Origin of the sequence: Laspinema palackyanum D2c, assembly GCF_025370875.1 — a bacterium.
GTDB lineage: Bacteria > Cyanobacteriota > Cyanobacteriia > Cyanobacteriales > Laspinemataceae > Laspinema > Laspinema palackyanum.
In genome coordinates, this window is record NZ_JAMXFD010000019.1 from 57,672 (window position 1) to 115,342 (window position 57,671).

The window sequence follows — 57,671 nt, forward strand, 5'->3', positions numbered from 1 at the left end:
GCTGAGTTTCATTAAATTGTCGGCCCGCTCTTGAAAGATGGCCATTTCGGACGGGGTGGCATGGGGGCAGAATCGCCGGTCTTTCTGAACCGGGGTCTCCGTGGCGGGTATCCCTGAACCGTTGAGTGCAGTGGGGAGGTTTTCAGCGGAATCGGTGTATGCAATTAATTGTTCGGGATCGAGCAGCATCACCAATTCGGAAAGGTTCTTGGCAACCCCGGTGATGTAATGGTGGTAGGGGGTGTCGTTTTGTCGTCCATAGGCAATTTGGGGGGCGATCGCCTCCAAGGGGATCTCTTGCACTTCATGAACTTGGTTGACAATCAGCCCGACTTTGACGGTTTGCCACTCGATGACGATGATGCTATCCGTAATCTGGTAATCTTGCGATCGCTGAAAGAAACGTAAGTTTAAATCCATGACGGGTAAAATTTCTCCCCGCAGATTCAACAGTCCCACAATGTCCCGAGGGGCTTCATCAATGGGAGTTAATGTCGGTAAGAAAAATATTTCTTGCACCGCATTGGTTGTCACCCCATACCGTGACCCATTTAAGCTAAATGTTAAATAAGAGTGATGGTCGCTCACGTTCATGTTCTCCCGCTTTAGTCCTGAGTTTGAATCGCCTTAATCAGATAATCTTTTAATTCGCTTAAATTCATTTTATCTAAATGTTCCAACGAGTAATCTGTCGGTAAATTTCCTAAAATATCTAAGGCTGTTCTCCGCATTTTATTGGCTCTTTTCAAGTCCGATTCTCGTTCATAAATGGCCGCCAATTCCAAGTAAGCGCCTATAGAAAGGGGCACCAGATACAGAATCCGCTTTAACCAATATTTGGCCCGGTCCAGGTCGCCTTTTTCTTCAGCAATATGAGCCATGATATAATAAGGCTCGACCGCCAGACCATCAATGGAGATAGCTTGTTGACAATACCGTTCGGCTTGGTGATAGTTTCCTAAGTTGGCATAAATTTTAGCAATCAGATAATAGGCTTGAAAATGTCGAGGCTGCAATCTAACAATATGCTGCGAAGTCAGGAGTGATTCGTCTAAGCGGTCTGCTTTAAAAAGCGTTTCAGCCTTCTGCAACAGCAGAGTGACGTCAGAGTTTTTAAAAGTCAGGTCTGAGGAAGAGGTGCTGGAAGGATAAAGCGGCGATTGATTTTTATGTCGGTTGACTTTGTTGTTGAGGGTCTCTAATTTCACCGAGGTGGAGATTAAGGAGGGGGAGGGTCTGGAGGACGGGAGGTTATACCCTTGAGAGGAGTGAGAAACAGGGATTTTAACGGAAGAGTGATCTCGACGCTGATATACCACGGACTGGGAAAACACTTTCGGGTTAAGCTGGTCCAAGTTCTGCCCGTGCAGTTCCGCATGAGCCGTAATCAAGTATCCGCCCGATCGCAGAGTGTTGGCAAATTTTTCGACTATTTCACCAATCACTGGGAAGTCAAAATAGACAAAGACATTGCGACAGATAATTAAATCGAAATTAGCCAGGTCACTGGTAGAGTCTGGAAAGCGATCGCGGGCTAAATTACCCACCCGAAAGGTGACTAACTTGCGATATTTTTCTTCTAATTTCCACTGGTTCTTGCGTTGTTGGAAATATTGGGGCAGGCGCGTGGGTTCTACCATGCGAAATGACCAAGGGCTATATAGTCCTTGTTTGGCTTGCTCAATAGACTCGTGATTAATATCCGTTCCTAAGATAAAAAGATTCCAATTTTCCCAGTCGGGAATCAGTTGGGTCAGCAGAATTGCCAGAGAGTAGGGTTCTTCACCAGTGGAACATCCCGCACTCCAAATCCGCAGGGAGGGTTTGGAGTTTGAATCTGAACTCCTAACTTGGCGTTGATAAGCAATCACTTCCGGTAGCAGGACATTTTCTAGAAGCCAAAATTGACCGCTATCTCGAAAAAAATAACTTTCACCTGTGGTTAAAAGGGTGATCAAGGTTCTCCATTCTCCTTGAGCAGCGATTGCTGAAAAGGAATTATTGGAGTTGATCCCTTCCTGGAGTAATTTATAATAATCCTCGGGGGAGGATAATTTAAGCGCACGGATCCGAGAACCCAGTTTACGACATAAAGCCTCTCGGTCTTGAGTCCTGATTCGCAAACCCGTATAGTTAGAAATTAGTTGGACAAAAAGTTGTATTAAAGCTTCACTCATTTATTTATATAAACCTTGAGACGCAAGCTATGGGTGTAGAACGCTGTCTGAAGAAAGGCGAATCCCAGGAATGGGAGGAACCCTGGCCGTTTAGGGGGTAGCATTCCTCCAAACTGGTTCAGGGGGGAGGGGTGCGATCGCAATGGAATGCCGGGGTGGGTTGGGCTTGGGTTCGGTTCAAATGAACCCATTCTTATTTTGCCCTGAATCGGGTTAGATGAGCAGAGAGAAGGAAGGTATCCACTGAGCAGGTATCGGGTTAGAGCAGTCCTAAATCAGTTGGGTCATGGATCTAGGACCCGAAAACCTTGGAGTGCGAGCCTCCAAGAACAGCTCCTTGGGTTACAAATTATTTAGGATTGCTAGAGTAAGCAGCTTATTCCATTGTTATAACCGTTTTCTGGGGATTCGTGCCAATCGGAAATGAAGCCAGGAAGCGATCGCCCGTGCAGATGCTGGAGTCTGGGTGCGGTGAGCACCCTTGTCGATCCGCAACAACCCTGAAGGGGAGAGCGAGTTCACAAAGGAGCGATCGCCCGGGGAGTCCCTCATGCCAGCGCCGGAAAACCCATGTCAGAGAGGGGGTTGGGGCGATCGGAGCATTTCAGGTATTTTTCAACCATTTGCAGCACCTTTTCCGCCTCGGGGGGCTTACTGAGAAAATCGGAAGCCCCATTTAATTTAGCCCGGGTGCGGTCAATAATGCCATCCTGACTGGTGAGGATGACAATCGGAGTCTCGCGAAAGAGGTGGCTTTGCCGTAAAAAATTGCAAAGATTATAGCCATTCGTCTGGGGCATCACCAGATCTAAAAAGATAAAATCCGGCTTTTTCTCCGAGAGGATGGCCACCCCTTGCATGGGGTCCTGAATGGCGATCGTCTCGTAACCGGCAGGTTGGAGGATACGCGCGAGGACCTCTGAAACCAGGGGACTATCATCAATGCAAGCAATCAAGGGTTTTTTGGGGGCTACTGCCGCCCGAACAATGCGCCACTGTTCCAGAGGTGAAGGCCAATCTGACACGGCTTGGAGAGAGATTTTACCCTGTTCCACGAAATGATGTAAAGTTCGGGTCACGCCCACGATGGATTGTTTGCGCTCGATCGCCAGATCCCAAATCGTATTTTCCCCGTTGAAGAGAGTGTTGAGGGTCAAAAATGACTGGGAACTGACTTGTTGTTTGAGCTGGGTGGGATGACTTAAGACCGGGGACAAGTCTGGGCTGATGTAGTGTAACCCTAGTTGTTCCCACTGTTCCCAGAGCTGTTCGGCCTTCTGAAACACTTGGGCCACATCCAACGCGGATAGGGCGATGTTGCCGGGGATCTGGAAAGACTCCAGGGCCTGGGGATGCCAATGGGTGCTAATTTTGGCATAGCTGGCCAGGTTGAATAAGGCTTCTAAACTACTCGTGCGAATCAGCGCTTTGGCATGAGTGGGACTGAGCAGATGTTGGTCCATTCCCGGTTTCAGAAGTTGAAATTCCCAGGGTTCTCCCTGGGCGACATCTTTGGGATCGACCACGAACTTGGGGCAGTGTTGTCGCAAGGCCCTGGACCACCGCCGGACCCGGTGAACACTTTCAGTAATGTAGAGTAACCGGCCCATGACGAGGTAAAATCGCCACTGGCGTTCCCCGGCGCACCGAGGGGATAGTGGAGCCTTACCTTGAGGAACGGTGGGCAAAGCCGTCTCACTCATCCGGGTCAAGGGGTCTTTCCCTGAACACTGATGCGGTTTCCCTGGGGGGCGATCGCCAAGGGGCTTAGCCCCTGGATCAGGGGGTTGATAAGATCCAGTGCATTCTTGAGCGACAACGAGCCATGTCCCGGTCACTTTTTGCTGCATTAGCGCGGCTAACTCCCCAGCAATTTTTGCACAGCCTAAAGACTCCAATATCATAAGTAGCCGCTCTTGAGTCGATTTTCCATCACTAAGTTAGCCCGTTTTGAACCGTTTGGACATCCGTATATTTCCCGATCCCCTCCCTCTGAAGACAGGGCGCTGCCCCCAAATTGTCCCCGGTGATTGTCCGCCGGATAATGGCTAGGGGGTTTCGGGGGAGGTCACCTCACGAACTGGGGGGGAATTTATTGTCCGAGTTTCTTGGCAATTTCGGGGCTGTATAGCCGCAAATAATTCCAGTAGTTCTCAAAAACGTGCTTGACGTAACCGTTTGTTTCGGGGAAAGGAATCTTGTCGGCGAACTCATCCGGATCGTCGAATCCAAATTGCTCGATCCAGGAAGCTACATTACTGGGTCCAGCATTGTAACTCGCCACGGCTAACATCGAGTTATCTTTATACTGACCATGAGTAAAATCTAGATACCAAGTCCCAATTTTAATATTATCTTCGGGATCTTCTAGGTTGAAATTTTTGATACCCATACTTTGGGCCGCCCAGGACCCGGTTTCTGGCATGACCTGCATCAACCCAACGGCACCCACGGAAGACCGAATTTTTGGCATAAATCGGGACTCTTGGCGCATTAAGGCCGTCACCAATAAGGGATTCATTTGTTGTTCTTGAGAAGCCTTTTGGATCAGGTCAACATAAGGGAAGGGATAAAGTGCTTCCCAATAATGAGGTTGTACCTTGATTTGTTTGTATTGCTCTTGGTCTTCAGGTTTGTCTCGCCAGCGCAGACTGGACAACATAAAAATGCCATCGAGGTTATCTCCAACCCCAAGGCGAATCAATCCATCAGTAAACTGCTCAGGGACTGAGGGTTCCCGGCGATTGGTAAATTCGACCTGCCAGAGGGTCCAGGCATCTTGATCTTGGCCGAGGAGGTACAGTTCTTTGAGGACATCAGAGCCGACTGGGATCTCGATGCGTTCGGTTTGACCGATGATCGCCGGCGTCAGAGCACGGACATTCGTAAAGTCACCCACATCCCATCCTAACAACACGGCAGATCGCCACGCATAGTAGGATTCGGTATAGTTAAACAAAATGTCTTCGTAGGTTTGGCGAGCTTCCTTGCTCAACCCCAGGCGCTGCGCCCACTTTCCAGCCCAGAAACCGGCTTCTGGAGCCAGTTCGCTATCAGGGTTTTCCTGACGCAGTTCCAAAGCCCACTTGCGCGCTTCATCAAAATTGTTAATGGCCACACTTTGTTGGGCCAAACTCCATCGCAGTTCAGCGGCTCCTTCGGAATTGCTATACTCACTCAGAACCTTGTCCCGGGCTTCTTTAGCTGCACTGCGGCTGCCCAACTCATCCAGGATTTTTGATCGGGCGAACAAGGCTTCTCCGGCTTTGTTGGGGAAGCGGTTAATCAATTCGTCGATATAAGTCAGGGCTTCTTTGGGTTCGACTAGGGTAATCAGTTGCTCTAACCCCATGCTGGCTTCTTCGCTGTCGGGAAAGTCTACGAAGAGTCGTTTGTAGGCTAAGATAGCCCCGCTGTTATCTCCGGAGAGCTGACGTCCTCTGCCGAGACGATAGGCGCTCTGGGGGTTCCATGTGGCGGAAGCGTAGGCTTCCCCGCCTTTGCCATAGTCTTGTTTTTCCCAATAGCCGAAGGCGATGGCTTCCCAATTTTCTGGGGTGAGGCGATCGCGATGTTGATTGGTCAGTTTTTGCAGATGGGATTTGTAATTGTCCAGGTAAAAGCCATGGCTGGCGATCGGCAATAATAAATCCAGACGATTGGGATTTTCTTTTAAGCGGGTTTGAGCAATTTCCATACTCTTGGGGTGAGCCGGGAATTTCTCCAGGGCCTGGTCCCAATATTGGGGGTTGCTTTTTCCTAGTGCATAGAGTGCTTCAACCACCACCGGAGACTCGGGATGATTTTCGAGCAATTCTGTCCAAGTTTCCCGCGCTTGGGCAGAATTATTGCTCAGTTCATAAGCCTGAGCGCGTTTAAACAAAATGTAGGGGGCGAGCAGTCCATAGTCCTTTTCTAAGTCTTGGAGCGATTCCAGGGCCTGTGTTGCCTGCCCTTGTTCGAGTAAATCGTTGGCTAACATATAACGAGCTTGGGAGCGATCGAGACCTTCCCCATTGAGGGCCAACTGTTCTAACTGACTAGCTCGTTGCTCATAAGACATCATCGCTAAAGGTTTGACCGCCGACTGGCGACTGCTGCTTCCCCCGAGGGTCAGAATTTTGGGAGTTTTCTGACTCCATTCGATCCATTTATTCATGGGTACAGCAGCACCGATTAACAAAATCCATAGCCCAATGCCAACAGCTATCGTTACTTTGTTGTTGGATCTTTGCTTTTTTCTAAACATCAAGTTTCCCCGTCCCTGAGCTGCAACAGCCTTATTTTAATTTTTTCCTTGAGAATTTGGCGGGTCGAGTCAACTGAGTTGACCCGACGACGAATCTATCTGGGGGTCTTCCAACTGGCTAAGGTCCGATTCAAGCTCAACTCATGCTTCTCAACCCTCCAAGGCCATCTAAAGCGGACGGGCGATCGCAATCAGCTCTTATTTGCGCCGACACAGAACCCAGCGTAACTCCACTGGCGGGGTCGCCGCAAACGGAAAAATATTCCGCCCGGTTGCCCAACTGATAAACCACCAGGTTGGGGGCCATGCTTCTGAGGGGAGATGAGCTTTCTCATACTCATACACCGACTCTTCCGACAGGATTTCTAGGGGCAGTCCTGCCATCGCCAACTTCAGTTCCTCACGGGTGAGCAGGTAGGACCAGACGACCTCGCCCATTTGACGGACGGTTTCATCCGGTTCATATCCCTCAATGGGCAAGAATACATTAAACAGTAACAATCCACCGCTTTCTAGTCCCGCAGATAATTTGGCCAGCAGGATGCGAACCTGATTAATATTGCGAAAGTGGGAAATCACTTCCGAAACGACGGCTAACTTATAGTAACTCGGCGGTAAATTAAGATTGGGGTCGAGAATATTCCCCTGGAAAATCCGCACTGGCAAGGCTTCACTCTCGGCAGTGGCTAAAAGTTTCTGGGCGAATACAGAGGTCAGTTCCACCGCATCCACCGGATGTCCTTGTCTGGCTAAGGGGAAGCTATTGCGCCCGGTCCCGGCACCGACATCGAGAATCGGTGCCTGTTCCTTGTTCGGGAAGGTTGCAGCTACATCGATGATTTTGGCATCGGCATGGGGTCCAAATAACGGACCGCTGCGATTTTTCACCCACCCATCATATTTTTCTTCAAGGGATGAGGTATGGATATTCGCCGTGATTTTTAACCCACTGGTCAACCCTTCTGTGGGACTGGGTGGACTAAATTTGATGCTCAGACGGGCATGGGGTGAGGCCCGAAATCCCTCCGCCAAATGGGTGGACAAGGAGGTTCTCAAGGACTGAATTTGTTCGTCGGTGAGGGTTTGCCCAAGCCCTTTCATCACTCCCATGACCAGATTCATATGCTCATCAATCATGGCGGGGATGCAAGGCATCATCACTTCACCGATTGCCCCGGTCAAGTTTTTTAATTTGTGTCGCAGGGCCTGCGCTAACAGTTCCGGATCCCGCACGGGTTCAGTTTGGGAGACGGAGAGCGAGGGGGGATTCGTTCGCGTCGATAACGGTTCTGCTCTCTGTTTAGAGGCTTCGGAAACCACTGCTAATACTCCTAGTTTACGGTGCAAAATTAGAGATTCAATTCCAGGTTACTATGTGTAACGACCTCGGACTAGAGTTATGCAAATAACCCCTTTTTCTCTGGAAAAATTCAAGGGTTTGAGAGGTCTTTTCCAGAAGGGTCCTAGGGGCGGGGACCGCAGGAAAGATGTTTTCCAGGGGCGGCTGCCCGGTCCCTGAAGGCGATCGCCGGGGACTTAGGGGACTCTTTTCCACAGCGGGTGTAACCCCTGTAACCCCTCTATGGAAACGCCAATCTCGATCCATACTGGTATTGTTGCGAAGTATTACATTATTCAGGACTAGGAATGGAATTTCAAGGAATAGAAACGCCACGGTTGGACTGGTCTGGAGACGCCTTAGCGATTGGGGTGTTTGAAGAGGGGACGGAAGTCACCGGGGAATTAGGTCAACTCAATGACAAGCTAGGCGGGACGATCGCCGAACTGATCGCTGAGGTGGAGTTTAAAGGTAAGGACAATAGTAGCGCAGTGACTCGGGTCGGTGGCGGCAGTGCCATCCGCAAGATTATTTTAGTGGGGTTAGGGAAATCAGAGTCCCTCACTGTGGATAGTTTGAGACGTGCTGCTGGGACTGCCGCCAAGGTGGCGAGTAAAGAAAAGTGCAAAACCCTCGGCATCGATCTCCCTCTGTGGAATAATGACCCAGATACCACGGCCCAGGCGATCGCTGAAGGGATAGAATTAGCCCTGTTTAAGGATTTGCGCTTTAAGTCGGACCCGGAAGAAAAGGGCTCGCCCCTAGAACGGGTGGAGTTGCTCGGTTTGGCCGATCGCCAAGGGTCCATTACCCGAGGTTTACAAATTTCTAGTGGGGTGAATTTAGCCCGGGAGTTGGTGGCGGCCCCCTCCAATATTGTCACGCCGATGTCAATGGCTGAAATGGCAGAGGAACTGGCGGCTGAATATGGTCTCGACCTGGAAATCCTGGAACAGGAAGATTGTCAAAACCTGGGAATGGGTGCGTTTCTCGGGGTGGCGCAAGCGTCGGAAATGCCCCCGAAATTTATCCATTTGACCTACAAACCCCAAGGGACACCCCGACGGAAATTGGCGATCGTGGGTAAGGGGTTGACTTTTGACTCGGGGGGGCTGAATATTAAGCCCACCGGCAGTGGCATTGAAATGATGAAGACGGATATGAGCGGTTCTGCTGCAACGTTTGGCGCGGCGAAGGCGATCGGGCAATTAAAACCCGATGTCGAGGTGCACTTCATCACAGCGGTGACGGAGAATATGATTAGTGGTCGGGCCATGCACCCGGGAGATATCCTCACCGCCTCTAATGGTAAAACCATTGAGGTGAATAATACCGATGCGGAAGGTCGCTTAACCCTGGCGGATGCCTTGGTGTTTACGGAGAAACTGGGGGTCGATGCGATCGTGGATTTAGCCACCCTCACCGGCGCTTGTGTGGTTGCCCTCGGCAATGATATTGCTGGGTTGTGGAGTACAGATGAAGGGTTAGCGAATCAGTTGCTCACCGCTTCCAAAACCGCTGGCGAAAAGTTCTGGCAGTTACCGATGGAAGAGTCCTATTTTGAGGGATTGAAGTCCCTGCACGCGGATATGAAAAATACCGGGCCCCGTCCCGGTGGCTCTATTACCGCAGCACTCTTCCTCAAGCAATTTGTGGAGAAAACACCCTGGGCCCATTTAGATATTGCAGGGCCGGTTTGGACGGAAAAAGATAAGGGATATAACAGTGCTGGGGCAACGGGTTTCGGAGTCCGCACTCTCGTCAATTGGGTTCTGAATCCGGCTTAATCGGTTCCCGGTTCTTGGGGTTAGAAACTCCCGATTCATGAGCAACAACCAGCGGGGGATCAATCCCCCGCCTAAGATCTCAAGCTCAACACCCCTGGGGGTTAAAACCCCCAGGGGTTGTTGCTGGAGAGGGTCTGAGGATCATCGCCCCGCTTATGAGAAGTATAAAAATTTCTAACCGGCCATTACCCCTCTCAATCAGTTGTCTCTACTCTTCGGGAGTTCGCTCCCAGAAAAGTAGAAACCCTTCCTCCTCAGTCGGAACGAGCCGGTTATAACTCCCTGGATTCCAGAAAATTCATTTATTCCCACCTAAATCGTCAGGAATAGGTCTAAAGTTAGAGAAGGGGTTCATTGAAATCAACAATTCTATCTCTATAGATAGATTACCCTCTCCTTAACAGGGCTGGGAAAGTAGCAAGAGCGGGACAAATCTAAATATGAGCAATAATTAAGTGAGAAATTTGAATGCTCATTCGTCCAAATAATTCCTCTATCTAAAGGTATTAATTTTAGTAAATTAAAGTAAATTCTTTGCAAAGAGAATATAAAGTTTTAAAGAATTTTCTCTGGTGGGGGTTATTTTTTTTACAAAATCATTTAAAGTCGCTATAGTTACGGCCTTCCCTCTGATACAAGCGGAAATAAACAACCTTTTGAATCCACAAGTTTTGACGGCAACTTTAATCACTTTGTTGCTGGATAAAACCTAGGATTTACATGACTTAAAAAAGTGATATACCTTTTTTAGAGAATGAAAAGGATAGCCCCCTATCTCCAGACCTCTCTCTAATAACTAACTTCCGCCGAGGGTTATGGGCACACAGAGCATTCAACTACTCGTGACATCTACTACTAAGAGGTTCCATGAATTCAGGCAAACTATTACAGTTTTTCGCCCTAGCTGGGTTGAGCATCAGTTCGTTTTCCATCGCTCCAGCGAGTCCAGCTCATGCTGATTTAACCACATCGAGCCTACCCGATGGGGAACATCCTTTAGAAACCCGCTTAGACCGTCTCACTCAGGGGATCAATTTAAGTCACTGGTTTGCTCAAAGTGAGACGTACAATCCGTTTCACATGGAAAACTTTATCAGCGATGATGACCTCGATTTGCTGGGGGATTTGGGATTCCAGCACGTTCGCCTCCCGGTAGATCCGGCGCTGCTGATGGACTTGAGCAATCCCGAATCACTCAATGTAGAATATTTGGGCTACTTAGACTCAGCCCTCGATCGCATCCTGGAACGAGATTTAGGGGTGATTGTGGATTTGCAAGCTAACGATGAGTTTAAAGAATATTTGGCCAGGGATGATGAGTTTGTTGATACATTTGTCCAGTTTGCGGGTGCATTAGCACAACATCTCAGTCCCCGGGATCCCGATTTCCTATTTTTAGAAGTGCTCAATGAACCCTCTTTTAACTTCTTTGCACTGGAAGATGTCGATCCAGTCAAACGATGGGATTGGGTTCAGGGGGAGATTTTAGGTGCATTTCGATCCGGTGCCCCTGAGCATACGGCGATCGCCACGGGATATGATTGGAGTGGCATTGACGGATTGCGGAAGCTCACTCCAGTTGCCGATCCCAATGTGGTCTATAATTTCCACTTTTACGAACCGATGACCTTTACCCATCAAGGTGCCGACTGGATCGACGAACACTTTAATTTGGTTTTGGATCTACCCTATCCTTATAATCAAGTCGAATGTGATGCGGTGATCCTGCGAATGACCGATGAAGACTTACGGCACGTCGCCCAGTCCTATTGCGATGAACAGTGGAATGCCGATAAAATCAAAGCCCGGATCGGTCTCGCTGCGGCATGGGCGACAGAACATAATGTTCGTCTGACGGCGAATGAGTTCGGCGTTTATCGAAATTTTGTCCAGGAGGAAGACCGGGTCTCGTGGATTTATGATGTGCGAACGACTTTAGAGGAATACGATATCGGCTGGGCAATGTGGGATTATACAGGGGGATTTGGCCTGTTTGACAAGGTGGATGAACAACGCATCCTCAATCGAAGCATGGTAGAAGCCCTAGGACTCTCAATGGTGGAGGTGGTTTTAGATACAAAAGGCCCAGAGGAAACTGAGGAGATGGAAGAGGTGGCGATTCTGGACCCGATTGTGATTTCTCCGGTGGAGAGTGAGGAGACGGAAGAGAGTGAGGAGACGGAAGAGGTGGCGATTCTGGACCCGATTGTAATTCCTCCGGTGGAAATGGAGAACAGGGAGCCCGTTGTCATTGTTAACCCGGAGGTGATTCTTCCAGTTATGACGGATGAAGGGGCGACTGGGCGTAAGATTCCCGAACCTTCTGCGATCGCCGGATTAGTCCTATTGGGTGTTTCGGGTTTGGGAATGAAACGCCGCTATTGTAACGGATGACCCGTCATAGCAGGACAGGACCGTGATCCATGCTTTTAAATACAAAAAAGGGTGGGCTTTTGCCCACCCCTAGAGGAGTTAGAAGACGTGCAAGGAGCAAATGAAGACCGAGGTGGAGAGAATAGCTCCACCCTGGGTGCTAAACTGCTTACGCGGAGAGGATATATTGAGAGTCGATCGCCGCAATTTTATTGCCGTTGACTAAGGCTTGATAAATCATCACAGCGACTTCGGCGCGGGTGGCATCGCGAGTGGGTTCGAGTTTGTCAGCGCTGGGATAGCTCACAATCAATTCCTTGGCGAGGGCAGTTGCGACTTCCTCCTTGGCATAGTCGGGAATGCTGGTGCGATCGCTAAATTTCGTTAAGCTCTCTGCAGTCCCACCGGATAAACCGAGTCCATTGACGAGGGAAACAATCACCTGTGCGCGCTGGACATTTTCAGTCGGCTTGAAGGTGTTATCGGGGAAGCCGGAAATAAATCCGCTCTTATAGGCGGTTTGGACCGCGACGTAGCCCCAGAAATCTTCGGCAACATCTTTAAAAGTGGCCGCATCCCGTTTGACTGGGGGATTTAAGGCTTTGGTAAGTAAGGCGGCATACTGCGCCCGGGTCATTTTGTCATCGGGCTTGAAGGTGCCATCAGGATAGCCCCCGACTGCCCCGGCGTTGTATAAGCCAAGAATGAACGGTTCGGCCCAGTGACCGGCAATATCGCTCAAAGGCTGGGATTTGACATCGGAAGCCACGATGTGAGCTGAAGTGATGGCGGTGGCGAGTCCTTTGACGACTAAGCCTTGGTAAATAATCGCTGCGACTTCCGCCCGGGTGATTTCCCGCATCGGATTGAGTTCCTTGACGTTGGGATAGTTAACCACCATCCCTTTTTCCGTAGCGATCGCCACGGCATTGGTGGCGTAGCTGGGGATTTGAGCGCGATCGGTATAATATCCGAGGGTCGCTGCATCCCCGTTACTGAGTTTCAACCCACTGACTAAAGAAACCAGCGCTTGTACCCGAGTCAAATTATCATTGGGACGGAATGTCACATCCGGGAATCCGGCGATAAAGCCCATGCGGTTGGCTTTGACGATCGCCTCTTTGCCCCAGAAATCACTGGCGACATCGGTGAAGTTCGTCGTCGTACTACTCAAGGTTTCATTAAACGCTTTCGCCACGATCGCCGCATATTGAGCGCGAGTCAGCTTCTCTTCTGGCTTAAATGTGCCATCGGGGAACCCAGCAATTAAACCTTTCCCGACCATTGCGGTAATAAAAGGTGCGGCCCAGTGACCGGCAATATCCTTTAAACTCGTGGTGGGTTGGTCATCCTCTGGATCAACACTGCTGGCGACAAACTCGATATCACCTTTGACGGTGGTCACACTCAGAGTATTGCCGATACTGAGGATTTTTTGGGTACTGGCATTTTGAACGTCATACTGACCGTTCGTTTTAATTGTGTTACCTGCCGGGTCTTCGCTCGTCCCGAGGTCCACTTTGGCGTTATTGGTAACGGTGATGCCATCTTGCTCGTTCTTTTCGATGATATTGTTGCGAAGAACGGGACTGGCGTCACCATTAATGACAACCCCGGTGCGATTTTCCAGGATGTGGTTCTCTTTGAGCAAAGGCGCGGACTGATTGCCGATGGTTAAGCCAAAGCCAGTTTTTTGAAACAGGTTGCCTCGCACTTCCCCTTTGGCATTGTCAACGAATGACATCCCGTTGCCCGTATTTTCGGAGAAGACGTTGGTAATGATGGTGGGTTTGGCAATACCGCTGGCGAAGACGCCTTCGCGACTGGACTTAGATAAGGTGCTATTGGCGATCGTGGCCGAGACGCCGTGGATCCATACCCCGACCCCAGAAGTACCAGGGTTCGTGACTGTGACGCCGCGCAGTTGGGCCCCTTCTTCCAGATACATCGTGATATTCTGGCTGGGCCAATTGCCCATAGTCTTTGTACCACCCCCTTGGATGATGATGGTTTTCCCTTTAGTGGCTTCGTCACCAACAATGGTCACTCCTGCTTTAACCACGAGGGGGAATTTTTCCCCTGATGTTGCGGTATAGGAGCCATTGGCTAACTTGATTGTGGTGCCGGAGGTTGATTTAACCAAGGCTGCGGCGAGGGTTTTCAAAGGAGCCAGTTGGCTACCGGCAGCAGAATCGTTTCCGTTGGTGGGATCGACGTAAAATGTAGCCATAATTGATGAGAATTCCTGAGTATTTGCTGGTAGAAACCGGGTCACACCAAGGGACATGGGGGCGGTGTCCTGGGCATTAGATAGGGTTTGGATAGTGCACCCAGGGGTTTGGTAATTGCACCGATCGCCGGAAAGGGTGGTAGGTGATGAAGCCCAAGCCCGTTACATCGTCCTTGGTCGTCCGATTATGTTTACACTGTACGAAGCGCATTCTGGAGGATAGGGAGGAGGACGGTCACAAGTGGAATTGGCACAACTGTAGCGATCTCCTCGTGCAAGGGTTAATCAGCTTTTTGGGTGAGGGGGTATGACACTCCCCTGATTGTCCCTTTGAACAAGCTATTCTATAGGGTAACTTTCTGGACTTTGGCCCCCCGGTCTGTGACGAATTCACCCTACTGCAATGGGTTGAACCCCCAGAAAATCTACGCTCAGTCCTCTTGAATCGGATTAAAACCCTAGGAATTGGCGATGAGGTTCCAAGGAATCGATCGCTCGGATCTCGGTGGGGTCGTTACCCCAGGGGAATATCTTGTCTATTATTAATCATTGGTTAGAAAAAACGCGCACAATATCCGTTCATGATTGAAGTTGAGCATCTGAGCAAAATTTATGGCTCGACACCAGCCATTCAGGATGTCACCTTTACGGTGGAGCCTGGGGAAATTTTAGGATTTCTCGGTCCTAATGGTGCAGGCAAAACCACGACGATGCGGATTTTGGCGGGGTATTTACCCGCCAATAGCGGCACCGCCAAGGTGGCAGGTTATGAGGTCCATGAAGATTCGATGGCAGTGCGGCAACGGATTGGTTATCTGCCGGAGACGCCTCCTTTATATCCCGATATGACGGTGGAGGGATTTTTGCATTTTGTGGCGCGACTGAAACAAGTGCGCCCCGGCGATCGCCCAGAACGGGTAAATTGGGCGCTCAAGCGTTGCAATCTGGAAGAAAAGCGATCGGTTCTGATTCGCAAGCTCTCCAAGGGGTTTCGCCAACGGGTGGGGATTGCTCAGGCGATCGTCCATGACCCCCCGGTGATTATTTTGGATGAACCGACGGTGGGTTTGGATCCCCGGCAAATCATTGAGGTGCGGAATCTGATTAAAAGTTTGGCGGGAGACCATACGATTATTTTATCTACCCATATTTTGCCGGAAGTCAGTATGACCTGTAGCCGCGTGGCGATTATTAATCGGGGTCAAGTGGTGGCAACGGGTTCCCCGGATGAGTTGATGGTGCAACTCACGGGAGGGACTTCCTATGAATTGGAAGGGGAAATGGCAGATGATCGGGCGGAGTTTGAAGATCGGATTTACTTGCTAAAGGGCCTGGAAGAAGTGCCGGGAGTGCGATCGGCAGAATGGGTTTCGGATCAGAAATTGCCCCCTTCTCGGCGCAAGATTCGGGCGATCGCAGAACCTGGGACGGAACCGGGTCCCGAAATTATTACTCAGTTGGTAACCAGCGGATTTCGGGTGCATGAGATGCGACGCACCCAAGCAAGTCTCGAAGATCTATTCCTGCAACTGACGACGGAGGAAACCATCGTGGAGTCAGATCCGGAGTCCGATTTGGTGCTTTCCGGTGGAACGGTGGTGCAGGAAACCGATGAAGCGGCGATCGCTGATGCTGAGGTGATTGAAGAAGCCGACACAGAACAAGAAAAAGAAGGAGAAGAAAACTAAATGGGAACGATTGTTGCCAATATTTTGGCTATTTATCGCAAGGAGCTACAGAGTTATTTCATCTCCCCTTTAGCCTATTTAATTGCTTGTTTTTTTTGGTCCATTTCCGCCTTATTTTTTGTAGCCATGTTACTGGGTGATGAGGGCTTGATTCAACAAGTGGCACTCATGGATGCCCAAGGACAACAAATGGGAATTCCGATTCCGCCCTTCGATGTTCCTTACGAATTTTTACAACAATTTTTGCAAACCATTGGTTCCCTCTCTCTATTCATCTTGCCCATGTTGTCGATGGGACTCTATGCCGAAGAACGTAAGCGCGGAACCCTAGAATTGTTAGCAACTTCTCCCATCACGAATTGGGCGGTAGCAACGGGCAAACTCCTGGGAGTTGTGACGTTTTATACAACCATGATTCTGCCGTTACTGGCCCTCCAACTCCTTGCCCTAAATGCGGCTACTCCTCCCATGCCTCTTGCGGTTCCCTTGTTGGCCCATTTTGGCTTAATTTTGTTAGCAACTGCGGTCCTTTCCGTGGGAATGTTTATTTCTTCTTTGACCGATAGTACAATTTTGGCGGCTATCTTCACCTTTGTGTTAGTGCTGTTTCTCTGGGCGATCGATGTGGTGGCTCAAGCGATTGGCGGACCTGTGGGCGCGGTTTTAGAACATTTATCGATTCTCAAACATTACACCAACTTGATTCGCGGAACTTTGGATACAAGTAGCATCATTTTATTGGGCAGTTATGTAGTTTTAGGAATTTTTCTCACGGCTCAGTCTATTGATGCTTTGCGATTCCAACGGAGTTAAACTCAGTAATTGCTCGTTTCAACGTTGCTCGATTAGGGGCGGATTTTCCCAGCTTTTATGCAAGATTTGGGAAGTTAGCACCGCACTATATCGAGTTGCAATTGCTCGGAAGACGGTGAGAAAACCGCTCCTAAAGACAGAACTGTTTATTGCTTTTCCTTAACCATGAAACCCATTGAAAAAAAGCCCAGAGGCTTGACAAAGTATTTCAAATATGCAGTCTATTTGGGACTGTTTCTAGCGATTGGCGGTGCTATTCCGGGACTTCTGACGGGATGGCAAACTGTGACCAGTGGACTGGTGATTGCGGGTGTCACGGTTCTAGTGTTATGGCTGGTGTGGATGCTGACTCACGCTGAAGGGGGATGGAATCCGCGATCGGCACAAGCGGGGACGAATGCCTTCGTGGCAACGATATCCGTTCTGGTAATTTTAGGACTGATTAATTTCCTAGGGGTTCGCTATACAGAACGCTTTGATTTAACGGAAAATCAACGCTTTACCCTGGCCCCCCAAAGCCAACAATTGGTGCGAAATCTGCCTCAACCTGTGAAAGTTTGGGTCTTTGCCGGGGAACCTGAACGCGGAGATCAGGAATTACTGGAAAATTATCGCCGCCAAGCGCCGAATCTGTTTGATTTTCAATATGTGGATCCTTCACGGCAACCTACGGTGGCGCGGCAATTTGGGGTCCAAAGTTTTGGCGAGGTCTATCTGGCATCGGAGGATGGCACTAGGCAGCAATTTGTGCAAACGGTGAATGCTGCTTCTTCCCTCTCGGAAGCGAGGTTAACGAGTAGTTTAGAGCAGTTTACGAGCGATCGCAGTTACAAGGTATATGTGCTCCAAGGTCATGGGGAACGCGCTTTAGAAGCGGGACGCGGTGCGATTTCTCAAGCGGTTGCCAGTTTGCAGGACAAAAATTTTCTGGTAGAACCGTTGAACCTGGCGCGATTACCTCGGGTCCCCCCCGATGCCTCGGTGGTGGTGATTGCCGGTCCCAGACAATCTTTATTTCCCCGGGAAGTCCAAGCGTTACAAGCTTATTTGCAACAAGGCGGGAGTCTATTTGTGGCGATCGACCCGGATACCAATCCGGGATTGGACCCCCTGCTGAAGGAGTGGGGAATCGAACTGGATAAAACGATCGCGATCGATGGTTCCGGCAGTGGGGGACTGGTGGGATTAGGCCCTGCTGCCCCTTTAATTACCAATTATGGAGATCATCCGATTGTCCGCGACTTTCAAGGGGGTTATTCGTTCTATCCCTTAGCGCGTCCCCTGCTGATCAGTGATGTGGAGGGGGTCGAGAGTACCCCTCTGTTGCTGACTGGGGAGCAAAGTTGGGCGGAGTCCACTCCCGAAGACCCGGATCTGAAGTTCGATCCTCAAAGCGATCGCCCAGGACCTCTCCCCTTGGGGGTTGCCAAGACAAAGGCGATCGCCACAACCACTCCAACTCCGGAAGCAACGACTCCCGAAGCAACGGAGGAAGAAACAACACCGGAAGCAGCAACTCCGGAAGCAACGACTCCTGAAGCAACGGAGGAAGCAACAACACCGGAACCGGCAACCGAGGAACCGGCAACCGAGGAAGAACCGACTGGAAGGGAAGCGCGATTGGTGGTGATTGGCAACTCAGAATTTGCGATCGATGGGAATTTTCAATTGCAATTAAATGGAGATGTTTTCCTCAATTCTGTAAGCTGGTTAAGCAAACAAAATGAGCAAACCCTATCCATTCGTCCTAAAGCAGTTCTGAATCGTCGGATCTCGATGACTCCGCAACAAGCTCAACAGTTAGCTTTGGCTGCGGGATTGTTACCCTTCTTTGGATTTCTGATTGCTGTAATTTTGTGGTGGAAACGACGTTAGATCGAAAGAGCGAACGACAAAAAAGATGAAATTTCAACGGTCTACTTTACTGCTGTTATTCCTGGCGGTCAGTTTCACAGGTGCGGTTTACTTTTATGAGGTAAATGTCGTGCCATCCCAGGAAGCGGCCCAGGAAAATCAGAAGCAAATTTTTACCTTTCAAGAAGACCAGGTAAAATCTTTTGTGCTGACGACGGAGGAAAGAACATTGCGCTTTCAACGAGGGGCGATCGCAGAAAGTAGAGAACCGGGCGAACCCCTTTGGATTATGGAAGTCATTGAGAGTACACCGACTCCTGTCGAAACTATTCCTCCCCAAACACCAGAAACACCAGAAACACCAGAAACAACAGAAACAACAGAACCTGCTCCTGCGACACCTTCTATTCCCGCGACTTATCCTGCCAATGAAGCGTATGTTGCCTTCTTGTTGAATGAAGTAGTCCGAGGAAAAAGCGATCGCGTTTTGAGCGCCACTCCCCAACAAATTAGAGATTATGGATTAGAAAACCCCCAGGCAACCATTGACATTACCCTCAGAACCGGAGAAACTTATCAACTGGTTGTGGGTAATCGTGACTTTACCGGCAGCAATCTTTACGCCCAAGTCGATCCCCGCCGAGGAACCCTCACTGCTCAATCGGTTTTATTACTCTCAACGAACTTAGAAAATGCAGTCGATCGCCCCTTAGAAGAATGGATTCAAACTCCCGAAGAAAGTATCGAACAAAATCGGAGCGTTCCTGAACCTTTACCTCAAGAAGGAGAGAATCAGCAACCACCCCTTCCCGACCCTTCTCAACAACCCGAACCGATAGAACCCGAATAACATTCCCGCCACCTCCAGTCCCCTCTTGTCCCCTCCCCTTGGCAAGGGGAGGGTTAGGGTGGGGTCCCTCGGCCACCTCCAGTCCTCTCCCCATGCCAAGGGGAGGCGTCAGGTGGGGTCCCTCGGCCACCTCTTGTCCCCTCCCCTTGGCAAGGGGAGGGTTAGGGTGGGGTCCCTCCGCTGAGGATGCATCAATCCTATTTCAGATTCCCCCAATATTCAGAGCGTATTAACTAATGACCAGTCCAACTGCAACCTTACTCGTTTCTTGTCCCGATCGCCGAGGATTAGTCGCAACGATCGCAAATTTTATTTATTCCCATAACGGCAATATTATTCATGCGGATCATCATACAGATTTTGCCGCTGGGTTATTTTTAACCCGGATCGAGTGGCAACTGGATGGGTTTGATTTACCCCGGGAGGCGATCGCCTCTACCTTCAAAGAAACCATCGCAGACCCCCTGGATGCCAATTGGCAACTGCATTTTTCCGACACCATCCCGCGTCTCTCCATTTGGGTGAGTCGGCAAGATCATTGCTTACTCGATTTGCTGTGGCGGCAGAAGGCAAAGGAATTTCATTCATCCATTCCTTTAATTATCAGCAACCATCCGGACCTTGAAGAGATTGCCCAACAGTTTGGAGCCGATTTCTATTGTCTGCCTGTTACAAAAGACAACAAAGTTACTCAGGAAGCCAAGCAACTGGAATTGCTTAAACAGTATAACATTGATGTGGTAGTTTTGGCAAAATATATGCAGGTTCTAACCGCAGATTTTGTCCAAAATTTTCCCACTGTGATTAATATTCACCATTCATTTTTACCGGCTTTTGCTGGAGCAAAACCTTATCATCAAGCCTATAAACGGGGGGTTAAAATTATTGGGGCTACTGCACATTATGTCACAGCAGACCTCGATGCAGGGCCAATTATTGAGCAAGATGTTGTCCGGGTCAGCCATCGAGATGAGGTGACGGATTTAATTAGAAAAGGCAAAGATTTAGAACGGATGGTGTTAGCTAGGGCGGTTCGTTTGCATTTACAAAATCGAGTGCTTGTCTATGGCGATCGCACCGTCGTCTTTGGCTAAAGCTAGTCCGTTGGCACAGCAGAGATTAGAAACCGGGTTTCTTAACACAATTTCTGTTAACTTGCCACAAATTAAGGCAAGAAACCCGGTTTCTGTTCCTGTAGTTTAATAGTTCCCTAAAATTTATGCTAGGGTCAAACCTGAGTGAAAATTGTTCGTTTTGCTTCTTTATTCTATGCTGCTATTAATTTTATGTTTCAACGTATAATGCTGAAGCGCTTTCACCCACAACCATCCTAAAAAACAGCCGATAAAATAATAGAGAAAATCTGACCCAATAAAGGTTGTCCCTAATACCAATCGTCCCGGCAGGGTGGCGCGAATGACTTGTAAAAACGGGGGATGCCAAAGTTGGAGAAATTCTAAAATACAAGTCGCAATTAAGACGCCTATTGCCGCCGATTTTGCGGAAACTTTTGGCCAAATCACAACCACGAGCAGAATCCAAAAAATTTCGTAGGGAATCCCGCCAAATGAATCATTCAGCCAGGATTGACCCGGACCGCGATAAAATTTGGTAAACAAACCGAAGGGGACAAGAATTGCTATACTGATGAGCAAAGCAAGGCGGTATTGAAAAAAGCGATGATTGGGGGAAAAGGGAGAAGTCATAGGGGCTCAATGGTCTAATCTATTGATACCTGACTCTAATATAGCGAGTCTCAATTATTCGGGCAAGGCTGAAGGAGTAAGAGCATTGGAGATTTCTTCCTCCATTTTTCTGATTTTTTTAATTAAAACAACTTAAACCGATGACTTATTTCAGTGGATTAAAAGAATTTATCGCCTCCTGGGACGATCGCTTTGTGGATGAAAACCCCGCCGAAACCTTTCGGGAAAGTCCCCTCGGCAATATCAACACTGATGGCACTGCCGCTTGTGCAGATTCCCCGATTTTGTCTAAATATCATCGCAAGTTTAAAAAATCCATAGAGCCCGGTGTCCGAGATTTAACTATTGCTTTAATTCTTAAATTTAATTGTATTACTTATTCCAGTTGTCAAGGGCATTTGGCAACTTCAAAATCACAGATGCGGCCTCGATATGTAGGGATTCTTCCCCGGGACTTGACTGAGTATCATTCCTTATTTGAGCAATTAAAAACTGTGGCAGATTTGACCAATACTCGGTTAGCCCAAAATCCGGTGCAAGTTGTCCTAACGCCGGATACCCTAGAATCGGAAAATTGCGTTATGCCTTGTTTTAATCTGTTTTTTATCTCCCAATCTGCCGATGAAGCCACCTATTTTCAAGAAGTGGAAGGGGTGTATCAAACCTTTTTAAAATTAGTGAGCGATCGCGTATAATACTAAACCGATGAATTTGGGATAATAACGATGACAGAAATTCCTCGGCCCTTGAATGATGATGAACTGAAGGACTGGCAGTTACGACTCAATGAAGCGAACCGCCACAATATTTTTTGCCACTGTCGTAATTGTGGGGAAGAATGGGTTGATTCCTTTGCGGATGTCCCTTGTAAATCCTGTGGCAGTGACGATGTAGAGCATCTTGCCTGTTGGCAGTTTCCTGATGGCTAATTGAAGGGAGTATCCGGTTATTTTAGTAATTCATGCGGCTCAAGGGTTAATAAAATATGCCCTGGGGTAGAAGTTAAACCCCTGAAAATCAGCTAGGCTTTACAAAAGCAGAAAAAGTTGGTTTGGGTTTTATAACGGTAAAACCTAACTCCTAAACTAGCGGAGATTGATTTGTACTGAAAAAATCTCCCAAGCTTTGTTGATATTAAAGGGATAATTATGACTAAAAATAAACAAGAAAAACTGAGAAATTTGGCCGAAGAAGAGGGCAGTGTAGAAGATTTGCCCCAAGGTGAGACTGAATCTTTGGGAACGGGAATAGCGAATCCCCCTGGCGCGAATATTGGCGGTCGGAACATGGAAAATAAGATGAAGCAATACACTCATACCAGTCCAGAATTAACGGGTGGGGATGTGGATGCGGCATGGTCCGAAGCTCAGAATGTTGGGGATGAAGCAGTCGGGGGAACGGCACCAACTCCGGACCAAAATATTGTAGATCAAATCGGTAGGGCAGCGGGAGTGGAACAAGACGATCGCCAAGAGTTAGGCGTTCGCGATGAGTTGTCAGAACGAGATGAGGAACGCTGGGAATTAGACCCTGAATCCTCAGAAGAGTATGAAGTCCGGCGCGATAGTGTAGTGGGCGATCGCCTCGGTCAACTGTAGGAAGTGAGCAAAATTTTACATTAAGGAGCGATGGTTTGAGCGCTCCTTTTTTATGGCATTGTAGTTAGAAACCGGGTTTTTTATTTCAATTTTTTGCCTTGTCAGCAAAATTGGGCAGTAGGGTGGGCATTGCCCACCTGCACAGAAAGGTGGGCAGTGCCCACCCTACTTTTAACTACAAGAGTAAAATAGGTTTTTTACAACCGGATTTGGTATCAGCAAAATTGGGCAGAAACCCGGTTTCTTGTCCTTTTGCCGGGGAATTCGGAATCTAAAATCCTCCTACCTCCCTAACCCCGAGCAAATTTCCCTCTCTAGTCGGATTGGCATTCCCGGCCATTTTTTTTAGACTCTAAACACTTCAGAGATTGCATCAACAGATTAAATTTCCCTAAATCTGCTATGACCCAGAGTAAACTGACGATCGCCTTTCCTCTAAAAAAGCCTCTATTTTCCGAATACCTTGCCGAGAATTCCCTAATTCTTCCTAATGGGAAACGCTCTAAACCGGCGATTCGCACCAGCTTACAAGCTTCTACCCTCGATGGTGTGTTTGCCACGTTTTTCTCCTGCGCTACCGGGGGGGTCTTGCTGAGTAATTTTTTGCTGGATCTCGGCGCAAGTAACGTGGAAATTGGGTTACTGGCAGCAATCCCGATGTTGGTGAATTTTCTGCAACCTGTGGGGGCCTATTTGGGCGATCGCACCACGAGTCGTCATTGGTACACCCTCTCGATTTTCAGCATTTCCCGCCTGCTGTGGCTGTTTTTACTTCTGGGAATTGGCTGGTTTCTCGTGGATCCCAGGCAAGCTCACCATCTGATTGTGGGAACCTTGGCGATCGTCGCCCTCACCCATATTTTAGGGGCCCTCGGGAGTCCCTCCTGGGTGAGTTGGATGGCGGCATTAGTCCCCGATCGCCTACGCGGGCGTTACTTTGGCTTTCGCAACAGTGCCGCGAATCTCACCAATTTGCTGGCGATGCCAATATTGGGGGTGATGGTGTCCCAATGGGATGGAGGGACCATTGAAGGCTATGGGATTATCTTGTGTGTGGCGATCGCCGCTGGCATCATTAGTTTATGCTTCCAGTTTTTGATGGCAGATGTTAACCCCCAAATTTGGGGCAGTGATAGCCAAAGTCTCCCCACACCTGAACCCACTCCCCCCTCCGGGGCGATCGCCCTGCCCAGTTTTTTAAAAGATAAAAATTTCCGGATATTTCTGCTGTATTTTGGCGGTTGGATGTTTGCCGTCAACCTCAGCGCCCCATTTTTCAACCTCTATTTACTCAAAGATTTAGATATCGATGTCAGTTGGGTGACCCTCTACAATAGCCTTGGTGCCGGTGCCAACTTGCTGATGCTCCCAATTTGGGGAAAATTAGCCGATCGCCTGGGAAATCGTCCCCTCTTACTCTTCGTCGGTATCCTCGTCGCGATCACCCCGGTGCTCTGGTTGGTAACGGGAACCCAGGGGATACTCTTATGGATAGGATTGCCCCTGTTACACCTAATTAGTGGCGCAACTTGGGCAGCCGTGGATCTGTGTGGCAGTAATATCCAAATGGAAATCGCCCCGGCGAAACAGCCTTCGAGTTATTTTGCGATCGCCGCTGCCGTTAGCGGTTTAGCCGGTGCCCTCGGCACCACCCTCGGCGGATTGCTCGCCACTCAATCTGCCTTTGGCGGATTCGTTGGCTTATTTGCCTTCTCTGCGCTCTTGCGACTGTTAGCCCTGCTTCCCTTGCTATTCCTCCAGGAACCGCGCAGCCAAAGCCTCCGCCAGATACTTGACAACCTTGCAAGTTTTTGGTTAAAACCCCGGTTAAATTCTGATTCATAAGGGCATAATAAAAAAGTAGCGGCTATTACATTCAGGACGGCCCAGCTTTACCCGAGAGCAGGATTTATGTCAAAACTTTATCGGCTTCTGTGCCAGTGGGCGATCGTCCTGCTGCTGGTTCTCAGTCTCACCGCCTGCGGCAGTTCCCTGGAGGAAGATGTCACCACTCTCACCCTCAGTGGGTGGCAAAGTAGTCCCGTAGAAAAACAGCTTCTCGAACAGCTACTCCGAGATTTTGAAGCCACCCACCCCCATATTAAAGTCCGGTATGAAGTCATCACGGATCAGTATTCTGATGTCATCAAAACCCGATTAATTGGGGATGCGGCCCCGGATATCTTTTATTTAGATACCCTAGAAGCACCCTTACTGATGCATCGGGGCGTATTAGAACCCCTCGATCGCTATATCACCCCAGAATTTGACCTCAAAGATTTTCAACCGGCGATGCTGAATGCCTTTAAATATAAGGGCAAAATCTACGGTTTACCCAAAGATTTCTCCACCCTAGCGCTCTATTACAATACCGAATTTTTCCAGGAAGCAGGGTTAAGTGAACCGCCCAAAACTTGGGGGCAATTACAGGAGTATTCTGAAGCATTAACCCGGCGACGGAATCGCGATCGGCGCATCCAACGCTATGGCTATGGCATGGTTCCCGAATTAACCCGTCAAGCCTTTATGATTCGTGCCTTTGGCGGGCAATTTGTCGATCGCAAAGGCTTCGCGGCATTTGCTCAACCCAAAGCCTTAAAAGGACTCGCCCCCGTTATCGAACAATATCAACAAGCTCGCACCGCAGGCATCCCCTCCGATACCGGCGCAAGTAACGTCAGCGAAATGTTTGGACAGGGAAAAGCCGCAATGGTCCTTGATGGGAATTGGGCGATTCCTTACCTACAAGAAACCTTTCCTCGGATTTCTTTTGCCATTGCCCCCGTCCCGACCATTAATGGCAAAAAAGGGACAATGGCCTTTACTGTTGCCTACGTCATGAATAAACAATCTACCCACAAAGAGGAAGCCTGGGAATTGATTTCTTATCTAACGGGAAAAGAAGGCATGAAAGCTTGGGCGAGTGGGGGATTAATCTTACCCACCCGCAAATCAGTCCTGGCAGAACTGGGATATCCGAATAATCCCCTCTATGCGCCCTTTGTCGCCGGTGCCGACTATGCTACCCTCTGGCAAGCGGGAGAAAATTTGTCCCTCGTTACCCAAAATTTTAACAACCAGTTTCTCAGTGCTTTATTAGGGGAACAATCTTTATCAGAGGCGATGAAAAAAGCCCAAGGGACTGCCAACCAGGAAATTAAAGCGAGTTTGTATTAATTCACGGGAATTAAGGCCGTCCGGTCCTCAGCCAAAGACCTCCCTAAACTATGACTAGCATCCCCCTCAAATCTATGCCAGCCTCTTCTTTGAATTCCGAGGCTTCTCGGTCTAAAAAAACTCGGAGTTTTCGCTTTTCCCCTTCCCTATCCGGTTATCTGTTTATCACCCCGGCTTTAATGATTTTAGGGGTGTTTTTGGGGTTGCCGATTTTGTATGCGATTTTCCTCTCGTTTCACAAAGTTGAGATTTTAGGGGAAATGAGCTATCGGTTTGTCCACCTGCGGAATTTTACCCGATTGGTGGACGATGGACGGGTTTGGATTGCCTTGAAAAATACGGCAGAATATGTGGCGATCGTTGTTCCCATCCAGACGTTCATTGCCTTAATGTTAGCCTTGGTTCTGAATGCCCAAATTCGCGGAAAAAATCTGTTTCGGGTGGTGTTTTTCCTGCCAACGATTACCTCATCGGCGGTGTTAACCCTGATTTTTATGTGGATTTACAATGCCGATGGGCTACTGAATCATTTTTTAGAGGGGTTTGGTTTACCGACTTACAATTGGTTGGGAGACCCAAATATTGCCCTGAAATCAATTATGATTATGAATATTTGGGCGAGTGCTCCCTTTTTCATGGTGATTTATTTGGCAGCCCTCCAGGATATTCCCGAGTCCCTCTATGAAGCGGCCAAAATTGATGGGGCGAATGGTTGCGATCGCTTTGTGAATATTACGTTGCCTTTACTCAAACCTGTGACCTTTTTTATCATTGTCATGGGCATTATTGGCACGTTTCAACTTTTTGACCAATCCTATATTTTCTCCGGAGGGTCCGGCGGTCCCAATAATTCTACCTTGACGGTGGTGTTGTTGATTTATCAGTATGCGTTTAAGAGTTTAGAAATGGGATATGCGGCTGCCTTAGCCCTCTTATTAGCAACGGCGATCGTCTTAGCTACCCTGGTACAACGGTATCTGTTTAAAGAAGATATGCCTCAGTAATCGTCATCATAGGAGACTCACGGAGAATGAAGCGAATTTCTGGATTAAAAGCGCTGCTGTACGGATTCTTAATTCTGTATGCGATCGTCACCTTTATTCCCTTTGCCTGGGCAATGTCGGCATCCTTTAAACCCTTAGCAGAAATTGTGGAAGGAGGGATGAATTTTATTCCCAAAAATTTCACCCTGGAGAACTATCAATCCATCTTTACCCGAGAACGCCTATTCGGGCGATGGCTGTTCAATAGTGCCTTTGTAGCAGTTTGCGTTACGGGGTTTAATATTGTCTTTAATTCGATGGCAGGCTATGCCCTAGCCCGAATTCCCTTTCGAGGCAATAGGCTGGTTTTTGGGATGATTTTAGCGGTATTAATGATTCCCGGACAAATCACGTTGATTCCCACATTTCTAATTTTAAAATCCTTGGGTTGGTTGAATACTTATCAAGGGTTAATTGTCCCCAGTATGGTCAATGCGACGTTTATTTTTATGATGCGTCAGTTCTTTGTGAATTTCCCGAAGGAACTGGAGGAAGCGGCAGCATTAGATGGATTGAATCGATGGCAAACCTTTTGGAAGGTGGTAATGCCCTTAGCAAAACCGGCCCTAGCTGCTCAAGCTATTTTTATTTTTATGGGAAGCTGGAATAATTTTTTCATGCCCTTAATTGTGGTATCCAGTCAGGATATGTTTACGTTACCGTTGGGGTTAAATACGTTTAAGGGTCAATATATCAGTTATTGGAACTATATCATGGCCGCTTCAATGGTATTTACGTTACCCGCATTGGCGATTTATGCCTTTTTTAATCGTTATTTTGTGCAAGGGGTAACATTTACAGGGAATAAAGGGTGAGAATGCTCCACTGGACTACATCTGGCAGTAATTTGGAGAATTTGGCTTAAATTTCCGCCCATTGGCGCAGTAAGTTGGCATGGGTTTTGCACAGTAAATCGAATTCTACGGTTTTGCCATATTGCTCAAAGATTGACTTTCTAACCGTATCAAGTTCAAAGAGAATTTCCCGTTGTTGAACATCGCGAACCAGACTTTGAACCCAAGTCACCGCAGCGAAACGAATCCCCTGGGTTACTTCCGTAACTTGATGGAGAAAAGTAGAAGGATAAACAATCATTGATCCTGCCGGGAGTTTAAAAGATTGTTCACCAAGACTGGTATCGATGACTAATTCACCGCCTTCATAGGTATCTGGCTCGCTGAGAAATAGGGTTAGGGAGACATCCGATCGCACCAATTCTCCATCGCCCATAATGGCATTATCGGTATGCCAACCATAAGACATTCCCGGTTCATAACGACTAAACAAAATTGGCCGAATTTTTTGGGGACGCACGGAGGCTTTAAAGAGGGGATTTTGCAAGAGCGCATTATGCACAATTCCCCTGACTTTTTTGGCGTCCTCTGTATCGGCTTTCAATTGATAGTTATCTTTAACAGTTTTCGCATACCTACCCGCCGTAAGTTTACCTTCAACAAATTCACCCTCTTTTAGAATGCGCTGAATCTCGTCTAACTGTTCTGGGGTGAGAACTTGCTCAATACATAAAATCATGGAATTAAGGCCAAATTTAGCTAAAAAAGATTGATGATTTCATCTGGCTCAAAGAGTTGAGAGCATAGATAGGGATACCCTAGCCCTGATATTTAATTCAAGACTAGGAAAATCCCCGACTCAATCAAATCGTTATTATCAGATGATGCTTAAGATGGTTCAATCGTTGCTCCGAAACGAAACAACAGTGGCAATGCACTAAGATTCACCACCTTCACCACCTTGGTTCTCTTGGTTCTCTTGGCCCTCTTCGCCACCTTCGCCATCTTCGCCACCTTCGCCATCTTCAGTTGCACCTGGATTGGGAGTAGTCGAAGCTGGGTTTGTGGGAGCGCCGCCCTCTTCTCCAGCATCTTCAGTGGTAGGAGCTGGGGGCGTTTGTTCTGCTTCGGGCTGACCGGCACAGGCCGCCACGGTTGTCGCTAGACCAAGACTCAGAAATAGTGCAACAGCTTTAGATTTCATAGTTAATTTGTGATCGTGATTAGTGGGGGTCAGAAGTGATTATAAGCTAATTATAGGAAACAAATAGTAAAAATCTGGGAAGGAAAAGAAACCGGGTTTCTGCGATAACTTTGGCTGAAAACCGAGATTGAATTAAGAAAGCCGGTTTCTAGGCCCCGCCGCAGTTTCAGCGCGATCGCACTGGTCTTTACCCTATTTCATCTAGGGCTATTTGTCGCTATGCCGCGCGATCGGGGGCTTGGGGATCCATGCGAGCCAATCGGAGCAGATCGTCAACCCGTTGGCTCATTTGCCCTGACGCACTGGCGATCGCACCAGAACTGCGTTCATCATCTTCAATTAACAACATTGTTATATCAAAAAGGAAAGGATAACCTCTTTAAGCTTGGGGGTGATATTTTATTAATTTATTCCTGGGTTTAACTATTATTTATAAAATCCAATAATCCTCGCTTTATTTTTTGCGAACACCTGACTAAAACCGTTGCTAAAAAAAAGAACATAACGACTGAAATCGTTACTAAGAACATGAAAAAATAACGGCAGCAAGTCGTTACTAAGAAAAAAGAAAGGAAGGGTCAGAAGTTAAAATGACTTTTTGGTGGGATGGATGGGAATGATGACTGCGAATTCTGTTTCTTGACCGGGTTCGGAATGGACTTCTAATTTTCCTCCGTGTTTATCCACAACGATTTGATAGGAAATGCTTAAACCGAGACCTTTCCCAGCACCTACATCTTTAGTGGTGAAAAAGGGGTTGAAAATATTAGAGACTGTCTCTTTGGGAATGCCGATCCCATTATCGAAAATCCGAATTACTGCATGGGAAGGGGTGCGGGTTTCGGTACAGATGCGAATCCGGGGGGGTGGGGAGTTGGAGTCGGGTTGATTCCTGGGGTAATTTTGTAGCTGGGTGCGTTTTCCCACGGCATCGATCGCATTGTTGATCAGGTGAAAAAATACTTGATTGATATCACTAGGATAGCATTCCACCCGAGGTAATTTTCCATAGTTAATCTCGGTTTCAATCCCTTCTAAACGCCCTTTTAAAATAGAGAGCGTACTATCCAACCCTTCATGGAGATCCACATCCTTCAGTTCAGCTTCATCCAGATGAGAAAAAGTTCGTAAGGATTCCACGATTTCTCGAATCCGCTTGGCCCCTCGTTTCATGGATTCTACCAGGGAAGGAAAATCGACCATTAAAAATTCTAAATCCAATTCCTCCGCTGCATCTTTAATCTCGGGCAAAGGATTGGGATAGTGTTGTTGAAAAAGTTGAATAAATTCAACCAATTCTCCCATATATTTCGCAGCATGATTCAAATTGCCATCAATAAAAGTTACAGGATTGTTAATTTCGTGAGCAATTCCCGCCACCATTTGACCAATTGACGACATTTTTTCGCTTTGAATTAACTGAGCCTGGGTTTGTTGTAAATCCCGTAAGGTTTGGCTGAGTTGTTGATTGGATTGGCTTAATTGTTGCTGGGAATGATACAGTCTAAGTCCCGCCCTGACCCTGGCTAAGAGTTCGGCTGGATTGACGGGTTTGGAAAGAAAATCATCCGCCCCAGCATCGAGTCCTTGAATACGGTCCTCTAAATCGACTTTCGAGGTGAGTAAAATAAAAAAGGTTTGGGCTAATTCGGGGTTGGATTTGACGATGCGACAGACTTCTACACCATCAAAATAAGGCATCACCCAATCGCAAATAATTAACGCAGGATGAACTTCCAGGGCAAGTTTTACCCCTTCTTCCCCATCTTTGGCAACGGTGACTTCATGGCCTTCTAATTTTAAGTCTCGTTTGAGGAGTAAGCGCGTGGCAGAATCATCATCTATGACTAGAATTTTATCCATAAGATTGAGGAAAATTAATCATAATTTTTAGGCCCGTCTATGGGTCAGAATATCATACCTTAAAGTTCGAGACAATCCCAGTTTAAAGGGGCACAGAAGTAGCGGGGGCGTCACGGGTCATGGCAGGGTTTAAGGCTTCTTTTTCGGCAATTTTGCCTGGACAGATTCTGAGAACTGGTCGTTGAGGCTGGGGGTGAGGTTATTCAGGGGAAACCGAGGTAAGATGACGGTTAAAGTTGTGCCGCCCGGTCGTTTTTCATCGCTCACTTCACTCTGTACGGAAATTTCTCCGCCATGAATTTCTACACACTTTTTGACAATGGCTAGTCCCATGCCGGTGCCGGAAATTGTACCGACGTTCCGACAGCGTTGGAATGGCTCAAACAGATGGGGCAAGTCTTCCGGGGGAATGCCAATGCCCCGATCTTTGACGTGAAAGATGGCGAGATTTTGGCGATCGCACAGTTCCAGTTGAACTGCCATCCCTGCTGGGGAATATTTAAGGGCATTTGAGAGTAAATTAGTCAGGATATGCCGCAGTAATTTTTCATCCATACAGGCGGCGAGAGTCGGTTGGGAAAGGATTAACTCAAGCCCATGTAAACCATTATCAATAAACTGCATATCCTCGACTAATTGCTGACAAAACTGAACCAAGTCTAAGGGCTTGCGGTTGCATTGCAGGTTTCCTGATTCGGCATGACCGATTAACAGGACATCATCAATCATTTGGGTCATCGTGACGGAAACACTTTGAATCCGTTGGATGGCTTGGAGCTTTTTATCACCTTTGGAGTCGGGAAAGTCTTCCTGGTAATATTCCAGTAAGTCAGCGGAGGAAAGAATAGTGGTGAGGGGAGTGCGAAATTCATGGGAAACCATTGATACGAAGTGAGTTTTGAGCTGATTGAGTTCTTTTTCTTTCGCGAGAGCTTTTAGGGTTTCCTCTTCGGCTTGCTTGCGTTCGGTGACATCTCGCCCAACCGCTTGAAACTCAACGAGTTCATCTCCGGAAAAAACAGCGCGTTCGGTCCAGTGATGCCATCGCACTTCTCCATTGGGTAAAACTTCGCATTCTTCTCGATTGATCACGGGCTGGTTAACAACATCGCGCTCAAAGTGGGGCCGAAAGGGAACCACAGAGCCTTCCATCAGTTCGTCTCGGGTCATGGTTAGATACCGAGAGTAGGCATCATTGATGAAGGTAACGGTCCCGTCTGGAGCAAAGCGACAGATAAATTCAGTTTGGTCTTCTATAATCGCCCGATAGCGGGCTTCACTGGCTCTCAGGGCGAGTAAGGCAGCGGAGCGATCGCGATGCAGGCAAATCGCTGCGGCTGCCGCCCGCAAAATCGGCAGCAGGGAATCCAGATCGGCGATCGCACAATTCTCAAAGCCGATAAATCCTACTAATTCATCCTTGAGGGTGAGGGGTAACATCAACAAGGAATCCAGGTGCGCTTGTTCCAATATCTCCCGTTCTCCTTCGGGAAAATCGCTCACTTTCCCCGCCACAATTTCGCCCTTGTGGAAGCTTTCCATCCAGCGCCAGGGTAAGGGATTGGGCGGGATTAGACCCTCAGATTCTGGGGACTTCTGTTGACTCAGGTTTCCCGTGGGTTCCTTTGCACACCACTCGCATAACACCAGGGGCTCGATTCCCGCCTGATCCTGATAGAGTTCGCTCATATAAGCACGACTCGCTTGCGCCGCTTGTCCGAGAGGGGCGAGCAACTGGATATAGGAGGAATTGGCTTCTTCCGGGGTGGAATCTACAGCACTTAATAACTGTTGTTGAACTTCTACTAGGGCCGATAACTGTTGATTGGCTTGGCTTAATTGCTGGGTTAATTGGCGCAGTCGCAATCCTGCACGAACTCGGGCCAGTAATTCATCACTTTCTATCGGTTTGGAGAGAAATTCATCAGCCCCAGAATCCAGACCTTGAATGCGATCATCGACTTGTCCCCGCACGGTGAGGAGGATAAAAAAGGTGGTGGCTAAGATCGGGTGAGCTTTGATGCGGCGACAGACTTCCACGCCATCCACGAGGGGCATCATCCAGTCGCAGACGATTAAATCCGGATGCAGTTCTTCCGCCAGTCGCAGTCCTTCGGCTCCATTTTTAGCCAAGGTTACCTCATATCCCTGCATTTGGAGGTTCCGTTTCAGGAGTAAGCGAGTTACCCCATCATCATCTATAACGAGTATTTTTGACATGAGTAGGTGGCGGTAGAATTGGACAAAAGACACAGGACAAAGGACAAACGACAAAGGACAAACGACAACAAAGCCTGAACCCTTCTTCACTGTACATTTTTTCCGATGTTTATTCAAATTTCAATTGATTTTCGGCCCTCATTTTGGGTGGGATAGAGCCTCTTTATCCAGGCGATCGCCTGGGGCTGACAAGGGATTAGACGGGCCAATCCCTGACCCATTTCTCAATTGGGTTTAAAATCGTTTTCAGTTGTCCCACCAGTTTATCGGCCTCCTCAAAATTCTTCTCTTTGGGTTGCTTTTCTAGGTTAGCAGCTAGTTTCCGTATGGCGATCGCCGCAATGGTGGCGCTTCCCCCTTGAATTTGCTGTGCCTTACACCCGAGGGTGACGGCATCGCCTGGGATGAGAGCTTAACTGGCATCTTTCCGATCCGGTTTGCTATCCTCAATCCATGCGGTGAGCAGTTCCACCGCAAACTGGCGATCGCTTCGGGCAATCTCTAATAGATGTTTTTCCTCACTCCAATGTTCCCCACTCCATGACACCGATTCTGGGGATGGGTCGGGTGCGGGTCCCTCGGTGGCCGTCGGGTTCACGGGGGAGGCGATCCCATGCTCCGGGCTACGGTGGCTCCACTGTCGGCTCCCCGTGGTCAATCTTTTCCAAAAATCGGTTTCGTGAGATCATCATCCATTGGCCCAGCGATCACTGTTATCCGACCCAATCCTCACTTATTCTCCGGTTGAGGCGGTGACTATAAGTAATCTCCTGGCAAATTTTTGTAAAATCCCCCTCTTAGCCTCGGCGATTGACTATAAATCCGGCCTAATTATTCTAAATTCATCCCACTTTTAAGCCAAAATAAGTTAAAATTAAATCCCCCGAACTATTATTCACCACCTCATGAACATCTCCCGGTTCTATCGCAATGCAAGTTCCCATTTCTATGGGATAATCGGTGCCATTGACGCGAATTAATCCCGATCCTTGGGAAACAAAAAATACCTCACACATATCCGCATGAGCATGGGCAGCAGCCACTTGACCGGGGGCAAATTTTGCCTGGGAAAAATTGGTGAGGTGGGGCAGATCTCCCGCCTTTAGCATCACTTTTTTTTGAATCTCCCGATTATGAGAAACCGATTCCGGGGGCAGATGGGTTAAGGATGTAATTTTCACCGAATTTTTTCTCCAATTTAACGCAACTGTTGAGCGGCTGCTTTGATGGGTTCCAGCAACTCTAAGGACAAATTAAATTGATTGAGGTGGCTGGAGTGTTTCCCATCAATACTCGGTCCATGATAGTCACTGCCTCCGGTCATCAATAGCCCATATTCTGCACAAAATTCTTCTAATTTCTGGACTTGGTGAGGGGTATGATGAGGATGATAGACTTCAACACCCATTAAACCCGCTTCGACCATTTCTTTTAAAACCGTTTCCACAGGTCCACCGCGAAATAAATAGGGATGCGCCCAGACGGGAACTGCACCACAACTCCGCAACAGATTAATCCCATCTTGAATAGAAAATTTTTCATAATGAACGTAGGCGGGTTTGTCTTCTCCAATCCATCGTTCAAAGGCTTCTTGACAGGTTTTAATATAACCGGCTTTGAGTAAAGCTGCGGCGATATGGGGACGTCCGGGGGCCATTCCACCTGTTGAGGGAGGTAATTCCACGGGATAGCCGAGGGCGGCTAATTTGTCGAGGGTTTGTTGTGCCCGGTCAATTCGGCCTTGCAGTCGTTCGTTTAAAGGCTGTTGTAATTTTTCCCGGTCGGGATAAAAGCCTAAAATATGCAGCGATCGCCCGTTATGTACGGTACTCAGTTCTAGCCCAGGCACGATTTCGAGCGCTACAGATTCCGCAGCGGCGATCGCTTCGGGCCATCCGGACATGGTATCATGGTCGGTAATCGCTAACGCCCGGACCCCTGCGGCCAATGCCTGTTCCACCAGTTCAGTCGGGGTCAAAGTACCATCAGAATAGGTCGTGTGACAGTGAAGTTCTAGCATAATTTAATTCTACCTAAAATCGCCCGGTGATTGCTTCTTCAGTTCTTCAAAATTATAGCCGATTCCCTGACTCCGGGAAGGGAGAAACCCCAGTGGGATTACCGGACCGTTAAACGGGTCAGGTCGCTTTAAGTCAGAATTAAGTCCCGAGGGGCCGAGGTTATCCGTTGTTAAAAATCTGATGTTCAGATAAAATCAGGTTTAAAGCGGCTTCACTGTCTACAGGTTTAGAGAAAAAGTACCCTTGAGCGTAATCACAATCCAGGGTTCTTAGGAGTTCGACCTGTTGGGCGGTTTCGACCCCTTCGGCGATCGCATCCAAACCGAGGGTGTGAGCTAACGCAATGGTGGTCTGGACGATTTCACAACTTTCATCTAATCCGCGCATCCGGCTGACAAAGCTGCGGTCAATTTTGAGGGTATTGAGGGGCAATTCGTGCAACCGCGCCAAGGAAGAGTAACCTGTTCCAAAATCATCAATGGACAGATTAATTCCCAAGGCTTGAATCCGGTCCAAAAGTGCTAAGGCGGACCCGGTATTTTTGAGAATCACACTTTCGGTAATTTCCAACTTTAAGTAACGGCCACAAATCCCGCTGGAGCGCAGGGTCTGCTCGATCCGTTCAATGGTACCGACTTGACCAAAGTTGACTCCCGAAACATTCACGCTCATGGTCAACTCTGCGGCGGCTGGATATCGCTGTTGCCACCACCCCAACTGACGGCAGGCTTCGGTCATCACCCAGCGGTCGATCGCCCCAATCTGTCCGGTTTCCTCGGCGACGGGGATAAATTCCCCGGGAGAGACGAGACCCCGAGTCGGGTGATGCCAGCGCACAAGGGCTTCAAATCCCACAATGTGGCCCGTCGCGAGGGAAACGATGGGCTGATAGTACACTTGAAAGGGTTGGCTTTCTGGGGGGTTGGGATGGACGGTATGTGCGATCGCCCGTTGCAGATCGGTTTCCAACTGTAACCGAGCGATCGCCCCTTCATGCATATCCTGGGCAAAGGAGACAGACTGGCCCTGACCTTGCTGTTTGGCGTAATGAAGGGCAGTATCGGCGTCGCGCAGGAGTTCCCCTGATCGCTCATACCCGCCGTTATCGAGGGCAATGCCGATACTCACGGAGGAAAAAATTTCCTGTTCGTCTAGGGAAAAGGGAAACCGCATGGCGGATTGGATGCGATCGGCAAGCTGGGTAACCTCGGCGAGGGCGGTGATATCATCTAGCAAAATGGCGAACTCGTCCCCCCCAATGCGAGCGAGGGTCGCCCCGGGATTTAAACAGGACTGGAGGCGATGGGCGGTGGCAATCAGCAGGCGATCGGCCACCCAATGACCTAGGCTATATTTGACTATTCGGAAGCGGTCGATATCCAGTAACAGGACGGCGACTTTGGGCGATGACACTTTCCCCGGGGATGCCGATGCGGTGGCGCGGGACTGGTTGTGAGCATCCTGCATGGCGATTCCCAGGCATCGGACGAATGAACAGCGGTTCGCCAATCCCGTCAAGGGATCGACGAAGGCATAACGCCGCAGGAGATCTTTGATATGCTTGCGATCGGTGATATCCCGCGCCACCCACAGAACCTGCTCGCTATTGAGGGGAGAGACTTTGCCGGAAAATGTTACCGGACGATCGCCCAGGATGATTTCATACTCTAACTCAAAGGTCTTTTGTTCCCGGATTGTTCTTTGGATGTAGTCTAAAAAGCGATCGGCTAAGAATGACTCAAAAACCTCATGGAGTGTTTTGCCCAAGAGTTGGGAGGCGGCACTTTGTAGCAAAGGAGAATCGGTCGGCAGAATTTTTAGATAGCATCCTCGGGCATCAAACAACAAAACTACCTCATTAATGGCATTTAAGAGGGTGTTCATTTCGGTTTTCAACGCTTCCAGGGTGACCTCACTCTGCCAGCGATCGGTGATGTCTTGCACCATTGAGAGAATTCCGGTAAATCGGTTGGGGTCGTTAAACAAGGGGGTATTATACCACTCACAGACAATCTTCTGCCCCGACTTTGTGAGGTTTTCGTTAATGCTATGGGCGTTGAGGTCCCCTTGGGTGAGACGCTGCAACAGTTGGGCAACCTGCGATCGCGTTTGGGGGGGGACGATCAGATCCGAGGTCTGGCCCAGCACTTCCTGGCTACTATACCCAAACAGTCGTTCGGCCCCGGCATTCCACCCCAGAAAGCGACCTTCGGCATCCAAGAGAATATGTGCGATGGGCAGTCGCTGGATATGGAGTTGCAAGAATTGGAGTTCGGGATTTTCGGATTTGCTGCTTGTCGGGAACAATGGCTGGAGTTGAGGCGCTTCTTCGGTCCTAGGGCGCAAACTCCGAAACGACTGTTTTGCTATTTCCTGTGCTATAGTTAAAGTATAGTCCGCTTCTCCCCCATCCAGGGAGTCATGAAGGAGCTCAGAGTTGTCCCGGGGGACGGATGGAGCGGCCTGTTGCCCTGCGGCGGTTAAGCGTGATTTTCGGTGGCGGGTGATCGCCCAATAAAGCAATGCAAAACTTGCCAACCCCACAGTACAGACCCACCCTAACCCCCCGACAGGGGTCAGGGCGATCGCCTCCGGTATCAGCCTGACTTGGAACAGTTCTGAGCAGACTAGGCAAGGACAGGTCCAGACGATCACTTGATCTGGACCAGAGAAGTTTAATTGCCATTCATCGGCGCTATCTCGTTTCATAAGCTTTCGCTGCTTCTTTAAAAATGCGTCCAAATTTTGTGAGCGAGCAAAATAATAGATATGCAGTAAGGTTCCTGATCTGAGAAACCCCTCTATTTTCAGAGAAAATGCCGTCAACTTGTTCAGATTAAAAGGAAACTTTAAATTGGATTTTTGCCTTCTATCCAGATTCAGCCATTAGTCGGGGCTATTCCCTTGCCGGGGGTTCCCCTCCGCGAGCGGATAGAGTAGAAAAACTGGGGGTTTTTATTAAATGTTTTCCGTCAATTATGCACCTCCTTGATAGAATTTTACTTGCTTTTTTGCCCATTCTCGCCATTCCGGGTGGGGAGAGACTACCCCTGATTTTTAGAAGTTAGTTGCGACAAGCGCTGGAATGACTTTTAAATTTTAGCAGATTTTTGACTTAATTTAAGATGTGTAACACCCTCCATCTGAGAATCCAGGAAACCCTTTGATAGGAAACAATCAATTGATTAATAGCGATTGAGTTGAATATCCAGGCGATCGGCGGTTTAGAGCAGATGGATCTTCCTTTAAATCAAACGTTGAGGAGAATCCATCTCCTCTAGGGACTGAACCCAGAGGTGAGGGTCACCCTTTCCCCGGATGGCGATCGCCTCTCTTGTTCTAACTTCCCCCTGCACTAATTCGGAAGCAAAATTAGGGTATCTCTCGTATTCGATTCGACCCCAGAACGACTGCTCACCAGAGGATGATAGTCCAGATTGCCCCACAGCGGTATCAAATCACTATAATGACGATGGAAAGCATGACCGGATTGCCCCGTAGAGGTGACAGCAACAGAAGCATCCAAATCGCTCAAATTCACAATCATCCGCATGGATGGAATCCAAGTGGCCTCAAAGGATTTTCGAGCATTCCAGGCTGTTGCATTCACAATGGCATTCCCACCGGATATCGGTACGCCACCCCGATTAAAAATTGCCTCAAGGGGAGCAATTCCCGACTGACCTAAACTTTGATTTCTAAAAGTCACCTGATGCAAATCTCCCCATTCCCAACCCTGGGGATTTTTGCCTAAGCGCTTTTCGAGTTCGGCCACCGCTTCGCCAAAGGCTTTTTGAAAGATGAAATCGCGATTTTCTACTGCCGGAGTCAGAACATTATCCCACCAAAAACTATCGGGATTCTCAACTAAATCGCCAATGACTTTTATCCATCGCTGACCGCCATTAGGCCAAAAATCTACTAGAAAATTGTCATGAAATGTTGCGGATAATAAGTTATTCCAAAATGTTTCAAAAAGAGCTGCACCAAAGCTGTGCTTATCCATCTGCAAATCCCAATCTTTTAATAAATCTCGACTCCTTTCTAGGTGGGAATCCTCGAAGGTCAGATTCAGTAAAATAGGGACTAACCTTTGAGCATTAAGATTATAATTATCTCCTTGAATTTCTCGGAAGGATTCAAAATCAAACCCCGTTTTCTTGGTGTTCAACAGTTCCAAAATCCGTTGGGCGCGAAATCCATAATCCCAATCTTTGGTAATCACATAAGGATAACTCTCATCAACGACTGCATTATTCGCCGTGACAATATAACCGGAAGGAGGATTGAAGGTAAAGGGGAGTTCCTCAAAGGGAATATAGCCCTTCCACTCCTGTTCATCGGTCCAACCGGGTACGGGATAGCGACCATCACTCTGGGTTCTCATGGGAATTTTCCCGGGCATTTGATAGCCAATATTCCCGTCTATATCGGCATAGAGGAGGTTTTGGGCCGCGATATCAAAATCCTGGGCCGCCTTGCGGAAATCCTGCCAATTTTGGGCTTGATTCAGTTGGAGAATAGCGGTAAATAGACGGGCCGGTTCTAAACCCGTCCAGCGCAAAGCGATCGCATAAATGCTGGGGTTAATGCTGGCTAAGTCCGGAAGCAGCAAGGGTTTGAGCTTAGGATAAGCTTCTGAGAGAATTGGGCCATGTCGGGTGTAGCGAACGGTTTGTAATTGCGTCTTTCCCCCTGCAATTTGAATGGTTTCGGTGACCTGATCCATGTCCACCCATTTCCCATTCACTTCATACTGATTGGGATTTTCAGGATTAATTTTTTCGATATAAAGGTCCATCGTATCGGCCCCAACATTGGTACATCCCCAGGCGATGCGATCGGTGTGACCAATGATGACTCCGACCATGCCAGCGAAGGAAAACCCGGTGATATCATAGGGACAATCTGGAGTTTTAGAAGTACAATGCAGACCCATTTCATACCAAATTGAAGGCATTTGTACCCCTAAATGAGGGTCATTGGCTAACAAGGGTTGGCCGGTGGGGGTTTTGGCACCGGAAACCACCCAACTGTTAGACCCGATTTCCCCGCCTCGGGGACCTGTGAGGGTAGCCAGGGCGGATAGTTGCTCAGAAACTGAGTTGAAAGTTGGGGAAAGTTGCGAGGCGATCGCCGCCATAGAAACTCCCGTTTCTCTTGATGGAATTTCGCCCAACTGATTCCGGATTAAATCACTGTCCCCTTGGGCAATTTTCCAATCGGGTATAATAACCGGAGCTTGATTAGAATAGGGGGGAAATAGTTCATCCACCTGTTCCGGAGAATAGGTTTGGAGTAAGACACCCCGTTCGATTTCTTCATCCAGATTTGTGCCTAAATCCCAAGCCATCACCTTCGCCCAAGTTAGGGTATGTTCCGGTTGCCAAGGTTCCGGTTGATAGCTGGCATTCATTACTTTTAAAACGCCATATTCTAAACTTAAATCAGTGCCATGATGTTCTTGGAGATAGGCATTGACCCCTTCGGTATAAGCGGTTAAAGGACCTAGGAATTCATCGGGTAAAGTTTGGAGTTCTTGTTGAGCAATCCTGGCCCATCCTAGGGTGCGTAAAAACTGATCGGTTTTCAGTTGGGATTCACCGAAGAGTTCCGAAAGACGACCGGCACCGAGATGTCGCCAAAAATCCATTTGCCAAAAGCGGTCTTGGGCATGAATGTAGCCTTGTGCTAGAAATAAATCATGAGAATTTGATGCATAAATATGGGGAATTCCATAGCCATCCCGTCGCACCTCAACGCGATCGCTCAGTTGGGGTAACAGAATCTGGCCCGATTGTTGTGGCCAAGAATCGGTTACCCAATATAAGGTTAGGGAGGTCACTGTAACGGTGAGAATTACAGCGATCGCCCCGAAGATTTGCAAGACTTTACGAAACTGGGGTATCATCAAATCAACGCTACCATGAGAGTGTAATGCAAATTCGTCAGTCAAAGACCGGGTTGAGGATGAGACCGAGGGGCTTGGGCGGGATAGCCGTACCCATCTAGGACTCCGTTAGGTGTAACAACCTTTCAGATTTTTAACCCCTCTCAACCCCGGGCAGAAAACCGAAATCCGCTGTCAGACACTTCAAGAGGATGGGAGGTTTTTCCTGATCAAGGTAGGGTTCAAACCTAGCCCTGTCAAGGTGGCCAATTTATAAGGCAACCCCTAAAGGGATAAGGACAAACGTTCGTAGTGACTCCTTGAGGAGTCAAAAAACCACCCCTAAAGGGTTTACTACAAACGGTTGAGCGCGTTTTACCACCTTGATCAAGGTAGGGTTCAAACTCGGGCCATCTGTGGGACCTGCTTTATCCCTTACTTGCCAAATTTTTGACCACTGTAATCAGACGAGCCGGTTGAATCGGTTTAGAGATATGCTGGTGAAAGCCAGCATTCAGAGCGCGAGCCCGATCGCTATCCCGGGCATAAGCAGTGAGTGCCAATGCGGGAAGAACCGGCTCAGAATCGGACTCCTGACTTCTCACTTGTTGGATCAAAGAATAGCCATCCAATTCCGGCATTCCAATATCGCTCACCAAAACATCCGGTTTTTCTGACTCGATCGCCGCTAATGCCAGGGTTGCCGATGAAACACCCCGAACGATCGCCCCAGCCATTTCCAGAGTAGCAATCAAAAACTCCAGGGTATCCGCTTCATCCTCCACCACCAGCACGCGCAACCCCGCTAAGGGAACATCATCATCCGTGGGGTCCGAATGGTCCAAAATCAGCTCAGAAACATCCCCCACTGTTTCGTTCCCCTCTGTGCGTTGTAACAGCGGTAAAGTCACCGTAAACGTTGCGCCCTTGCCGATTCCCTCACTGTAAGCCCGAATACTGCCCCCATGCATTTCCAACAAATGACGGACGATCGCCAAACCTAAACCCAACCCCCCGTAAGAGCGCGTCGTCGTACTATCCGCTTGACGGAACCGCTCAAACACAAAGGGCAAAAACTCCGGTGCGATCCCCATTCCCGTGTCCGCCACTTCCAGAATCGCAAAATTGCGCGATCGCCTCAAGAGCACCTCCACCCGTCCCTCACTTGGCGTAAACTTAATCGCATTCGAGAGCAAATTCCACACCACTTGCTGAATCCGATTAATATCCCCAGAAACCACCCCCACGGATTTTTTGACCGTTTGAATCAGTTGGATCTGCTTCGCCTCAGCACTCGGACGCAAAGACTCAATCGCCGAGGCGATCGCCACACTCAAATCCACAGGCTCCAAACTCAGAGCCACTTTCCCCCGCAAAATCCGGGAAACATCGAGTAAATCCTCAATCAACTGGGTTTGCACCCTGGCATTGCGCTCAATCGTCTCCAATGCTCGCTCTGTCGTCGCTTCATCAAACTTGCGCGTGCGGAGTAACTGCGCCCAACCCAACATCGCATTCAACGGCGTTCGCAACTCGTGAGAGACGATCGCCAAAAATTCGTCCTTCATCCGGTTAGCTTCCTGGGACTCACGATACAACCGCGCATTATCAATGGCAAACCCCGCCCGCCGCGCCAACTCCTCCGCCAACATCAGGTCCTCGGGTTTGTACCGACGCCCGACAGAAGCGAGATTAAAGCTAATCGCACCCAAAGTCCGACCCCGAGCCAGCAACGGGACAATAGTGCAGGACACACAGCCCAGTTCCCGCATCAGTCTGAGATGTTCAGGATCCCGAGCTGCTGCCACTCGCATTTCATCCGTCAATTCCGGAATCAGGATCGGCTTACCCGAGGAGACAACCTGGACAATTCCATCGTCATGATTTAAGTCCAGAGGATAATACTGTTCCATCTCACCCAACAACGCCTCTTTCGCCCGATCGGTATGAGCCATTGCCAATCCGGCGATTTGTCCGCCATCCTCCACAATATAAATCACGCAGTAATCGGCGATCGTCGGAACCACCAGATTCGCCAAACTCTTGAGGGTGGTGGGGTAATCCAGAGAGGAAGCCAGAACTGAAGAGACTTCCGCCAGGAAATATTGCCGTTGTTCCGCTTGCTGCCGTTCGGTGATATCCCGTCCCACACCGACAATTCCCGTGACTCTCCCCTGGCGATCGCGCAGGGGAGAGAGAGAGGTTTGACAATATTGAGTCCCGGCATCCGTCTGGAAACTCCATTCATAGATAACGCTCTCCCCAGCCAGGGCTTTTTGATTCGCATGGTTATGAATCTCCGCTGCTTGCGAACCAAACAGGTCCGCAGCAGTTTTGCCCAGAAAGTTTTCCGGCAGGATCTGGGTGCGCTCAAACCATCGGCCAAAAATCGCCGTATGCCGACCCTGACGATCCAACGTGAATACGATGTCATCCATCGAGTTGACCAAGGTGCGGAAGCGGTCCTCACTCTCGCGCAGCGCTTCTTCCGCTTGCTTGCGATCGCTAATATCCGCCAAGATGGATAGGTAGCTGACCTGAACCTTGGCATCCCGCAAGGGGGCCGTCCAGATCGCCACATCAATTTCTTTGCCCACTTTAGTCAGACGACGAGCTTCCGCGCCCATTAAGGGATTCCCCGCGAGGGTAGCGGAAATATTTTCTTGTAACTCACCTCGTTTTGCGGAGGGGATACCTGGGAATTGACGCCCGATCGCCTCCGATTCACTCCAGCCCAAAATCCGCTCAGCGCTGCGGTTCCACATTTTTACCTTACCTGTCGGATCCAAGACCATCACCGCCAAGGGGCAAGCTTGAATCAGGGCGGTGAGGGTTTGGTTGGTTTCCTGTAACGCTTCTTGGGTTTGTTTGAGATCAGTGATATCGCGACTGATGCAGATCGCATGGTCCAGGGAGCCATCGATCGCCTGTTCCGGAACCAACCGAGATTGATAGTATCGCGTTCCCTTCGGGGTGGGTAAATAGCCCTCGACAATCCCCTCTTGTGCCGTGGCGAGGACCTCGCTGACGCTTTGTTTCCACAAAGCATCAATTTCTTCGGGGAATCCCAACTCAGAAAAAGTTTTGCCGATAAAGGCTGTCTGAGAGATGCCAGTCACTTGTTCGATCGCCTGATTGACATACTGATAGCGCCCTTCGGAATCCATCCTAGCGATGATATCCGGGGCATTTTCGGCTAGGGCCTTAAATTCCTGTTCCCGACGGTAGAGTTCCTGTTCGATTTGCTTGCGTTCGGTGATGTCCATACAGACCCCGATCAAGCGATCGCCATTTTTGGCCTTATCCGGGAGTCGTTTGCCAATACTAGCAACCCAGGCAACGGTGCCATCGGGTTTCACCACTCGGAATTCCACATTAAAATCTTGACCGCGTTCCATCGTAGCGATCGCGTGAGCATTGAATCGCACCCGATCATCGGGATGAACGATTTTGATTAAGCTATTGTAGGTTCCGCCAAAGCTACCGACTTCCAACCCCAACAAGCGATCGACAATATCAGACTGGGCAATTTTGCCCGTAGCGATATCCCAATCCCACATTCCCATGTGGGCCGCTTCCAAAGCGAGGCGGAGACGTTCTTCACTTTCGCTTAAAGCCGCTTGAGCTTGTTTGCGTTCGCTTAGGTCCAGAACAAAGCTAATCCCCATATTGGTGTAGTCTTGGAGCGGCACTTGGCCCATCAAAACCGGGACGCGACGACCATCTTTGCGAATTAATTCCGTTTCTGTGGGGGTGGCCACTCCTGCCACCAGACCAACCGTCATGTCCTCATCGTCGCTGAGATTAAAGGGGTTGAGATTCTGCCAAATCACCCGACGCGATCGCAAATCATCCGGGGTGTAGCCCACAATATTTAGAAACGCATTGTTGGCTTCGCTAATATTGCCATTGCGATCGCCAAACACCAATCCAATCAAATTCGACTCATAGATGTGCCGAAATCGTTCTTCACTCACCCGGAGGGCTTCCGAGGCATACCGACTTTCCGTCACATCCATGCAGACCCCGAGGGCCCGCTGGGGCTTGTCATCCTGATCCAGCAAGACTTGACCCTTACATAACACCCAACGGATGCCCAGATGGCCTCTAGGAATTCTAAATTCGATTTCATAATCGGCACGATTGGCGATCGCCTCTTGAACCGCCTGCTCGAAACTGGGGCGGTCTTCGGGATAAATCCCTTGCACAAAAGCTTCATAAGTCCCATCAAAGCTGCCCTGGTCGCTGCCAAAAATCCGCGCCACCATCGCCGATCGCTTCACCTTGCCCGTTTTGAGGTTCCACTCCCAGGTCCCCATTTGAGCCGCATCTAAAGCTAATTTACTCCGCTGTTGGGACTCACGCAGGCTATCTTCCGCCTTCCGTTGCTGGGTAATATCTTCAATAAACGCAATAAATCCTTTCACCTGTTGGTGGTGACCCCAGTCAGGAACGTAGGTGGCGCGAATATAACGAGACCCTCCCTCTTGATAGGGAATTTTGGTTTCATAAGTCACTGACTGTCCGGATAATGCCACCTTGACATAAGGCCGAATCACTTGATAGGCACCCTCTCCCAGAATCTCCTTGAGGTGCTTCCCGGACAGGGAATCCCGCGAATGTCCGAACCAGTCTTCGTAGCGTTGATTGTTGAAACGATAGAGTTCTAAGGCATCTACATAAGAAATTGCCACAGGTAATGAATCCGTCATCACCTGCAAAAATTCTTGTTTTTTTTGTAATTCCTGTACAGCGGCACGTTTAGACTCTTTGAGGGAATGAATCAGAACCGTGACTAAACTTAATACCGCGACCCATATCAGATCGCCCCATTCGATGCTCCAGGTAAAGGGGGAGTTTTTAAAAAAATGGTCAATCGTCGCCACGGAGAGCAGGGTGGCAAATAACCCGGGACCGATTCCGCCATATCCAGCCGTCACTGCCACCGCTGCAAAAAACAGGATGGAGGGAGTCAGTTGAATCAGTGGGAATAGCAGTTGAGTCAGCACCAGTGCGATCGCCACCGAGCCTGCGGCAACACCATAATTCAGCAGATGGGAGCGCTTGTATTTCCTGAACATATTCCGCCCTCTGAGTTAGCTAGCCCGCGCTCTGGGCAGGAGCCTTACCTGCGCGTCCATATTTGCAGCAACGTCTTTTAGTTTAGCGTGGGGAGCGATCATGCCTCGACTATGAGTTTAAGGTATTTCTGCCCCGGGAGAGATTCCCCATTCGGTCATCCCTAATCATCCAGTAGTCTTCTTCGCTGTTTATAGGACCTGACCGATTCCCTTCATTGAGGTTCCTAATCAAGGGTGGAAGAGTTGGGCAATCTCTAGTATTTTCTCGCTGATGTATCCTCGGTTTTTCCATTGGTTTGTTAGTCGGAATTTCCGCCATCTGAATTGATTTTAATTTTATCATTTTTTAAGCAGATTTTCCGGCCACTCACCTCGGGAGTTCCTGCCCGAGGAGCGTTGAGGCCGTTCACTCCTATAGGCCCGTTCAAATCATTCTGCTGGTCAATCCAAGACAATCACATTTCCATTTTGGCGAAAGAGAGTAGCCGAGAATTGTCCAATTCATAGAAACTCACTCTCATGCTTCAAAGGATAGATTTCCGGTCAGCCGGTGGCGAGCAACGGAAGGATTAATCATCATCCAAGGCGAGTGAATCATCGCGGAGGCCATTGTCAATACCTAGGCCGAACTCCGGTGCATCCCGGGACAGATTGCTCCGATTCAAACTCCTCCTCTTCTATTTTAGATCCCCGACCCTTTTTAAGGAAGAGAGGTCTGACACCGGGTTTCCAATGGAAGGCGATCGCCTGATGCAACTCAGGAATTACCCCAGGCGATGGCAACTGCCAATCCTCAAATCAACCCCTTCATCCCCAGAAGGACAGAGCATCCTGTAACGACCTGTCCCTCCCGTCAAAATTGGGAATTTTTTGTCAAAATCTTGATCGAGGTGATGGGTAAGACCTCGCGGGAATCAAAAGAATCAGCGCTCAACCACCATCCCAGTGGATTCCCGTCAAAAATTGCTCAAAAAATTGCTCAAAAATAAAGGAAGCGATTCGATGGCGTCGTTTCGCTTCCCGCAGAGGTCCGGATTAGAATCAATCCGCTGCTATCCCTACACCGCTGCCAACGGTTGCGCTTCCAATGCTGGACGCTGGCTGTGGCGAATCTCCTCGATCGCCTTTTGATAGTCCGGAGCACCAAAGACGGCAGAACCGGCCACAATCGCATTCGCACCGGCTTCAATGACTTGCCAGGAATTGTTCCCTTTGAGGCCGCCATCCACTTCAATCCAGGGGTCTAAACCGCGCTCATCGCACATCTGGCGCAGCTTCCGGATTTTGGGGACCACACCGGGGATAAAACTTTGACCGCCGAAACCGGGGTTAACGCTCATGATTAACACCAAATCGCACAGATCCAGAACGTATTCAATCAACTCCAACGGCGTGGAAGGATTGAGTACCACCCCAGCTTGTTTGCCAAGTTCTTTAATCTGACCGAGGGTCCGGTGGAGGTGAGGGGAGGCATTGTGTTCCGCATGAACCGAAATAATATCGGCCCCGGCTTTGGCAAAATCCTCAACATACCGTTCTGGTTCAACAATCATCAAATGCACATCCAATGGTTTGGATGTCACAGGACGAAGGGCTTTGACCACAAGAGGGCCAATCGTAATATTAGGGACAAACCGACCATCCATGACATCAACATGGATCCAATCTGCCCCGGCGCGATCGATGGCCTGTACTTCCTCTCCCAGACGACTAAAATCTGCTGATAGGATGGAGGGAGCAACGACAATAGGTTTGTTTGATTGCGTTTGGGTCATGGCTAACAAATATTTCATCCGTCCGTCAAGTCGTATTCAGTTTAACAAAATATGAAGAAACTCCCTAATAATTGGTTGGTGTGTGGAGCCCGAACCGTGAAGCGCTTAAAACTTAGAACGGGGTTAAGCGGACTCGTCGGCGGTGTGAGTATGGCTTTTATTGGAATTCCAGCCGTCGCCCTTCCCACTTCAATTGGTGAAATCGGCATTGATGCCCGTCGGCTGCATGATGCGCCCTATAACTTAACGGGGAGAAAAATTGCGATCGGTCAAGTAGACATTGGCCGCCCGCGAAAATTTGGCCTCGACAAACAAGCGAACCTCCATCGAGAAATCCCCGTCCAGCAGGTTTTCATGCAGGATGCACCCGCTAAAACCAGTCCCACAGATGATCCCCAAATGAAACCGGCTGAACAACACGCCGAACACGTGGCTGCGGTGATGATTAGTTCGGATAAGGCATTTCCTGGGGTTGCCCCCAATGCCACCCTCTATGCGGCTGGGATTGGCTTGTTGCGGCGCAGTGGACAACCGGAAGAATGTTTAGCGGCTCAAAATCTGGCTGAACAAAATAGCGGAGATGTGAGGGCGATTAACTACAGTTTTGGGGAATCCCTAGCCCAGGATCCGCGTCCCAATGCGGTTTTAGATGGGAACGCCCTGCTGACTCAATGTTTGGATTGGTCAGCCCGGGTCCATAATGTGGTTCATGTGGTGGCGGGAAATCAAGGACGCGGGGGCATTCCCATTCCCACGGATAACTATAACGGGATCAATGTCGCGTTTACAACGCTTTATGAGGGCAAGTTTGCCAAAGTAGACTTGGCGAATATTGGCAGTGCCTTTAGTGGCATTACCAGTCGGTTGGTGGGGTTAGAAGGAAATGTGGATAACCGCCGCGCTATCAACTTAGTGGCTCCAGGCAGTAACTTGGATTTATTGAGCTTAGATGGTGAAGTGACTCGGACCAGTGGCACCAGTTTTGCGGCCCCTCATGTGACGGCAACGGTGGCCCTGTTGCAAGAATATGGCGATCGCCAACTTCATCAACAAGCCAACACTCCCCAGTGGACCCTCGATGCTCGCCGCCATGAGGTGATGAAAGCCGTCTTAATGAACTCGGCGGAAAAAATCCAAGACCCTGGCAATGGTCAGCATTTGAAAATGACTCGCACGGTTTTTGCCAACCAGAACCGCACCTGGTTAGATTCGGACGCTTATAGCAGTCAAGAAATTCCCCTGGATGGAGACTTGGGAACGGGCCATCTCAATGCTTACCGAGCCTACCAACAGTTTAGTGCCGGTCAATGGGCTCCGGGAAATGCCCTACCGGGAATCGGTTGGGATTATCGAACGGTTGAGGCGAATAGTTATCATGAGTATGTCCTAGACCAACCCTTAGAGGCGGGCCGGTTCGTGTCCATTTCTCTAACCTGGAATCGTTGGGTTGATCTGGTTGATGGGAACAATAATGAGAAATATGATATTGGGGAAGGGTTTCGCGATCGCGGTTTGAATAACCTAGAACTCTATCTGATGCCTGCGGATGAAACGGATGTTCGCAAGAGTGTCTGGTCCTCAGTTAGCAAGGTAGACAGTACCGAACATATTTATCACCCGATTCCCCAAACAGGCCGTTATAAAATCCGGGTGTATTTTCGCGATCAAGTCAATGAATCCACCCAACCTTACAGTTTGGCTTGGTGGACTACCCCAACTCCTTAAAACCGCTTAAACTGATGCCTATCACGTTGATGGCTAAAACTCTCCGGTTATGACCAAGTTTCCGCCTAATTCCCCGAATGGCCCCAAACGCCAGTCGTCTAAAATTCTGGACGAGAGCGATCGCCGCGTTCGCTCTCGTTTTGCTGCATCCAGTTGGGCCCAAGAGGACTTGAACAGTCCTCCCCCGGCCCTGACTCCGGAAGACTTGGAAAACAAAGACCTTGCCCATTTAGGACTCTTTTTCTACTTCCTCCCCATCCTCGGCTTTTTCCCTGCCTTATGGACCTTGTATCGTCACCAAGGTAGCCGCGAACAAAAAGCCGCCTCTCGTCTAGCCATTACCCTAGCCTTTGGGTGGCTACTCGGATATATTTTCTTGGAAACCGGCGCAAGAAGTTCGGAATTACTAACCATTCCCCTGTTATTAATGAGTAGTCTGTTAACCTCGGGCTATTTTGTGGTAAATATTTGGCTGATGGTTCGTCTGTGGCAACGTCGGCCACTGCGATTACCGGGGGTATCACAGGTTGCTGAGGAAATAGTTGGCAAGCATTTATCCTAGACCTGTCGGGGGAGGGTCGTTTCGGTGCGATCGCCAAGCCTCAAGCTAACTTGAGGTTGAGCCGCCGACAACGGCGAATGACGGGCTAGATAGTGACCCCCCCAATCCCAGGGAACAGGAAATAGCCAATCAACCCATCAACGGTACAGGGTGTTAAACACCTGCACAGCCGTTTGCCTAATTGAGCGTGAGGATGCTCGTCCGATTTGATCGATATATTGTTGAGTGTGTGAGGAAGCCCGTGCCAAATCAGAACGTATCCAAGCAACGCCCGATGGCGGAACCTACCGCTAAACCCCGGAGTAACAAGCTCAATAAAGATAATCGGGGACGTTGGCTTTGGCTGTGTTTTGGCTTAAGTGGTGTGGCAATGCTCTCGGCAACAGCAGGAGCCTTGCTTGCCGTGTCTTTGTCAAGTACCCCCTTAATGCAAAGCCGCCTCAGTGCTGAAGATGCAGCTATATTTTCTAACAGCGATCTGGCGCGGACCAATCTTAAATTGCCTGAGCTCACTCGCTCAGTTAACATTTTAATCATCGGTACTAGCGTTTTAACTTCTGACCTTAAAGACGAGAAGGTTCCCGAATTAGGATACCATGCCCCAGTTAATTCCCTGGATGGTCTCTCGGATGTCATGCTATTGGTCCGCTTTGACCCTGAAGCCAATAAGTTGACGGTTCTTTCTATCCCGAGAGATACCCGCACTTTAGTGGAAGGATATGGCGTCCGCAAAATTAATGATGCTAACTATTTTGGGGGTCCTGCTCTGAGCGCTAAGGCGGTTAATGAACTCCTCGGTGGCGTTCGCATTGACCGTTATATTCGCATCAATGTTCAAGGGGTCGAAAAATTAGTGGATGCCCTCGGCGGAGTCAAGATGTATGTCCCGGTGGATATGAAATACCAGGATGATAGCCAACGTCTGTACATCAACCTCAAGCAGGGAGAGCAGTATCTCGGGGGCAAAGAGGCGCTACAATTTCTCCGGTTTCGCTACGATCAGTTAGGGGATATCGGTCGGATCCAGCGTCAGCAAATGATGATGCGATCGCTGATGGATCAAACCCTGAATATTAATACCATCACCCGATTACCAAAAATCCTCTCGGTGGTTCAAGAATTTATTGATACGAACTTAACGATTGAGGAAATTGCTGCGCTTGCGGGTTTTGCGGCCCAAACGGAATCTTCTAATGTGCAAATGTTAATGGTGCCAGGAGATTTCAGCGCTCCCGAGGAATATGAAGCCAGTTACTGGTTACCCAACTATGAACGCCTGGATGCGATGATCGCCGAACATTTGGATCGCGACCTTCATGGTAGGCATTATGATTCCGTTGATCCGGCTTATGTCCGGGTCGCTATTCAAGATAGTACGGATGACTGGGATGCGGTTGATCGCTTGCGAAATAGCCTCTCGGAAAAAGGGTATTGGAATGTTTTTGTTTCCAGTCCCTGGAACCAACCGTTAGCGGTGACGCGGATTGTTGCCCAAAATGGTGACATGGAAAGCGCCCAAGCCATTCAACAGGCCCTGGGCCTGGGTGAGGTCCGGGTGGAAAGTACCGGCAGTTTGCGATCGGATATCACCATTCAGATCGGCCGGGATTGGCTGGCGAAACAAAATCTCCAGAATCCCGCCCCCTCGGTTCAGGAGTCTTCCCCAGGGGACTCTTATTATTCCGAGGACTCAGTTGAACCTGCTGCTGCGGATGAGTACCCTAGCGAACCTCCTGTGACGGAGGAGTATAGAGAGTGGACCCCGACGGACCCCTCCGCCGACTCCTACGCTGACCCATCCGCCGACCCCTACGCCGACCCATCCACCGACCCCTACGCCGACCCATCCGCCGACCCCTACGCCGCCCCAACTATTCCACCAGAAGACCGCTATTGGCAATCCCCAAGTTACTAGGGCTTCGGTTCAGCATGAAAGGAAGGGGACCCGTACAGTATCGGTTAAAACCCGGGTTTCTATACTGCTCTTGTGTAGGAGAGGAAACTCAGGATTTGGGGGGAGGGGGAGAATCAACTCTCCAGGGTTTAACCTTCTCCCTCACCCCATCCCCCAGTTTTAGCGAAAATTCTCAGGGTTGAGCTGATGGCTGGATTCGTTGCTGCTGTTTTCTCGAAGTTGCAGACCCGTCCCCCCATCCATTGGGTCTAGGAAAGGCCGTAAATCGATACTTCCGGGCCGGACTTGAGTTTGGGTGTTGCTGCCGGGAATGGGCATCCCGAAAACATCCTCTAGGGTCTGCAACAGGTTCCCCCCTTGGCCGTTATCTACGAGGGCATTCACGGCTTCGGTTTGACGACCGCTATCGGCAACGGTCAAGTTTTCAAAGACGCGATCGCGAATCAGTTGGGGGTTCTCTCCCGGGGGGACTGTCAGGACAATCTGACAGGTCGGATTCTTCTCGGTGGTCACACAAATGGTGTCATACCCATTTTCTGAGCCGATCGCCAGTTCTTGCATCCCGTCTTCCCGGTAAAACTCTAAGCGACGGGCAATTTCGTTACAGCGTCGATCTTCGGTCCACCCTCCGCCCAAGGTACTGGGTTTTGCCCATTCATAAACCTGTCCCGGTTGACTTTGAGGGGCGTACATCACGGTGTACTCTCCATCGACGACTTGACAGGTAAACCTTGCATTGCTGGCTGTGGGGGTATCGCCCGGATTAGTATCCCCCGTTTCTGTGGGTGAATTGGGCGGAACTCGCACGTTATTCGGGGTCGGCAACTCCTGGGCTAAAACTGCACCACTTGTACCCAGCAGCAAGGTTAATCCCAGGGATGCACTGACCCCTCGGATTGCTGCAAGGGGAAGCGATCGCGGTGATTTATATTTAAGTTGAAACATTGCCAAGTTCTCCCATCTTTGTTATACGTCAATCATTAATCCTTCCTCATTATGACATCGCCCTTCTTGAAGTCCCTCTATCCCGCTTGGGCGATCGGTCTCGGTGTTAATCAACAACCCCTGACGCGATTCCCGAGTTAATATAGATGACAGACAAGAGTGCAAATTCACAAAAGAAAAGTCCTGTTTTTCCTGTAGACGTCTTCTCAGGCTAAAAAGATTCTGAATGGGGGATGGAAATTCTCCGGGGTGCGCTCTATTTTATGGTGGTGAGATAAAATCAATCGGCGACAATGCCTAGGCCGTCAGTACAGCGTTGAGAGTCCCATTTTCTGGGCAAAATTGGTGTTTTTTTGCCGAGAAAATGGGGTAAAACTCTGCTTTTTTCCTAGGGCGATCGCCAGACCCTGAACCCAAATCAAATCCTATTCTTAGATTTTGTTAAACCGGGTCTGAACAAGCCCCCCCATGTGCTATCTTTTTGCGAGTATTTTATACGCTTATACAGATTAATCACCCTCTTGGGGATGACAAAATGCAGGGGCGCGGCCAATCCTCACAAAAAATAATTGCTTTTCAGATGAGATTGAGTCGTGACCCGACCCTCCATCGAACAGTCGCGAACGGGATTTCTCAAACCCAGTCGTTGGACCCCAGGCATCTGATGATTCTGACTAGGGCATCCATTGGGAACAAAGTCTATTTAAAAGTCTATCCAAGGCATTCGCCCAGTTCTAACTCAAGAGATTTGAGGGGGTTGGGGGATCTCTATGGGGAAAAGATGCCGACCACCGGACGCTTCCCACTAAAATAGAAAACGAAACCTCTGAAGCAACTGACTCATGACCCCAAGTTCAGACCTGGAGACCGTGACCCAGCAAGACCCCCCCCAACTTTATAACCCCGGGAACCTTCAACCCACTGAGGATGACCCTCTCAACCACTTCCCAGATGAGGTGGAGATGTCCATCTTCGATCACCTGGAAGAACTGCGGATGCGAATCTTCTATTCCCTGATTGGGGTAGTATCCGGGATGGTGGGGTGCTTCATTTTTGTCAAACCGATTGTCCACTTATTAGAGGTCCCAGCACAAGGGGCTAAATTTCTGCAACTGGCACCGGGAGAATTTTTCTTTGTCTCAGTCAAGGTGGCGGGTTATAGCGGATTGGTCGTGGCGAGTCCATTTGTGCTCTACCAAATTATCCAGTTTGTCCTCCCGGGACTGTCCCTACGGGAACGTCGGATTATTGGTCCGATTGTTTTGGGATCAACCCTGCTGTTTGGTGTGGGTTTAGTCTTTGCCTATATCGCTTTGATTCCTGCGGCCCTAAATTTCTTCGTCAGTTATGGGGCCGGGGTGGTGGAGCAAATGTGGTCGATTGATCGATATTTTGAGTTTGTGCTGTTGCTATTATTTAGCACGGGATTAGCGTTTCAAATCCCGGTGATCCAGGCGCTGCTGGGTCTGCTGGGAGTTGTCTCTTCTACAAAAATGCTGGCGGGTTGGCGTTATGTGGTGCTGGGGGCTGCCATTTTAGGGGCGATTTTAACCCCCTCTACTGATCCCCTGACTCAAAGTTTATTTGCCGGTGCAGTTCTGACTCTATATTTTGGGGGAGTGGGATTGGTGAAGGCAATGGGAAAATAAGCGGTTTTGGTTCAGTGGTAGCGCGATCGCCGGTGGGCAGAGGGGTCCTTCAGGCGATCGCGCTTGTGCTATCTGTCATACAATTTTAGAGTTGAGCGGTTACGGTGACAGACCTTTGATATGTCTGGATTCTAGCCATCAGCGCGATCGGGGATCGAGTGCAAGAGCAACATAAATGTCCCCAGTCTAGGCTCCATCTGTTGTAAAATTTTAGAGTAGAGAGTTTAAAGTCGAGAGTTTTAAACTCTGAGTCGGTCAGGATTCGCCCTGATAGAGGGGCTGGGATAAAGTACCACAGCAAAATTAGCGCCCCTTGCATTGACCTCATCGTAGCTACAATTTTAAATTTGAGATTTTAAATTTGAGATTTTAAATGGGTTAACCCTTTCTCAATCAGGATTTTGGGCATTCGCCGGATGGCACAAATAAAGTGAACGATCGCTGTAATCGGTCCAAGTGCTTGCCAAATAAGGCGGTTGTGAGTTATGACAGTATCCAACGGATGTTAACCCTGAAAGCCCTTGGTGCGATTTATGATTTCGGGAGGTTGAGAAAGGCAAGTGTGATTTCCATCAATTTTTTTGATGATCAATTTAAGACTTTGTAATGCTGAATACGTTGTGAAATATCCGTTCGCTCATATAATACTCCCATCCGGATGGAAACCCACTCAGCACGGACGCTAACCATCTCCTTCGGTTTTAATTCAGGTGGTGATCGACGATTGATTGCCGATTGATTGCCGACCGCTAAAAATAGAGCTGCGTATCGTTTTATACCAAAGCTTTCACCTATCATGATGAAAATTCTTGCGTTCGATTTGCCTGATTCTCAATGTCCCGATTTCCAGCCAATTGTTCTCAAGTATTCCAGTTTTCTGGATACGGCTGCGGTGGGCATTTTTCAGATTACTCCGACGGGCAGCTATTTAAGGGCTAATCGAACTTTAGCTCGCATCTATGGGTATGAGTCGGGGACAGAACTGATGGCTGCGGTTAAAAATATGGGGAATCAACTGTATGTGGAACAGAGACGGTATGAGCAATTAATGCAAGTGTTACGCACTCAGCGAGATGTGGAAAATTTTGAATCTCGGATCTATCGTCAAGATGGGAGTATTGCCTGGGTGCGAGATACGATTCGGATTATGCGCGATCGCAAAGGTCAGGTGATTGGGTATCAGGGGATCGTTGAACCGATGGAAGAACCCCGAAGCGATCGCTTAAGTTCTCTGCCGGATTCAGAACCGGAAACCTTACAAACTCCCCTCACGCCTAACTTTGTGTCGATGCTATCTCATGAATTACGCGGTTCTTTAACAGTGATTGCGGCGGCGAACGATTTGCTCAAACTCCACAGTCAAAAAATGACACCCGAGCAACGGCTCAAGTATTTTCAAAAAATTGATGAAACCGTTAAACACACTTCTAATATCATCGAAGGATTCTTGACATTAGGGAAGGCTGAGTGTGGCGGGTTACATATTCAATCGGTTCCGGTCTATTTTGCCAGTTTATGCGAAGATGTCTGGCAGGATGTGGAAAAATTAACCGATGTGACTCATCGCATGATTTTGACAACCACCGGAGATTCTGAACCTCTGATGACTGATCCCACCTTACTCCGACAAATTATTTTGAACTTGCTGGTGAATGCGGTGAAGTATTCTCCCCAAGGCAGTTCTATTTATTGTGATTTTACCTTTAATGAAGGGGAAATCATTTTCCGCATCAAGGACAGGGGAATCGGGATTCCCCCGGAAGATCGGGCGAATTTGTTTACTCTGTTTCATCGGGCGAAAAATGTGGCAGCGAATGCCGGGAGTGGTTTGGGATTGGCAATTGTTAAGCGATCGGTGGATTTACTCGGGGGGAAAATTTGGTTGGAAAGTACCGTGGGAGAGGGGACAACTTTTACCGTAACCCTCCCAAAACTACCCGCGCTTTCTAGTCAAATTAATGATTACCATTCTATCAGCGCTTGAGGTGATTCGCTCTTTTAACCTCGTTCTTTTTGTCCGATGAATGTGACGTCACACCTGAGTTTCTTAACTCAAAAGCAAATGATCCGGCTAAATTCATAGGTAAGGCGCTGATCCCTGGGGACTAGAGGTTCCCCTTCTCTAGTTTTTCGAGGAATATTGCAAGTTGTCAATTGGTTAAAGAGTCAGGAATGAGTCTGGCGATCGCCCCAGTGAAGCATCAGGAAAGCGCTCAAGAGAATTGGCAATTTAGAAATTTTCGAGCATCCATTCTGAAGCGCGATCGCCCAAATCAATGGGAATGCTCACTGCCTTGCCTAAGCGGGGACGTTCGCGGGTGGTTGCAAGGTAAAGCTGCACCTGTTCGATGCCACCCCAGGCATTGAGATAACTGGCAACCACATCCAAATGAGCCAGATATTCCGACTCATTCATGGGGAAAGAGGCTTGTTCGAGGTATTTCCACATAATCAGGATGAAAATCTTCCCCTGAGTGCGCCGCACTTGGATATCGTAAGAGCGGCCCCACTTGGAAAGCAAGAGCTGGTGTAAGTCCTGTCCAGTCATAGAGAGAGTCCGTAAAAACTGAATCTTTACAGTTTGTTACAAAAATTGACAGCGAAATGCAAAAATGCGATCGAAGTGTCAAAGAATGTAATAATCTGTTGAGAAAGGCTGGAGATTCAGCATTTCCCTGGGGATTGTCCCTGCCTTTCCCCGGTAGTGACAGACTCGATATGAGGAATTGTTTAAACTAGGGTTCACCAATTTTAGCCCTTAGATGAGAGGCTAAGACATACAACTTAACACAGACGTAGCAAGATAGGTCATGGCTCAAGCTTCTGGAAATCCTGACGTCCCCAGCATGGGGCGTCGCCAATTTATGAACTTACTGACTTTCGGTGCAGTCACGGGGACGGCACTGGGAGCCTTGTATCCGGTGGTCAAGTATTTTATCCCGCCGTCGAGTGGCGCTGCTGGTGGTGGCGTTACCGCTAAAGATGCCCTGGGCAATGACGTCAGCGTTAGCCAGTTTTTAGGCAGTCACAATGCGGGCGATCGCGTGTTGGCCCAAGGTCTCAAAGGTGACCCCACCTACCTGGTGGTGGATCAAGACAAGACCCTGACCGAATACGGAATCAACGCCGTTTGTACTCACCTC

Annotated in this window: 41 protein-coding genes (2 of these 41 cut by a window edge); 20 read left to right on the top strand and 21 right to left on the bottom strand. The window is 48.9% G+C overall.

Translation table 11 applies throughout. The features are described 5' to 3' along the window. The 5 genes from NG795_RS19730 to NG795_RS19750 form a co-directional block, all read right to left on the bottom strand. Positions 1 to 594, bottom strand: the 5' portion of a protein-coding gene (locus NG795_RS19730; protein ID WP_367290358.1) for a chemotaxis protein CheW. The gene continues 465 nt to the left of window position 1, outside the view; only the first 594 of its 1,059 coding nucleotides appear in the window; the start codon lies at positions 592 to 594; its stop codon lies off the left edge, out of view. Between the two features lie 11 nt (positions 595 to 605). After that, positions 606 to 2,177 (bottom strand): CheR family methyltransferase, encoded by a 1,572-nt coding sequence (locus tag NG795_RS19735; RefSeq protein WP_367290359.1) that lies wholly within the window; start codon positions 2,175 to 2,177, stop codon positions 606 to 608. 548 nt (positions 2,178 to 2,725) lie between these two features. After that, positions 2,726 to 4,081: a response regulator gene (locus tag NG795_RS19740; protein WP_367290360.1), complete on the bottom strand. Its 1,356-nt coding sequence runs from the start codon at positions 4,079 to 4,081 to the stop codon at positions 2,726 to 2,728. 188 nt (positions 4,082 to 4,269) lie between these two features. Continuing rightward, positions 4,270 to 6,336, bottom strand: a complete 2,067-nt coding sequence (locus tag NG795_RS19745) for a lytic transglycosylase domain-containing protein (RefSeq protein ID WP_367290361.1) — start codon at positions 6,334 to 6,336, stop codon at positions 4,270 to 4,272. Between the two features lie 288 nt (positions 6,337 to 6,624). After that, complete coding sequence (locus NG795_RS19750) at positions 6,625 to 7,746, bottom strand: class I SAM-dependent methyltransferase (protein ID WP_367290362.1); 1,122 nt, start codon at positions 7,744 to 7,746, stop codon at positions 6,625 to 6,627. A 327-nt stretch (positions 7,747 to 8,073) separates the two neighbouring features. Between NG795_RS19750 and NG795_RS19755 the strand changes: the two genes are divergently transcribed. Together NG795_RS19755 and NG795_RS19760 are read left to right on the top strand one after the other, a co-directional pair. After that, complete coding sequence (locus NG795_RS19755; RefSeq protein WP_367290363.1) at positions 8,074 to 9,552, top strand: leucyl aminopeptidase; 1,479 nt, start codon at positions 8,074 to 8,076, stop codon at positions 9,550 to 9,552. Positions 9,553 to 10,419: 867 nt separating this feature from the next. Continuing rightward, positions 10,420 to 11,946, top strand: coding sequence for a glycoside hydrolase family 5 protein (locus tag NG795_RS19760; protein WP_367290364.1), 1,527 nt, complete (start codon positions 10,420 to 10,422; stop codon positions 11,944 to 11,946). 148 nt (positions 11,947 to 12,094) lie between these two features. Here NG795_RS19760 and NG795_RS19765 read toward each other — a convergent pair whose 3' ends face one another. Continuing rightward, a complete protein-coding gene (locus NG795_RS19765) occupies positions 12,095 to 14,155 on the bottom strand; it encodes an S-layer homology domain-containing protein (protein WP_367290365.1) in 2,061 nt (686 codons plus the stop codon). A gap of 581 nt (positions 14,156 to 14,736) precedes the next feature. Here NG795_RS19765 and NG795_RS19770 point away from each other — a divergent pair. The 5 genes from NG795_RS19770 to purU all read left to right on the top strand — a co-directional run bounded on the left by NG795_RS19770 (position 14,737) and on the right by purU (position 20,454). Continuing rightward, entirely contained in the window at positions 14,737 to 15,843 is a 1,107-nt protein-coding gene (locus NG795_RS19770; RefSeq protein WP_367290366.1) for an ABC transporter ATP-binding protein, read from the top strand. Further along, positions 15,844 to 16,656, top strand: a complete 813-nt coding sequence (locus NG795_RS19775; RefSeq protein WP_367290367.1) for an ABC transporter permease — start codon at positions 15,844 to 15,846, stop codon at positions 16,654 to 16,656. It begins immediately after the preceding gene. Positions 16,657 to 16,821: 165 nt separating this feature from the next. Beyond that, positions 16,822 to 18,531 (top strand): GldG family protein, encoded by a 1,710-nt coding sequence (locus NG795_RS19780; RefSeq protein WP_367290368.1) that lies wholly within the window; start codon positions 16,822 to 16,824, stop codon positions 18,529 to 18,531. 25 nt (positions 18,532 to 18,556) lie between these two features. Beyond that, positions 18,557 to 19,360 carry a DUF4340 domain-containing protein gene (locus NG795_RS19785; RefSeq protein ID WP_367290369.1) on the top strand — a complete coding sequence of 268 codons (804 nt, stop codon included), beginning with the start codon at positions 18,557 to 18,559 and terminating at the stop codon, positions 19,358 to 19,360. A gap of 236 nt (positions 19,361 to 19,596) precedes the next feature. Next, positions 19,597 to 20,454: a formyltetrahydrofolate deformylase gene (gene purU / locus NG795_RS19790; protein WP_367290370.1), complete on the top strand. Its 858-nt coding sequence runs from the start codon at positions 19,597 to 19,599 to the stop codon at positions 20,452 to 20,454. A gap of 168 nt (positions 20,455 to 20,622) precedes the next feature. Here the strand turns inward: purU and NG795_RS19795 are convergent, their stop codons facing one another. Further along, positions 20,623 to 21,066 (bottom strand): ribosomal maturation YjgA family protein, encoded by a 444-nt coding sequence (locus NG795_RS19795; protein ID WP_367290371.1) that lies wholly within the window; start codon positions 21,064 to 21,066, stop codon positions 20,623 to 20,625. Between the two features lie 140 nt (positions 21,067 to 21,206). Here NG795_RS19795 and NG795_RS19800 point away from each other — a divergent pair, with 140 nt between their 5' ends. The 7 genes from NG795_RS19800 to NG795_RS19830 all read left to right on the top strand — a co-directional run bounded on the left by NG795_RS19800 (position 21,207) and on the right by NG795_RS19830 (position 27,699). Next, positions 21,207 to 21,761 carry a hypothetical protein gene (locus NG795_RS19800; protein WP_367290372.1) on the top strand — a complete coding sequence of 185 codons (555 nt, stop codon included), beginning with the start codon at positions 21,207 to 21,209 and terminating at the stop codon, positions 21,759 to 21,761. A 30-nt stretch (positions 21,762 to 21,791) separates the two neighbouring features. Then, positions 21,792 to 21,995, top strand: coding sequence for a hypothetical protein (locus NG795_RS19805; protein WP_367290373.1), 204 nt, complete (start codon positions 21,792 to 21,794; stop codon positions 21,993 to 21,995). Positions 21,996 to 22,214: 219 nt separating this feature from the next. Further along, positions 22,215 to 22,664, top strand: coding sequence for a DUF6335 family protein (locus NG795_RS19810; protein WP_367290374.1), 450 nt, complete (start codon positions 22,215 to 22,217; stop codon positions 22,662 to 22,664). A 402-nt stretch (positions 22,665 to 23,066) separates the two neighbouring features. Next, positions 23,067 to 24,509, top strand: coding sequence for an MFS transporter (locus tag NG795_RS19815; protein WP_367290375.1), 1,443 nt, complete (start codon positions 23,067 to 23,069; stop codon positions 24,507 to 24,509). Positions 24,510 to 24,575: 66 nt separating this feature from the next. Beyond that, a complete protein-coding gene (locus tag NG795_RS19820) occupies positions 24,576 to 25,841 on the top strand; it encodes an extracellular solute-binding protein (protein ID WP_367290376.1) in 1,266 nt (421 codons plus the stop codon). Positions 25,842 to 25,915: 74 nt separating this feature from the next. Beyond that, the gene (locus NG795_RS19825) at positions 25,916 to 26,845 is read left to right on the top strand and encodes a carbohydrate ABC transporter permease (protein WP_367290377.1); all 930 of its coding nucleotides are present in this window, start codon (positions 25,916 to 25,918) and stop codon (positions 26,843 to 26,845) included. Between the two features lie 26 nt (positions 26,846 to 26,871). Beyond that, a complete protein-coding gene (locus NG795_RS19830; protein WP_367290378.1) occupies positions 26,872 to 27,699 on the top strand; it encodes a carbohydrate ABC transporter permease in 828 nt (275 codons plus the stop codon). A gap of 46 nt (positions 27,700 to 27,745) precedes the next feature. On the opposite strand, the gene NG795_RS19835 is transcribed toward NG795_RS19830, so the two are convergent. From NG795_RS19835 to rpe, 12 genes are all read right to left on the bottom strand, one after another. Then, positions 27,746 to 28,417 carry a Fe2+-dependent dioxygenase gene (locus NG795_RS19835; RefSeq protein WP_367290379.1) on the bottom strand — a complete coding sequence of 224 codons (672 nt, stop codon included), beginning with the start codon at positions 28,415 to 28,417 and terminating at the stop codon, positions 27,746 to 27,748. A gap of 198 nt (positions 28,418 to 28,615) precedes the next feature. Then, positions 28,616 to 28,882 (bottom strand): hypothetical protein, encoded by a 267-nt coding sequence (locus NG795_RS19840; protein WP_367290380.1) that lies wholly within the window; start codon positions 28,880 to 28,882, stop codon positions 28,616 to 28,618. 217 nt (positions 28,883 to 29,099) lie between these two features. Then, positions 29,100 to 29,231, bottom strand: coding sequence for a hypothetical protein (locus NG795_RS19845; RefSeq protein ID WP_367290381.1), 132 nt, complete (start codon positions 29,229 to 29,231; stop codon positions 29,100 to 29,102). A 236-nt stretch (positions 29,232 to 29,467) separates the two neighbouring features. Beyond that, on the bottom strand, positions 29,468 to 30,745 hold the full coding sequence (locus tag NG795_RS19850; protein ID WP_367290382.1) for a response regulator: 1,278 nt from the start codon (positions 30,743 to 30,745) through the stop codon (positions 29,468 to 29,470). Positions 30,746 to 30,874: 129 nt separating this feature from the next. After that, positions 30,875 to 32,965 (bottom strand): hybrid sensor histidine kinase/response regulator, encoded by a 2,091-nt coding sequence (locus NG795_RS19855; RefSeq protein ID WP_436836068.1) that lies wholly within the window; start codon positions 32,963 to 32,965, stop codon positions 30,875 to 30,877. Positions 32,966 to 33,377: 412 nt separating this feature from the next. Beyond that, a complete protein-coding gene (locus NG795_RS19865) occupies positions 33,378 to 33,563 on the bottom strand; it encodes a hypothetical protein (RefSeq protein ID WP_367290383.1) in 186 nt (61 codons plus the stop codon). A 244-nt stretch (positions 33,564 to 33,807) separates the two neighbouring features. Then, positions 33,808 to 34,146 (bottom strand): cupin domain-containing protein, encoded by a 339-nt coding sequence (locus tag NG795_RS19870; RefSeq protein ID WP_367290384.1) that lies wholly within the window; start codon positions 34,144 to 34,146, stop codon positions 33,808 to 33,810. Positions 34,147 to 34,163: 17 nt separating this feature from the next. Continuing rightward, entirely contained in the window at positions 34,164 to 34,985 is an 822-nt protein-coding gene (locus NG795_RS19875; RefSeq protein WP_367290385.1) for a PHP domain-containing protein, read from the bottom strand. Between the two features lie 160 nt (positions 34,986 to 35,145). Beyond that, positions 35,146 to 37,695 (bottom strand): sensor domain-containing protein, encoded by a 2,550-nt coding sequence (locus NG795_RS19880; RefSeq protein WP_367290386.1) that lies wholly within the window; start codon positions 37,693 to 37,695, stop codon positions 35,146 to 35,148. 646 nt (positions 37,696 to 38,341) lie between these two features. Then, on the bottom strand, positions 38,342 to 40,942 hold the full coding sequence (locus NG795_RS19885; protein ID WP_367290387.1) for a penicillin acylase family protein: 2,601 nt from the start codon (positions 40,940 to 40,942) through the stop codon (positions 38,342 to 38,344). A 362-nt stretch (positions 40,943 to 41,304) separates the two neighbouring features. Continuing rightward, positions 41,305 to 45,957, bottom strand: coding sequence for a PAS domain S-box protein (locus NG795_RS19890; RefSeq protein ID WP_367290388.1), 4,653 nt, complete (start codon positions 45,955 to 45,957; stop codon positions 41,305 to 41,307). A gap of 1,058 nt (positions 45,958 to 47,015) precedes the next feature. Continuing rightward, on the bottom strand, positions 47,016 to 47,732 hold the full coding sequence (gene rpe, locus NG795_RS19895) for a ribulose-phosphate 3-epimerase (RefSeq protein WP_261204111.1): 717 nt from the start codon (positions 47,730 to 47,732) through the stop codon (positions 47,016 to 47,018). A gap of 96 nt (positions 47,733 to 47,828) precedes the next feature. Between rpe and NG795_RS19900 the strand changes: the two genes are divergently transcribed. The 3 genes from NG795_RS19900 (at position 47,829) to NG795_RS19910 (ending at position 51,934) form a co-directional block, all read left to right on the top strand. Then, a complete protein-coding gene (locus tag NG795_RS19900; RefSeq protein WP_367290389.1) occupies positions 47,829 to 49,457 on the top strand; it encodes a S8 family serine peptidase in 1,629 nt (542 codons plus the stop codon). Positions 49,458 to 49,506: 49 nt separating this feature from the next. Beyond that, positions 49,507 to 50,019 carry a magnetosome magnetite crystal formation protein family gene (locus NG795_RS19905; RefSeq protein WP_367290390.1) on the top strand — a complete coding sequence of 171 codons (513 nt, stop codon included), beginning with the start codon at positions 49,507 to 49,509 and terminating at the stop codon, positions 50,017 to 50,019. A 241-nt stretch (positions 50,020 to 50,260) separates the two neighbouring features. Further along, entirely contained in the window at positions 50,261 to 51,934 is a 1,674-nt protein-coding gene (locus NG795_RS19910; protein WP_367290391.1) for an LCP family protein, read from the top strand. 159 nt (positions 51,935 to 52,093) lie between these two features. Here the strand turns inward: NG795_RS19910 and NG795_RS19915 are convergent, their stop codons facing one another. Continuing rightward, positions 52,094 to 52,879, bottom strand: coding sequence for a COP23 domain-containing protein (locus NG795_RS19915; RefSeq protein WP_367290392.1), 786 nt, complete (start codon positions 52,877 to 52,879; stop codon positions 52,094 to 52,096). An 842-nt stretch (positions 52,880 to 53,721) separates the two neighbouring features. On the opposite strand from NG795_RS19915, the gene tatC reads away from it, so the two are divergent. Together tatC and NG795_RS19925 are read left to right on the top strand one after the other, a co-directional pair. Continuing rightward, on the top strand, positions 53,722 to 54,528 hold the full coding sequence (gene tatC / locus NG795_RS19920) for a twin-arginine translocase subunit TatC (RefSeq protein ID WP_367290393.1): 807 nt from the start codon (positions 53,722 to 53,724) through the stop codon (positions 54,526 to 54,528). Between the two features lie 796 nt (positions 54,529 to 55,324). Beyond that, positions 55,325 to 56,512: a PAS domain-containing sensor histidine kinase gene (locus NG795_RS19925; RefSeq protein WP_367290394.1), complete on the top strand. Its 1,188-nt coding sequence runs from the start codon at positions 55,325 to 55,327 to the stop codon at positions 56,510 to 56,512. 246 nt (positions 56,513 to 56,758) lie between these two features. Here the strand turns inward: NG795_RS19925 and NG795_RS19930 are convergent, their stop codons facing one another. After that, positions 56,759 to 57,076, bottom strand: coding sequence for a DUF3067 family protein (locus tag NG795_RS19930; RefSeq protein ID WP_367290395.1), 318 nt, complete (start codon positions 57,074 to 57,076; stop codon positions 56,759 to 56,761). A gap of 262 nt (positions 57,077 to 57,338) precedes the next feature. Between NG795_RS19930 and petC the strand changes: the two genes are divergently transcribed. Next, positions 57,339 to 57,671, top strand: partial view of a cytochrome b6-f complex iron-sulfur subunit gene (petC, locus tag NG795_RS19935; protein ID WP_261201433.1) — the 5' portion only. 207 nt of this gene lie beyond the right edge of the window; 333 of the gene's 540 nt are visible here — the first part of the coding sequence; the start codon lies at positions 57,339 to 57,341; its stop codon lies beyond the right edge, outside the window.

Coding starts and splice junctions, on each gene's coding strand:
- NG795_RS19735 (WP_367290359.1), bottom strand. CDS start 2,177: ATGAGTGAAGCTTTAATACAACTTTTTGTCCAACTAATTTCTAACTAT.
- NG795_RS19740 (WP_367290360.1), bottom strand. CDS start 4,081: ATGATATTGGAGTCTTTAGGCTGTGCAAAAATTGCTGGGGAGTTAGCC.
- NG795_RS19745 (WP_367290361.1), bottom strand. CDS start 6,336: ATGAATAAATGGATCGAATGGAGTCAGAAAACTCCCAAAATTCTGACC.
- NG795_RS19755 (WP_367290363.1), top strand. CDS start 8,074: ATGGAATTTCAAGGAATAGAAACGCCACGGTTGGACTGGTCTGGAGAC.
- NG795_RS19760 (WP_367290364.1), top strand. CDS start 10,420: ATGAATTCAGGCAAACTATTACAGTTTTTCGCCCTAGCTGGGTTGAGC.
- NG795_RS19765 (WP_367290365.1), bottom strand. CDS start 14,155: ATGGCTACATTTTACGTCGATCCCACCAACGGAAACGATTCTGCTGCC.
- NG795_RS19770 (WP_367290366.1), top strand. CDS start 14,737: ATGATTGAAGTTGAGCATCTGAGCAAAATTTATGGCTCGACACCAGCC.
- NG795_RS19775 (WP_367290367.1), top strand. CDS start 15,844: ATGGGAACGATTGTTGCCAATATTTTGGCTATTTATCGCAAGGAGCTA.
- NG795_RS19780 (WP_367290368.1), top strand. CDS start 16,822: ATGAAACCCATTGAAAAAAAGCCCAGAGGCTTGACAAAGTATTTCAAA.
- NG795_RS19785 (WP_367290369.1), top strand. CDS start 18,557: ATGAAATTTCAACGGTCTACTTTACTGCTGTTATTCCTGGCGGTCAGT.
- purU (WP_367290370.1), top strand. CDS start 19,597: ATGACCAGTCCAACTGCAACCTTACTCGTTTCTTGTCCCGATCGCCGA.
- NG795_RS19795 (WP_367290371.1), bottom strand. CDS start 21,066: ATGACTTCTCCCTTTTCCCCCAATCATCGCTTTTTTCAATACCGCCTT.
- NG795_RS19800 (WP_367290372.1), top strand. CDS start 21,207: ATGACTTATTTCAGTGGATTAAAAGAATTTATCGCCTCCTGGGACGAT.
- NG795_RS19805 (WP_367290373.1), top strand. CDS start 21,792: ATGACAGAAATTCCTCGGCCCTTGAATGATGATGAACTGAAGGACTGG.
- NG795_RS19810 (WP_367290374.1), top strand. CDS start 22,215: ATGACTAAAAATAAACAAGAAAAACTGAGAAATTTGGCCGAAGAAGAG.
- NG795_RS19815 (WP_367290375.1), top strand. CDS start 23,067: ATGACCCAGAGTAAACTGACGATCGCCTTTCCTCTAAAAAAGCCTCTA.
- NG795_RS19820 (WP_367290376.1), top strand. CDS start 24,576: ATGTCAAAACTTTATCGGCTTCTGTGCCAGTGGGCGATCGTCCTGCTG.
- NG795_RS19825 (WP_367290377.1), top strand. CDS start 25,916: ATGCCAGCCTCTTCTTTGAATTCCGAGGCTTCTCGGTCTAAAAAAACT.
- NG795_RS19830 (WP_367290378.1), top strand. CDS start 26,872: ATGAAGCGAATTTCTGGATTAAAAGCGCTGCTGTACGGATTCTTAATT.
- NG795_RS19835 (WP_367290379.1), bottom strand. CDS start 28,417: ATGATTTTATGTATTGAGCAAGTTCTCACCCCAGAACAGTTAGACGAG.
- NG795_RS19840 (WP_367290380.1), bottom strand. CDS start 28,882: ATGAAATCTAAAGCTGTTGCACTATTTCTGAGTCTTGGTCTAGCGACA.
- NG795_RS19845 (WP_367290381.1), bottom strand. CDS start 29,231: ATGTTGTTAATTGAAGATGATGAACGCAGTTCTGGTGCGATCGCCAGT.
- NG795_RS19850 (WP_367290382.1), bottom strand. CDS start 30,745: ATGGATAAAATTCTAGTCATAGATGATGATTCTGCCACGCGCTTACTC.
- NG795_RS19855 (WP_436836068.1), bottom strand. CDS start 32,965: ATGTCAAAAATACTCGTTATAGATGATGATGGGGTAACTCGCTTACTC.
- NG795_RS19875 (WP_367290385.1), bottom strand. CDS start 34,985: ATGCTAGAACTTCACTGTCACACGACCTATTCTGATGGTACTTTGACC.
- NG795_RS19880 (WP_367290386.1), bottom strand. CDS start 37,695: ATGAAACGAGATAGCGCCGATGAATGGCAATTAAACTTCTCTGGTCCA.
- NG795_RS19890 (WP_367290388.1), bottom strand. CDS start 45,957: ATGTTCAGGAAATACAAGCGCTCCCATCTGCTGAATTATGGTGTTGCC.
- rpe (WP_261204111.1), bottom strand. CDS start 47,732: ATGACCCAAACGCAATCAAACAAACCTATTGTCGTTGCTCCCTCCATC.
- NG795_RS19905 (WP_367290390.1), top strand. CDS start 49,507: ATGACCAAGTTTCCGCCTAATTCCCCGAATGGCCCCAAACGCCAGTCG.
- NG795_RS19915 (WP_367290392.1), bottom strand. CDS start 52,879: ATGTTTCAACTTAAATATAAATCACCGCGATCGCTTCCCCTTGCAGCA.
- tatC (WP_367290393.1), top strand. CDS start 53,722: ATGACCCCAAGTTCAGACCTGGAGACCGTGACCCAGCAAGACCCCCCC.
- NG795_RS19925 (WP_367290394.1), top strand. CDS start 55,325: ATGATGAAAATTCTTGCGTTCGATTTGCCTGATTCTCAATGTCCCGAT.
- NG795_RS19930 (WP_367290395.1), bottom strand. CDS start 57,076: ATGACTGGACAGGACTTACACCAGCTCTTGCTTTCCAAGTGGGGCCGC.